Genomic DNA, 56,038 nt, shown 5'->3' on the forward strand with positions numbered 1-56,038 from the left:
GTGGCTGGCGCGGGCGCCCCCAAGGCGGTGGTCGGCATCATCATTGCCATGGTGGTGCTCTTGCCCGAAGGCCTGGCAGCCTACCGCGCAGCGCGGGCCAACCGTCTGCAAACCAGCCTGAACCTGGCGCTGGGCTCGGCCTTGGCCAGCATCGGCCTCACCATTCCGGCGGTCGCGATCGTATCTTTGGCGACCGGCTGGACGTTGACCCTGGGCTTGGACATCAAGTCCAGCGTGTTGCTGCTGTTGTCGCTGTTCGTCAGCTCACTGTCACTCAGCACCGGGCGCACCACGGTGCTGCAGGGCGTGGTGCACCTGGTGCTGCTGGCCACCTATTTGTTCACCACCATCGTGCCTTAACTCCAGCACAAGGCCCACGCCCATGGACCAGTTTCGCCAGATGCAGGCCTTTGTTGCTGTGGTGCAGGCCGGCAGTTTTGTGCAGGCGGCGCAGCGGCTGGACACCTCCAAGGCCGTGGTCTCGCGCCTGGTGCTGGAGCTGGAGGCGGCCCTCAACACCCGGCTGCTGAACCGCACCACACGCCGCCTCTCGCTCACCGACGCAGGCAGCGACTATGTGGAGCGCTGCCGCCAGATTCTGGAAGACGTGAACGATGCCAACGCGGCGATCAGCTCGGGCACCGGCGTGGTGAGTGGGCGCCTCAAGATCAACGCCCCGCTCACCTTTGGCAATCTGCACCTGGCGCCGCTGTGGGGCGAGTTTTTGAAGCTGCACCCGCAGGTGGAACTGGACATCACACTGACCGACCGCGTGGTGGATCTGGTGGACGAGGGTTATGACATGGCGGTGCGCATTGCGCTGCTGGCCAGCTCGTCGCTGGTGTCGCGCGCGCTGGCACACGACGAAGTGCTGCTGTGCGCCTCGCCCACCTACCTGCGCGCCGCGCCGCCCATCACCACGCTGGACGATGTGGCCCAGCACAGCGTGATGGCCTACTCACTGTGGTCCGGCGGCGATGTGTGGACGCTGACCGATGCGCACGGCCAGCCCCACAGCGTGAGCACCCACCCCCGCTTGCGCGCCAACAGCGGCGACACCTGCCGCGCCGCAGCCCTGGCCGACCAAGGCCTGATTTACCAGCCCGGTTTTTTGGTGGGCGACGATGTGCGCGCGGGCCGTCTGGTGCGTGTCTTGCCAGAGTTGCGCGGACCCACGCTGGGCATCCACGCCGTGTACCCCACGCGCAAACATCTGCCGGGCAAGGTGCGCGCCATGGTGGACTTTTTGGCCGATGCGTTTGAGTTGCCGGCTTGGCGCGCCTGAGTCAGGCTGGCGCAGGGCGGGCATGCCAAAATCGTTGCTAAATACATTTACTTTTGTTGGAATTTTGAACTGCTCCCTCCCACGCTCTCTCTGCATGCCACGGACCGCACTGGCTGGCTTGGCGCTGGTGTTGGGCTGCAGCCAACCCGCATGGGCGGAGAAGGTGGAACTTGCCACGCTGGACTGGCCGCCCTACTCAGGTGCCATTGCACAACAGGGCTTTTTGTCCGTAGTCTTGCGCCAGGCCCTGGCCCACAGCGGCCACACCGTCCATGTGCAGGTCTACCCCTGGAACCGCGCCGTCAAAACTGCGATGGGTGGCGGCGACAAGGTACTGGGCTTTTATTCGGCCTCCCGGCTGGAATGCAGCGCCGCCAAAGGCACCACCTCCGACCCCATTGGCTACTACCAGTTTGGCCTTGCCCTACGCAAAGGCAGCCTGCCGCAGTGGCAAACCGCCAAGGACCTTGAAGGCAAGCGGGTGGGCGTGGTGGAGGGTTATGACAATGGCCCGGCGTTGACCGCGCTCATGGAAAGCAAAACCGTGCAGGCCGATGTGGCCATCAACGACCTGGCCAATCTGCGCAAGGTGCTGGCGCAGCGGGTGGACTATGCGTCGGTCGACCTGCAAGTGTTCAGTTATCTGCAGCGAGAACACAGCTTGTACGGCCTGGAGCTGGCCCAACAACCCACGACCGGCCGGCTGCCGCTGTATGTGTGCTTCAACGCCAGCCCTCGCGCCCAAGCCGTGTTGCAGGCCCTGAATGCGGGCCTCAAGAAAGTGGACATCCAGGCGGTGGCACAGACCTATGTGCGCGCCACCACCGTGGGCAAGCGCCCTTAGGCACGCAAAGCAACCAGCCCCTGCAGCGCCGCGTGCTGCAGCAGCATGATGGTCTTGCCATCCTGAATCTCGCCACTCTGCACCATGGCCAGCGCGGTGGCCAAGGGCAGCTCCAACACCTCAATGTCTTCGCCCTCATGGGCCAGGCCACCACCTTCGCCGGTTTGCTGGTGGCTCTCGTACTCGGCCACAAAGAAGTGCAGCTTCTCCGTCACCGAGCCGGGGCTCATATAGGCCTCAAAGACCTTGCGCGGTGACTCGATCTGAAAGCCGGTTTCCTCCTGCACCTCGCGGCGAATGCAGGCCTCCGGTTCGGCGCCATCGAGCAGTCCCGCGCAGGCCTCGATCAGCATGCCATTGGCATTGCCATTCACAAAGGTCGGCAAGCGAAATTGCCGCGTGAGGATGACCGTGCCGCGCGCGGCATTGAACAGCAGCAGCGTGGCGCCGTTGCCCCGGTCATAGGCCTCACGGCTCAGGCGCTGCCAGCTGCCGTCGCGGCGCTGAAAATCAAACATGACCTTGTTGAGCGTGTACCAGTTGTTGGACAAGAGCTCGGTGCCGACGATGTGCACCGCAGGTGCGGGCGCCAAAGTGGGGGCAGAAACGGACGTGGACATGGAAACCTCTTGAATGAGCAGTATCATGCACTATCACGCAATTTCGTGCAAACACGTGCACCCACATTCATGCTCACCACCCAACGCAAACAGCTGATCCTGCAACGCTTGGCCACCCAGGGCCAGGTGCTGGCCAAGGCACTGGCCGAAGAGCTTGGCACCTCGGAAGACACCATCCGCCGCGACCTGCGCGAGCTGGCGCAAGAGGGCAAGCTGCAGCGCGTGCACGGTGGTGCCCTGCCCGCCTCGGCCGCGGTGGCCGACTTGGGCACGCGCAGCACGGTGTCGCCCGCCGACAAAGTGGCGCTGGGCCGCGCGGGCGCAGCCATGGTCAAGCCCGGGCAGCTGGTGCTGCTGGACGGCGGCACCACCGCGCTGCAGGTGGCGCGTCACCTGGCACCCGACCTGCGCGCCACGGTCGTCACCCACAGCCCCACGGTGGCCGTGGCGCTGGCGCAGCACGCACACATCGAAGTCATCATGCTGGGCGGGCGCCTGTACCGCCACTCCATGGTGAACGTAGGCGCCGCCGTGATCGACGCCGCCACCCGCTACCGCGCTGACCTGTTCTTCATGGGCGTGACTGGCGTGCACCCCGACGCGGGTCTGAGCACGGGCGATGGCGAGGAAGCCGATGTGAAGCGCGCACTGAGCGCGCGTGCGGCGGAGACGGTGGTGCTGGCCTCCAGCGAAAAACTCATGGCCGCGTCAGCGTTTGTGATTGCCCCGGTCAATACACTGGCGGCACTGGTGGTGCCGAGCGGCACGGCTGCGGCGACGGTGCGCGGGTTTAAGAAGCTAGGGGTTTCAGTGCAGACAGCGACGTGAAACGCCGCGAGTTCCGCGTACCAGGCGCGTGAACCACTATTAATTCAATAGCTGCCTGCGCATATTCCACGCGGGCTAGAGGCCTAAAAGGCTCGTAAATCGCCCTACTGCATCCCCGCCAGCCCCGCCACCGCCAGCGCATACCCGTTCACCCCAAACCCCGCCATCACGGCTTTGGCCGCGGGCGAGATGTAGGAATGGTGGCGGAAAGCCTCGCGGGCGTGCACGTTGCTGATGTGCAGTTCGATCAGTGTGATGCCCGTGCCCTTGATGGCGTCGTGCAGGGCCACACTGGTGTGGGTGTAGGCGCCAGCGTTCAGGATCACGCCAGCCAGCTTGCCCTGCGCATGCAAGCGGCCAGCCTCGTGCAGCCAGTCCACCAGCGTGCCTTCGTGGTTGCTTTGGCGGAAGTCCAGTGTGAAGCCGTTGGCCTGGCAGGCGCGTTCGCACAGCGCTTCCACATCGGCCAGCGTTTGCGAGCCGTAGACCTGGGGCTCGCGGGTGCCCAGCAGGTTGAGGTTGGGGCCATTGAGGATGAGCGCTGTTTTCATGAGGACGTCCTTGTAGAAAAACGGTTACGCGGCTGGCAGCGCCGCAGGATGGCGCAATCGCCAGACTTTGTAGGCACAGGCCGTGGCCAACACGGCCATGGCAGATGTGCCCCAGAACACACTGCCTAGCCCCCAGTGCTGGCTGAGCTGGCCGCCCAGCAAACCACCCAACACGCCCGGAATGCCATAGCCCATGATGATGTAGAGCGCCTGGCCCCGCCCGCGCAGGCTGCCCGGAAAGTGGTGCGACACCAGCGCAATGCAGGCGCTGTGGTGCGCTGCAAAGGTGAGCGCATGCAGGGCCTGCGCCAGCACCAGCACCCACAACACCGAAGCCAGCGAGGCGGTCACCCCCATGCGGAACACCATCACCACGGCGCACAGCACCAGCCAACCGGTCAGGCTCACACGGGGCATCCAGCGGCTTTGGGTAAAGAACCAGCCAATTTCTACGGTGACCGACACCGCCCAGAGCAGGCCAATCATGGTTTTGCTGTAGCCCAGCGAGTCCATGTAGAGCGAGAAGAAGGTGTAGATGCCCATGTGCGAGAGCACATGGAAAAACACCGAGGCAAACAGCCAGCGCACCGCCGGTTGCGCCAGCACCGGACCCATGGGCAGGGAGACCGCACCCACTGTGGCGTGGTGCGCCTCTTTCACATCGGGCATGCGGTAGGCAAACACCACCAGCACCACCAGGCTCACGCTCACGATGAGCGGAAAGCTGCCCATGCCCACATGCTCAAACCAGGCCCCGGCGCCCAGCACGGCCAGCATGAAACCGAACGAGCCCCATAGCCGCACGCGGCCATAGAGCTTGGTGTCAAACACCCCGCCCTGGCTCACCACATGGGCCACGGCCGCCTCGGTCATGGGCATCATGCCGCTGGTCTGGGTGAACATCACCAGCAGCACCACGGCCAGCCACCACACACCGCCGTTGAACCACAGCCCGGCCGAGGCGACCAGCGCCGTGAGTGCACCCCAGCGCAAGAGCTTGGCCCGCTCACCGGTGCGGTCGCTCAGCGTGCCCCAGGCATACGGTGCAAACATGCGCGTGGCAGCCTGCACCGAGGTCAGCACACTGATGACCACCAGGCTCAGGCCCAGGTCTTTGAGCCACAGCGGAAGAAAAGGATTGAAGAAGCCCGCGTGGGCGCAGTAGGCCGCCGTCAGCGCGGCGAACGGCATGATCTGGTGGCGCTTGCCAGGCTGCGCCGGAGACGCGGCCACCGTGCTCAAACGCTGCCTGCGATGGGCGTGAGCGCGGGCACCACATCCCCGCACTGGGCGCGGTGGCGCAGCGCGTGGTCCATCACCACCAGGGCCAGCATGGCTTCGGCAATGGGGGTGGCACGTATGCCCACACAGGGGTCGTGCCGGCCCTTGGTGATCACCTGCGTGGGGTTCCCCTGCGAGTCGATCGAGTCACGCGGCGTGATGATGGAGCTGGTGGGCTTGATGGCAATGCTCACCTCCAGGTCTTGCCCGGTGGTGATGCCGCCCAACACGCCACCAGCGTTGTTGCTGGCAAAGCCGTTGGGGGTGAGGCTATCGCCATGTGTGGTGCCGCGCTGGGCCACGCTGGCAAAGCCGGCGCCAATCTCCACGCCCTTGACCGCGTTGATGCCCATCATCGCGTAGGCAATGTCGGCGTCCATCTTGTCAAACAGCGGCTCGCCCAGGCCCACGGGCACATTGGTAGCGGTGACGCGCACCTTGGCACCACAGCTGTCGCCAGCCTTGCGCAGCGCGTCCATGTAGTCTTCCAGCGCCTGCACATCGGCCACGGGGGCGAAGAAGGGGTTGTGGGGCACATGCGCCCAGCTCTCAAACGCAATGGGCAGGTCGCCCACCTGGGTCATGCAGCCGCGAAATTCGGTGCCAAACTTTTCCTTGAGCCACTTCTTGGCCACGGCACCGGCCGCCACCATGGGCGCGGTCAGGCGGGCGCTGGAGCGGCCACCGCCGCGCGGGTCGCGGATGCCGTATTTCTGGAAGTAGCTGTAGTCGGCGTGGCCGGGGCGGAAGCTCTCCAGGATGTTGCCGTAATCCTTGCTGCGCTGGTCGGTGTTCTGGATCAGCAGCGCAATCGGGGTGCCGGTGGTCTTGCCCTGGTACACACCGCTGAGGATCTGCACCGCATCGGGTTCGTTGCGCTGGGTCACGTGGCGGCTGGTGCCGGGGCGGCGGCGGTCCAGGTCGATCTGGATGTCCGCCTCAGTCAGTTCCATGCCTGGGGGGCAGCCGTCGATGATGCAGCCAATGGCCGGGCCGTGGGATTCACCAAAGTTGGTGACGGTGAAGGTGTGTCCGAAGGTGTTGCCGCTCATAGTGGGCGATTATCCCAGACCGCACCGCCTTGCTGGCCTGCATGGCCATGGACTGGAACACTTTATGCATTGTGCTGCAGTGCACCATTTCAGTGTTTTCAGCCCGTTTGAACCAGGAGTGAGCCATGCTAGATCGCACCACCACCAAGTTTTCCCACGTCAAGCCTGAGGACACGCAATTTGTGTCCGGCGGACTGCGTGATTTCTTCTTGTACCGGGACCTCGGCGTGGCCGAAGCCACGCACGGCAAGGTGATTGCGCACCTTGTGAAGGCGAACATGGCACCAGAAACAGGCACGGGATGGCACCGCCATGAGGCAGATTTCCAAATCGTCATCATGACCAAGGGCTGGGCCAAGTTCATGTACGAAGACCAAGAGACCCTGGTGCAGGCCGGTGATGTAGTGCACCAGCGCCCCGGCATCCGCCACTTCCTGTTCGACTATTCCCCCGACATGGAGTACCTGGAAATCGTCTCTCCCGCAGACTTCAAGTCGATTGACGTAGACCCGGTGTGCGCGGTGCCAGCGCCCACGCCTTGGGCTTAAAACGCGCCCCCTTGGGGCTGAAGGCTGCGGCTCCAGAGCCACCTGCGTGGCTCTGGACAGCCTGAAGAGCCCTAGCCTCTGGCTGGGCCCGATCAGCGACCCGCGCAGCGGCGGAGCGTGGGGGCCTAAAACTCCGCATCGAGTTCGTCGATTTCTTCGGGCTCGGTCTTGGCAGCGGCCATCCATTCCTTCATGGCGGGCAGCTCCAGAATGCGCTTGGAATAGTCTGTGCAGACCTTGTCCAGCGGAACGTCATAGGTCTGAAAACGTGTCACCACGGGGGCGTACATGGCGTCCGCCACGGTAGGCGTTTTGCCAAACAAATAGGGGCCGCCGTAGGTGCTCAGACATTCGGTCCAGATTTCAAGCACCCGGTCAATGTCCGCCTGAGCGCGGGACCAGACCTTGAACTGGGGAAAGTGGGCCTTGATGTTCATTGGCAGCGCGCCGCGCAAGGAGCCGAAGCCCGAATGCATCTCACCGCAAATCGCGCGGCAGTGGGCACGTGCCTTCACGTCCGCCGGCAGCAGCCCCGCCTTGGGCTTGATTTCATTGAGGTATTCGGCAATCGCCAAGGTGTCCCACACCTTGACCGTGTTGTGCTGCAGCGAGGGCACCAACATGCTGGAAGAGAGCAGCAGCATCTCGGCTTTCATGGCCGGGTCATCCAGGGAAATGACCTCTTCGGTGAACTCCAGGCCTGCCAGCTTGGCCATCAGCCAGCCCCGCAAAGCCCAGGCACCATAGTTTTTGCTGCTGATAGTCAGTACTGCCTTGGCCATGGAATGCTCCTGCTGCGGGAATGTAAGGCCCGCCGTGTCGCAAGGCTTGTGCCAACACCTTGGCCCATAACTTGCCTGCAGCCTGCCCACCCGGCCACAAGCCGCTTTGACCACAGGACCACCATGCTGTACCAGGCCTACCAAACCCAGTCCAACTTCACCTCCCCCATGCGCATGATGGCGCAAAGCCTGGGCGCCTCGCTGTGGATGAACCAGACCGAAGGCAGCATGCTGCGCAAGATGGCCGCGGGCATGGAAGTGTTGTCCCGGCTGCGCCTTACCCACACCCGCCCAGCCTATGGCATTGACAGCGCGCGGGTCGGGGAACGCGATATTCCGGTGGCCGAAGTGGCTGTGCTGACCATGCCCTTTGGCACCCTGCTGCACTTTCAAAAGCAGGAGGCCACGGCAGAGCCCCAACCCAAGGTGCTGCTGGTGGCGCCCCTGTCGGGCCACTTTGCCACACTGCTGCGCGAAACCGCCCGCACCCTGCTGCAGCACCACGACGTTTACATCACCGATTGGCACAACGCCCGCGATGTGTCGCTGCGCCATGGTCCGTTTGGGTTGGACGACTACATCGACCACATGATCCGTTTCACCCAGACCATTGGGCCCGGCACCCATGTGATTGCGGTGTGCCAGCCCTGCGTGGCGGCACTGGCGGCCACGGCCCTCATGGCCGAAGACGACGACCCGGCCCAGCCGCGCAGCCTGACGCTGATGGCGGGCCCGGTGGACTGCCGCGTGAACCCCACCGAGGTGAACAAGCTGGCCATGAGCAAGCCCATTGAGTGGTTCGAGAAGAACCTGATCAGCCATGTGCCGCTGCCGCACGCCGGCTATATGCGCCGCGTCTACCCGGGCTTTGTGCAGCTCAGCGCGTTTTTGAGCATGAACCTGGACCGCCACAAGCAGTCCTTCAAAGACCTGTACCAGCACCTGGTGAACGGCGACCTGGAGAAGGCCAACATCATCCGCGTGTTCTACGACGAGTACCTGGCGGTGAACGACCTGCCGGCCGAGTTCTACCTGGAGACGGTAGAAAAAGTCTTCCAGACCTACGACCTGCCGCTAGGCAAGCTGAGCTACAAAGACCGCATCGTCAACCCGGCGGCCATTCGCCGCACGGCGCTGATGACGGTGGAAGGCGAGCGCGACGACATTTGTGCAGTGGGCCAGACGGTGGCCGCGCAAGACCTGTGCAGCAGCCTGCGCCCCTATAAAAAAACACACCATGTGCAAACCGGTGTGGGGCACTATGGTGTGTTCAGCGGACGCAAGTGGAACCAGCAAATTTACCCGCGCGTGCGGGACATGATCCACGCAAGCGAAAACTAAAGTATTGCCCCCACGCTCCACCGCTACGCGGGTCGCTGCCCCCCGAGGGGGCTAGCTCGCCTTGGGGCGGCCCGGCGGCGAGCTCTTAGGTGTTTTCAGCCTCGGGCTTTTCTGCCTCGCCTTCGGGCCAGTCGCGGATGTAGGCCTTGAGCATCTTGTTCTCGAAGTTCTGGCTGTCCACCACGGCCTTGGCCACGTCGTAGAAGCTGACCACACCCATGAGCATGCGGTTGTCGATCACCGGCATGTAGCGCGCGTGGCGGTCCAGCATCATGCGGCGCACTTCATCCATCTCGGTTTCCATGGTGCAGGTCAGCGGGCCGGGGTCCATGGCGCGGTACACGCTGGTGGTGCCAAAAGAGCCGCCGTTTTTGACCACCGCCTGAATCACCTCGCGGAAGGTCAGCATGCCCACCACCAGGCCGTGGGAGATGACCACCAGCGAGCCAATGTCCTTCTCGGCCATCAGCTGGGCGGCATCGGCCAGGGTGTCTTCCGGGGTGGTGGTGAAAAGCGTACCGCCTTTAACGCGCAGGATATCGCTGACTTTCATGGGGACTTCCTCGTGACACTGAAGTTGAAACTGAGCATCAAATATAGCCCACAATGCCCGAGTTTCATCCCGATTACCAAGTGACTTTCACCGGAGAACTCTATGCCTGGCTACGCTGACCCCGGCTTTGACACCCTGGCCCTGCACGCAGGAGCCGCGCCCGACCCCAGCACCGGCGCCCGCGCGGTGCCCATCCACCTCACCACCTCGTTTGTCTTCGAGTCCAGCGAACACGCACAGTCGCTGTTCAACCTGGAGCGTGCCGGCCATGTCTACAGCCGCATCAGCAACCCCACCAACGCCGTGCTGGAGCAACGGATTGCGGCGCTGGAAGGCGGCATAGGTGCCATCGCCACGGCCAGCGGCCAGGCCGCGCTGCACCTGGCCGTTGCCACCCTCATGGGCGCGGGCGGGCACATCGTGTCGTCCAGCACGGCATTGTATGGTGGCTCGCACAACCTGCTGCACTACACGCTATCGCGCTTCGGCATTGACACCACGTTTGTGAAACCTGGCGATGTGGATGCCTGGCGCGCTGCCGTGCGGCCCAACACCCGCCTGTTTTTTGGCGAAACGGTGGGCAACCCCGGCCTGGATGTGCTGGACACGCCCACCATTGCGCAAATCGCGCACGAGGCCGGCGTGCCCCTGCTGGTGGACTCCACCCTCACCTCGCCCTGGCTGGTGCAGCCGTTCACGCAAGGCGCCGATCTGGTCTACCACTCGGCCACCAAGTTCCTCAGCGGCCACGGCACCGTGATTGGCGGCGTGGTGGTGGACGGCGGCAGCTTTGACTGGGCCCGTGCCTTTGCAGCGAGTGGCAAGTTCGAGGAACTGGCCGCGCCCTACGCGGGCTTTCACAACATGAACTTCAGCGAGGAAAGCACTGTGGGTGCCTTCCTGCTGCGTGCCCGGCGCGAAGGCCTGCGCGACTTTGGCGCCTGCATGAGCCCGCACAGCGCCTGGCTGATTTTGCAAGGCATCGAAACCCTGGGCCTGCGCATGGCGCGCCACATCAGCAACACCGAAAAGGTGGTGGAATTTTTGGCCAGCCAGCCCTTTGTGGGCCGCGTGGGCCACCCGCTGCTGGAGAGCCACCCCAGCCACGCGCTGGCGCAAAAGCTGCTTCCCAAAGGCGCAGGCTCGGTGTTCAGTTTTGACCTGAAGGGCAACCGCGAGCAAGGCAAGAAGTTCATTGAAACGCTCAAGGTCTTCAGCCACCTGGCCAATGTGGGTGACTGCCGCAGCCTCGTCATCCACCCCGCCAGCACCACCCACTTCCGCATGAGCGACGAGGCGCTGGCCGCCGGTGGCATCACCCAAGGCACCATCCGCCTGTCCATAGGCTTGGAAGACCCGGACGATTTGATAGACGACCTGAAGCGTGCGCTGAAGGCGGCCGAGAAAGCGGGAGCCTGACCATGGAACTCACTGTCAACGCCGCCACCGCCTACTGCTACACGGGTGGCAAACCTTTTGATGCCGCCAAACCTACCGTCGTCTTCATCCACGGCGTGCTCAACGACCACAGCGTCTGGATTCTGCAAAGCCGCTACCTGGCCCACCACGGCTACAACGTGCTGGCCGTGGACCTGCCCGGCCACTGCCGCAGTGGTGGCGAGGCGCCCGCGTCCGTGGAAGACGCCGCCAGTTTCATCGTCGCGCTGCTGGACGCGGCCGGTGTGCAAAACGCCGCGCTGGTGGGCCACAGCTGGGGATCGCTGATTGCGTTGGAAGCCGCCTCGCGCCTGAAGGAACGCGCCACCCACTTGGTACTGGTGGGCACGGCCTACCCCATGAAGGTGTCGCCCGCGCTGCTGGAAACATCGCTGAACGACCCTATGAAGGCGCTAACCATGGTGAACGTGTTCTCGCGCAGCACCCTGGCCGCGCCGCCCTCCGCACTGGGCCCAGGCACCTGGGTGTTTGGCAGCAGCATGGCGCTGGGGCGGCGCGTGCTGGCCAGCAACACGGCGGTCAATGTGTTCCACCGCGGATTCTCGGCCTGCAACAACTACGCCCATGGCGAAGAGGCCATGGCGCAAGTGAGTTGCCCCGTGCTGTTTGTGCTGGGCGAACAAGACCAAATGACCACGCCCAAAGCCGCACAACTGCTGCTTGCCGCCGCCCGCCAACGCACAGCCCGCACCGAGCTGCACATGGTGCCCGTGGGCCACCACCAGATGACCGAAGCCCCGGAGCAAACCTTGTCCGCCATGCGACAGTTTTTGGCCAGCACCTAGGGCAAGTGCGCTTGCCAAGCGCCCACCCTTGGCGCGACCATGGCGCACCGAATACAAGGAACGCGACCATGGACGCCACCACACCCTCTAGCCCCACCGCCGTGGACCCGCGCAGCTTCCAGAGCTTTGCGGAGTTCTACCCCTTCTACCTGGGCGAACATAGCAATACCACCTGCCGCCGCCTGCACTTTGTGGGCTCTACGCTAACCCTGGTCTGCCTGGCCATGCTGCTGGCCACCGGCAAGCCGCAGTACCTGCTGTACGGCCTGCTGTGCGGCTACGGCTTTGCCTGGGTCGGCCACTTTGGCTTTGAGAAAAACAAACCTGCCAGCTTCAAGCGTCCGCTCTATAGCTTTATGGGGGACTGGTGCATGTACCGGGACATCTGGGCCGGGAAGATCAAGATGTGATCCGGACACATCCGAACAGACTCGCGCCAGCATGCGCTATATATTTTGTAGCTGCTCGCGCATATTGGATGCGTGCTAGAGGCTTTTTTCTTGGCCATTGCAATCGACTCTTGCATCCAACATTGTTCAGACACTCGCGCCTTTCGGGTTTGCCCCGTAAAGCCTCCTCCTTGCCCGGTTCAGGGTTTCCGACGGCAATTGGAAGAAGTGTTTCTTGTAGTCCAGCGAGAATTGCCCCTGATGCCAGAATCCCCAGCGGGTGGCAATATCCTGCACAGTCTCATCTGGCTCCGCTTGTCGCAGGCTTCGACGCACACCGTTGAGCCGTAATGCGCGTAAGTATTGGGTGGGCGAAATTCCCAGCACGTCCTGAAAACAGTAGTTGAGCTTGCGCCGACTGGCCCCCACCTGGCTGCAAATATCCAAAATCGACGGCGGCAAATCTCTATTGACCAACATAAGATCGCAGGCTTTATCTACCAAACGTTTACGCCGGGCCAGAGAATCCATGTCGGACACATCTACGTTGGGCGGAATCGCCTCGATCCACTCGATCAAGATGTCGTCGCGCAGCTGGTTCAGGTCTGCAGCATCGGTGAAGTGCTGAGCCAGGGCCAAGGCCTGCTTCAGGTCCTGCAGGTGTTTTGCACGTAGTGCTATTGCGTTCTCAGACGTTGGTCGCAGATCGACCTGACGTTCCAACCAAGTGGCCAGTGGTTTCTGGTACATGCGATCCCAAAGCGAATCGAGCAGACTTCTATCGACGGTCAGCCCAATAAGGTGATGTTTCGGCGGCGTCACAAAATCGATCTCGCGACCGCTACCGCAGAGGATGGCATCGGGATGCACCTTGCGACCATCAAAGTACACATCACCGCTGGGGTCGACCGACATTGCGAAACCGTATACATCTTCTCCCAGGCGGCCTCGTTGGCGCAACGCAAGATTGGTTTTTTCACTGGTGAGACTGACGCCGCTGAGTTGCAGCATGAGTAGCTCGCCACGAAAGTCCCCACTGGAGAGTTGCTCGTAATGCAATCTCCAGTCGCCTTGCGATGCCGCATGCGCGTCTATGTCGAAGGTCAAAACCGAGCGCGCCCAACTTGGTGCGTCGGCTTCATCAGCTTTGCCTGCGGGCTCGTTCATAGCGTCCAGCGTAGCAGATTCACCAATCGCCGGGAAAACCCCGACCCAAGTTTGCGCAAGTTTGATACGGCAATTTAGAGGGTTTCCTTAATATTAATCAGAGTCGGGAGCACCAGTCGAGGGTAGGCGTCCCACACGTAAATCACGAGGAAATTCTTTAACCCATTCAGGACAAGCCCATGAAAACCGATTCATCATCCCCATCGTCGTCCGGGTCCTACCCGGTCGCCGAGCAGTCCTTGCGCTCTGGCCGCCTCGGCGTCGTCGGCATCGTTTTCTTTGTGGTTGCCGCCGCCTCACCGCTGGTGGGGATGACCGGTGCACTGCCTGCAGCCATCCTGCTGGGGAATGGTGCAGCTGCGCCTGGTGCCTACTTGCTGGCGGGTCTGATCCTGCTGCTGTTCAGCGTGGGCTATGCTGCCATGAGCCACCAGGTCACCAACTCCGGCGCGTTCTTCGCGTACATCGGCCGCGGGATGGGGTTGCACTTTGGCGTGGGATCGGCCTTCGTGTCCCTGCTCGCCTATCTGGCCATCCACCTGTCGATCTTCGGTTTCTTCGGCGGGTTGATGGCCGAGCAGGTTGGCGTTTTGCCCTGGTGGGGGTGGTCTTTGGTCGCGTGGGCTGCCGTTACATGGCTGTCGCTACGCAGCGTCGACGTGGGTGCGCATGTGCTGGGCCTCTTGATGGGACTTGAGCTCCTGAGCCTCGTGGTAACTGCGGCTGCGATCTTCCTGCAAGGTGGTCCTGAGGGATTGAATTTCGCGGCCTCCTTCAGCCCGGCCAACATTCTTGCGGGAGGTCTGGCTGGCTCCGCCGGTATCGCCTTGGCGTTCGCGTTCGCTTCCTTCGTGGGCTTCGAGGCCACGGCCATCTATGGCGAAGAATCGATCGACCCCAAACGCACGGTGCCGCTGGCAACGTATGTCGCAGTGGTACTGATCACCATACTGTTCGCTTTTACATCGTTTGCTGTCGTTACTGGACTTGGCGCAGGCAAGTTGATGGACCATGTAGCTGAGCTGTCGTCGGTTGACGGAACACCACTGGTCAACCCTGCCAACGTGCTGTTCACACTGGCTGGCCAGTATGTGGGTGGTTGGCTTGCGACGATGATGAAGGGTCTGGTGCTATCCAGCCTGTTCGCGGCCATGTTGGCCTTCCAAAACTCAGCCGCACGCTACCTGTTTGCCTTGGGTCGCGGCGGCACCTTGCCCGCAGCGCTGGCCAATGTCAATGCACGTGGTGCACCGTCGGTTGGCTCAATTATTGTCTCCGTGATCACCGCCGCCGTGATCGCCCTCTTTGCCGTGGCCGGCCTGGACCCTATTCTCAACATGTTCTTCTGGTTCTCTGGCCTGGCGGTGGTCTCCATCCTGCTGATCGAGATCCTGGTCTGCTTGGCGGTAATTGCATGGTTCCGACGTGTGCCGGGTGACTCCAACCTATTTCAATCGCTGATTGCGCCGGTGCTGGCCACGATTGGTTTGTCAGTCGGTCTCTATCTCCTGCTGGCCCGGTTTGGATTGTTGACGGGAGCGGTCGCTGAAGGCATGGACCCGACGACCACGTCTTGGGCTATGAATGGTCTGGGCTGGTTCATGGCGCTGCTGCCCTTCGGCGTTCTGGTACTGGGATATCTCTTTGCCATCGGCCGCCACAGGGAAAACAAAGGACTGATTCAGGACGTGATCTCCTGACGATTGTCTGAACCGCTGCACTTGCGAGAAAGTTCTGGCGCCCCAAGGCGCCAGAACTTATTTATAGACTACTGATGTGATGAGAACTTGAAATGAATACCCCCGAATTGATGGACAGAAGGCGTGCCCTCCTCGGACCGAATGTGTCCACCTTCTACCAGCGACCAGTCCACATCGTCAAAGGCGAGGATGTGTGGCTGTGGGATGCAGACGGCCGACGCTACCTTGACTGCTACAACAACGTGCCGCACGTCGGGCACTGTAACCCCCGGGTGGTGGAGGCAATCTGCGCGCAAACCCGCCAGCTCAATGTGCACAGCCGCTACCTGCACGAGAACCTTGTGAACTACGCAGAGAAGCTGACCGCCACGTTTGGCGATGGGCTTTCTAACGCCCTGTTAACCTGCACCGGCTCCGAAGCAAACGACATTGCGCTGCGCATGGCCGAGGCCATGACCGGCAAGCGCGGAGTGATCGCCACCGATGCCACCTACCATGGCAATACCAGCCTGGTCAGCCAACTCTCCACCGCCAACACGCCAACCTACGGCTACGGGCTCGACCAGTACGTGCGCCATGTCGAGGCACCCGACAGTTTGCGCATCGACGACCCCCAGGGGTTTCGCTTCGCAGCCAAGGTGCAGGAACAGATTGACGCGCTGGAGCACTCGGGCATCGGGTTCGCAGCGCTAATCGTGTGCCCACTGTTCCTCAATGAAGGCTTTCCAAGCCAGCCCTCTGGCTGGTTGCGGCCGACCGAAAAAGTAGTTCGTGAAGCAGGTGGACTCCTCATCTGCGACGAAGTCCAGTCGGGGTTTGCCCGAAGCGGTAGCCATTTTTGGGCGCACCAGAAGCAGGGTGTGACACCCGATGTGGTGACGATGGGCAAACCAATGGGCAACGGCTATCCGGTCGCAGGCCTAGTCACGCGGCCCGAGGTGATGGAGCGATTTCGTGGCTCCTACCGCTATTTCAACACTTTCGGAGGCAATCCCGTGGCCTGCGCTGCCGCCATGGCCGTGCTGGAAGAGATAGAGCACCGGAACCTGAAGGCGAATGCCGCAAAGATCGGATCTCTTGCCATGGAAGCTATGACTGGGCTGTCTAAGAAGTATGGCGTTATTGGTGATGTTCGCCAGAGCGGCATGGTCTTCGGCATCGAGTTTCTCAAGGACAAGAACACGCTGGAGCCCGCTTCAGGCTTCGCAGATCAGGTCGTGGAGGCGATGCGCGAACGGGGCGTTCTGCTGTCCAAGCTTGGGCGGCATAAGAACACTCTGAAGATTCGTCCGCCAATGACCTTTTCAGAAGAACACTTGGGCCTGCTGGTGCAGACGCTGGATGATGTCTTGTCCGCACTGACACCGCAGGCATGATGAATCTCGCTATAGCCGCAGCCACCCGGTGGGGCCTCGGGCATGCACGCCTGCAGTTTGTTGCAGGTCGTGAAAATCAAGTTTACCGGGTCTCCGATACCTCTGGCGACTATGCCCTGCGGCTCAAGCGCCCCGGTTATCGCCAGCGCATAGAAATCGAATCCGAACTCATGTGGATGTCGGCACTGGACCGGGCGAACATCTCGGTGCCCAGACCTATTGCGTCAAAGGCGGGTCACCTGCTGGAGCTAGTCGACGGCCACCAAGTGGACTTGCTTACCTGGATGCCCGGCCAGACTTTGGGAACGTTACTGACAAGTAGTCCAAAGTCTGACATACCAGATCTGTTCGAGCGTCTCGGGCGGCTCATGGCGCAGGTCCATGTGGCCTCCGATGGATGGGCCAAACCCAACAATTTTGCGCGCGTTGCATGGGATGCTGACGGACTGGTGGGGCAGACGCCTCTCTGGGGGTGCTTCTGGGAACACCCGGGACTGTCTGTCAAGGAGAAAGCTTTATTGGAGGAGTTCAAAGCTCACGCGGCGCACGACCTGCATCGCATGAATGACTCTCTCGATTACGGTCTGATCCATGCGGATCTTGTTCGAGAAAACGTACTGGTCAGCGAGCACGGCTTGGGCATACTGGACTTCGACGACGGAGGTTGGGGCTACAGGCAGTTTGACATCGCCACCACCTTGCTCAAGTTCCTCGACACACCTAACTACCCAGCACTCAAAAGCGCCCTACTGCAGGGCTACCTGGGCGTCAAAACCCTTGATACGGCGTCACTCGACCTGTTCCTCGCACTGCGTGCTGTAACCTATGTGGGATGGATAGCTCCCCGGTTGGGCGAGGACAACGCGGCGCAGCGCAGCCGCCGCTACATTGATACAGCGCTGAAGGTCTGCAAGACCTATCTGAGCCTGACGTGACCCGGAGCCGATGGCTGCCGGGTCAACAGAACAGTTGGCAACGCCTCCAGATCAAAGCGCTGTTCGCTCGGCGATCGACATCACATCGGCTCGTTGGCTGCTCGCGCGCGACGCATCGGGCTGGGGCGGCGGGGTCAGCATGTGGCCGTCGAAGAACGCCGCAAGAGCTTCACGGGCGTCTAGCGGTAGAACCGCGGCCACATACTGATCCGGGCGCACCACCACGATGGCTCCCGCGGGACTAATCTGCCGGTCGCGGAAGATGTCGCGCCCATGCCCAGCGGCAAACACCTGGTTGATGTCGATTAGGCCGAATGGCACCTTCACCGGCTTGAATGCTTTAGGGACATTCGCAAGCTCAATCTGGGTGTAGTCCTGCTGATAAATTACCTTGATGTCGAATACGGCATTCTGGTCGCCGCCTATCGGCGTATAGCTTACTTGGGGTGAATTTGGGTCACTCGACCACCACTGAGCGAAATCGGAACAAGGCGTACCAGATAAGGCGGGCAAAGCCTCGTCAGCGAACACATAGACTCTCCAGCGACCATCCGCCTCATGAAAGTGGCCCAGGTGGTGCCACCGGTTATCCGATCTACGGATCACTTCAGCGGACTTGAAGCGCTTGCCTACGAGAAATCCCACTGCAAGCGCTTGATGCTCTGTGCCCAGGGTGATCATCGACGGTGTATAGAGGGTCATGAAACCGGCCGGAAATTCGAGTGTAGATAGATAGAAGTGCTCCAACTGACCCCGGTCATCCTTCGGATCCATGGGAGCAGCCATCATCTGCGACCATTTCTTGTCGAAGTTGATCAGATCTTGTGCAACCACTTTGCGTTCGGCAGCGTATGTAGACAGCAGTGAACGAGGCGCTCGCCCTTCAATGACCGCAGCCAGCTTCCAAGCCAGATTAAAACCATCCTGCATGGACACGTTCATGCCTTGGCCAGCCTTGGCCGAATGGGTGTGGCAGGCATCACCCATGATGAAGGCGTGCGGTGTGCGCAGCCCGGCTTGCTCTGCCGGAACGTCGTCGAACCCATCGGTGATGCGATGCGCCACCTCGTACACCGACCACCACGTTACGGCACGAACATCCAGTGTGTAGGGGTGGATAATCCGGTTCGCCGTAGCAATGATGTCCTCTATCGGTGTAGCCCTGACCTTGCCATCGTCCGACTCTGGTACTTCACCCAGATCGACGTAGACGCGCACCAAATACCCGCCTTCTCGCGGGATGAGAAGGATGTTCCCTTTGTCGTGCGATTGGATGGAGCACTTCACCTGGATGTCCGGAAAGTCAGTATTGACAAGGATGTCCATTACCCCCCATGCATGCATCGAAGCCTCGCCATGGAGTCGATGACCGAGAGAGGCTCTAACTTTGCTGCGTGCACCGTCCCCCCCCACTAGGTACTTGGCGCGAACAACGCGCTCCTCTCCGGCGCGCGGACCAGCAACGTACCGGATTCGGGCTGTCACAGGGTAGTCTGAATTCGGGTCTATAGCGCAGTCAACGAACTCGATTCCGTAGTCCGGAACGATCTGGCCAGGGGCACGCTGCGCGTCGCGAAGGAAGTAGTCGAGAACGCGGGACTGGTTGACGTAGATATGCGGGAACTCGCTCATCCCAGTAGCGTCATCAGGCGCACGAGAAGCGCGGACGATCCGGGTCGGGTCTAAAGGATCGGGTTTCCAGAAGCACATCTCGACGTTGCGATACGCTTCGTCGACGATCTCGGTGGCGAATCCGAACGCCTGAAAAGTCTCCACCGAGCGTGCCTGAATCCCATCTGCCTGACCAACCTCAAGACGACCGGGGCGTCGCTCGATAACGCGCGCATTGATCGAGGGAAATCGGGAGAGCTGCGCCACGACGACGACTGCCGCTGGACCGGTTCCTACCACGAGCACATCCATCTCAACGGGTAGATCAACAGCTCGGTCGATGCCGAATCCTGCCGGGGCTTTGATCCGAGGGTCGCCGGCTTCGTAGCCGCGTACGTGAATTTCCATTGCTGACCTCAATTCTTTACATAGTTAATGGCATTGGAGTCCGCAGGCAGCCGGATCCACCAGCGCATCTTCATCCAGTCGAAACTTGAAGCGATATCAAGATAGCGCAAAGTGGGACTATGGTTTTCCCTAGCGCTCAATCGACTTCAAGGGACTTGCTCCGGCTCAAAAAAAAGCATCGATGCAAGCACGAGGGAAAACCCTAGGGCAGCACTGCGCAAACTCGATAACTAGCCCAGCGACTCTGGGTTCACCATACCGACCTACAAGCTCAAAGACCTTTGAGACTTGTACCTAAGGAACGGAACCCATGAAACAGGAACAGATAGACGCTCTGCGAGAACAGCCAATTGGGGATGGGCTATTGCTGATTGGTGGTCAGTGGCAGCCTGCCAGCGACGGGGGGCGTTTGCCGGTTTCCTCGCCCATTGATGGTCGCAGCCTGTGTCACCTGGCGGCCGCAGCGCCCGCCGATGTGGACTTGGCGGTGCGGGCCGCTCGCCGTAGTTTTGAAAGCGGGGTCTGGTCGCGCATGGCACCTTCTGAACGCAAGAAGGTGTTGAACCGTATTGCTGACCGCATCGAAGCCCATCATGCCGAACTGGCGGTGCTCGGTGTGCGCGACAACGGCACCGAAATTGCCATGGCTTGGAATGCCGAACCTGGTAGTGCAGCGGCCACCTTCCGCTACTACGCGGAGTGCGTGGACAAGATCAACGGTGAGATTGCCCCCACACCTGATGGCGTGCTCGGCCTCGTGCACAAGGAGCCCGTCGGGGTGGTCGCGGCCATCGTGCCCTGGAACTTTCCTTTGATGATCGGCTCGTGGAAGATCGCGCCTGCCCTGGCGGCAGGCAACAGTGTTGTTCTCAAGCCGTCGGAAGAAGCCTCTTTGTCTCTGTTGCGACTGGCCCAGTTGTGCCTGGACGCAGGTTTGCCCGAAGGTGTATTGAATGTGGTCACCGGTGCCGGCCAGATCACAGGCGATGCGCTGGCACACCACATGGATGTGGACCTAATAACTTTCACAGGCTCTGGCCCGGTCGGGCGTCAGTTGATGCGCGCCTCGGCCCAGAGCAACCTCAAACGGGTCTATTTGGAGCTCGGTGGCAAGTCGCCCAATATCGTGTTTGAGGATGCGCCCGATCTTGCAACGGCGGCCAAGAAGTCTGCCATGGCCATCTTCCGCAATAGCGGCCAAGTTTGTGTGGCCGGTTCAAGACTGCTCGTGCAGCGCAGTGTCCATGACGCGTTCGTGGAACAACTGCAAAACATCGCTAAGGCGCTTCGCGTGGGTGATCCGCTTGATGTCACCACCGAAGTAGGCGCAGTCAGTAACGCCCGTCAGCTGGAGCGCAACCAGCGCATGCTGGCCACCGCGCAGCAACAGGGAGCACAGCTGCGCTGCGGCGGCAATGTGATTGAGCCTGTGCCGGGTGGCAGTTACATGCGCCCAGCGGTGCTCGCGGGCGTGCAGGCAGAGATGGAAGTGGCACAACAGGAAGTGTTTGGACCTGTGCTGGCAGTCATGCCGTTTGACGACGAGTCCCATGCAGTGAAGTTGGCCAATGGAACCGCCTACGGACTGGCCTCGGGCGTGTGGACTTCCAATCTTTCGCGCGCGCACCGGATGGTGAGGGCAATCAAGGCTGGTGTGGTGCATGTAAACACTTATGGCGGCTCTGACCTCACCGTACCGCTAGGCGGCGTGAGGCAATCTGGCAATGCTCATGACAAATCCTTGCATGCCCTAGACAAATTTCTGGAACTAAAGACTGCTTGGATTCAACTTTAAGGGGTACTGACATGGAACAGCAACTACTCAAACAGAACAACGCCGAATTCCTGTGGCATCCCATGGCGCATCCTGGGGCGATGAAGAAGAACAAGCCCGACATCGTGGCACGCGGCGAAGGCTGCTGGATCTGGGACGTAGATGGTCACAAGATGCTCGATGGTGTGGGTGGCCTGTGGGCCAGCAACCTGGGGCACAGCGCCAAAGCCGTACGTGATGCCATCGTAGCCCAGCTCGACGAGCTGCCTTTCTACAACACATTTCGTGGTACCACGCACCCGCGCGCCATCGAACTCTCGGCCAAACTGGTGAAGCTGATGGAGCCCGACGGCGTGGCCAGTGTCATGTTCTCCAGCGGCGGTTCGGACGCGGTGGAAACCGCCCTCAAGCTCGCACGGCAGTACCACAAGCTGCGCGGAGAAAAGGACCGATTCAAGTTCATCAGCCTGCGCCAGGGCTATCACGGCGTGCACTTCGGTGGCATGAGCGTCAATGGCAACACCAATTTTCGCCGTGCCTACGAGCCTCTGTTGCCCGGCTGCTTTCACATCGACACCCCCTGGCTCTACCGCAACCCCTATACGGAAGACCCGCTCCAGCTGGGCGAGATCTGCGCAGAACTGCTGGAGCGCGAGATCGTGTTCCAGGGGCCCGACACCGTGGCCGCCTTCATCGCCGAGCCGGTGCAAGGTGCGGGTGGCGTGATCGTGCCGCCGCCGAACTACTGGCCGCTGGTGCGCAAGATCTGCGACAAACATGGCGTGCTGCTGATCGCCGATGAGGTGGTCACCGGCTTCGGTCGCGCCGGCCATCTGTTCGGTACCCGACTGTGGGGCGTGAACGCCGACATGTGGTGCCTGGCCAAGGGCATCAGCTCGGGCTACGTGCCACTGGGTGCCACCGCCATTTCAGCTAAGGTGGCCCAGGTGTTCAACGACGACAAAACCGGCCAGGCCGCCGTTGGCCACGGCTATACCTACAGCGCCCACCCGGTAGGTGCCGCTGCCGCGCTGGCAACACTGGACGAGATTGAGCGGCTTGACGTGCCGGGCAACGCCGGCCGCGTAGGTGCCGTGATGCAGGCGCGCCTGCGCAAGCTGGAGCAAACCTGTAGCTTTGTCGGCAACGTGCGCGGGGTCGGCCTGATGCTGGGCATCGAAATGGTGGCGGACAAGGTCTTGCGCACGACCATGCCTCGCAGCAGCGATATCCCTGCGCGCGTGGCCAAGGAGGCCTACCAGCGCGGTCTGATGGTGCGCATCTCCGGGCCCAACCTCATCCTATCGCCACCACTGGTGATTTCGCAGTCCGAGATTGACCACCTGTGCGACATACTCGAAGCGTCCTTCGCCGCCGTGGACGCGACGCTGTGAACCCCAACCACGCGGACCGTGCGCCGGTGATCCTTCTAATCGGCACCGTCGACACCAAGAGCGACGAAATGGCCTACCTGCGCGAATCGGTCGAACACCTGGGTGGCACCGCCATGGTGATGGATGTGGGAGTTCTCGGCAAAGGCGGCTTTACGCCCGACATCCTGAACAGCGAAGTCGCGGCTGCGGCCGGTGTGACGCTGCAGCAGGTCATGGATACTGGCGATGAGAACACCTCGATGAAGCTCATGGCCACTGGCGCATCGCTGATCGCGATGCAGTGGTATGTCGAAGGCCGCTTCGATGGCCTGCTGGCCTTGGGTGGCACCATGGGCACCGATCTGGCGCTGGACGTAGCCAACGCGCTGCCGCTGGGTTGCCCAAAGGTGCTGCTCTCGACCATTGCCTACTCGCCATTGATCCCGCCGGATCGCATTCCACCCGATCTAATCATGCGGCTATGGGCAGGTGGCCTCTATGGCCTGAACCGCCTGTGCAAGGCTGCACTGAGTCAGGCCGCAGGCGCAGTCGTCGGTGCCTGCAAGGCACTTCCGCCCGCGGCCGACCCACGTCCTGTGGTAGGGATGACCTCGCTGGGAAGCAGTGCACTTTCTTACATGAAGAAGCTTAAGCCCGCACTGGAAGCGCGTGGCTACGAGCTGGCGGTGTTCCACACAACAGGCATGGGTGGCCGGGCCTTTGAGGACCTGGCGCGGCGCGGCTACTTTGCTGCGGTGATGGACTTCAGCTTGCAGGAGCTAGTCAACGATTTAGCCGGCAGCTGCGTCAGCGCGGGCAGCGAGCGCCTGCTGGGCGCGGGACGAGCCGGCCTGCCGCAGATCGTAGCGCCGGGTGCGACAGACATGGTGGACTTTGCTGCCTGGACGCGCTGTCCCGAGCGCTTCGCGGGCCGTGCCGTTCATGATCACAACCGCCTGATCGCTTCTGTCTGCGTGGACCATGACATGCGGCGCAGCGTGGCCCGCGCCATTGCCGACCGCCTGGCAGAAGCCACCGGTCCGACCTGCCTGCTGCTGCCCACGGGCGGCGTGGAGCAATGGGACCGCCCGGGCGAACCCCTGCATGACCCTGAGGGTTTGAGCACATTTTTGAACGAGATGACCCATGTGGTCTCTCCGCAGACGACGCTTCGGTTGGTGGACGCGCACATCAACGATGAAGCCTTTGTGCAGGCCGCACTCAAGGTATTCGATGAATGGGTGGCCGAAGGGTTGATCGCACCGTCTGCGTATAAGCATTAGGTGAAACGCCAAGACATGTTCAATTCCTTTTTCAACAGGTTCAAGAGTCGCAAGGTCAACATGGCACCCACCGACCTTGCAGCCCATGCTCCAGCCACCGCGCCTCTCAGGCATTTGCTGCTGCGCGTGTTCGACGTCAGCGGGCAGTTGCGCCTGGCTGCCGGTCGGGGCCTGGGAAGCTTGAAACTAGGCGTGAAGGAGGGTGCGTCGCGAGCCACGCAGCTCGAACAAATGCTGGTGAATACATGGGGGCGAATTGACCGCAGTCGTGAGGTCGCGGCGCGCATCGAAGAGCGCTTGCTGGCCGATACCTCAGCATCCGCTAGCAGGCTGCGCGATGGCCTGGCCTCAGGGGAAGCGGAACTGACACGCGTGCGGGGCTCCACACTGGATGTGATCGACTCCATCGAGCAGGTGGCACGTCAGATCAATATCGTCGCACTAAATGCCGCCATCGAGGCCGCGCGCGCGGGGGAGCAGGGGCGCGGTTTCGCCGTTGTCGCATCCGAGGTGCGCATGTTGGCCCAGCGCGCATTGGACGCATCCGTGCTAGCCCGCGCGGGACTTAACTTCAGCTCGCTGCAGCAGCGCCTGGACGGTTTGAGCGACAGCACAGCACAGGAGCTCAATGCTCTCGCCGGAACCATCAATCAAGCCTTGATGGAGTTGCGCGGAAACTTCGACACCATCGCTGTCGATCTGGATCAGGCATCACAACACAACCGCGTAGTCGCCGAGACCTTGCCTGTTTTGAGCCAACGCCTTGAGACAGTGGAAACCCGACTGTCTCAGGTCGAAGAACTGGAAAAAGATATACGTGTTGTTCTAAGGACACCTGACACACCTGTTTTGAAGCTGCATCGGGTATTGAGCCAGCGACACCTCTTGTTGAGTGAAAGCGGCGACGCCGTCCAGAACATTCGGACGCGAGGTCGCTTGCGCATAGCGGTAGAGCCCGGCTTTGTAGGCTTGTCTTTCCGCTTGAATCCAGGTGCTGCTTTGCAGGGCCTGGACATCGAATACGCACAGGCCTTTGCCCGACACTTGGGAGTGCAGATCGAGTTCGTCGAGGCCGCCTGGGACCAATGTCTTGGTTTACCGTACTTTGGACGAAGCTTCCGTGAGGCACCAGTGGATTTGATCTGGTCGGCATTGCCGCCGGTAGCCGATTTCACGGGTCTGATTTTCAGCCAGCCATATACACAGCACCCTATGGTGCTGGCTCGGCGACGTAACGACCATCGCATAACAGGCCTTCTTAGTCTGGAAGGCAAAGTGCTAGGGTGCGGCTATGACCCAGGTGCATTTGATGCATTGCAAGCCGCAGGTGTGCGCTGGCAGGCCAACCACGATCTGCCTGGTTCTGTTGTGAATCTGGGCAGTCTAATTGCCTATCCCGATCCCACCCGCATTTACGACGCTCTGGCCGACGCCAGAGTAGACGCCTTCTTTGTGGAGCGCCCCATCTTCCATTGGGCCGCAAGTGCCCCGGAAAGCCCTTGGTCAGCGCGTCTAGAGCTTGTGCCCAATGGCCTGAACGACGACGAGTCACCCTACGTGGTGGGTGCGGCAGATACACCACTGGGCCAAGAGTTAATTGCCGAAGTGGACCGTTTCCTAACGGAATTCTCTGGCACCCCGCAACAAATGGCCATCGAACGTCGATGGCAAGGACAGACAACATGACCCAAACTTTTGCAAGTGCCTTGGTGCTCGATTTCGGCGGTGTGATCAGTCGCATGCTCTTTGAAACGCACGACCTCACAGAGAGAGCTCTGGGGCTTACGCCTGGCACGCTTACTTGGAGAGGTCCGTTCGATCCATCGACCGACCCACTTTGGCAGGACATGCAAGCAGACAAGCTCAGCGAGCGTGACTATTGGATGACGCGCACCCGCGAGGTCGGCCGACTCGTCGGTGAAGACTGGGACTCGATGGAGACCTTTGTGCAGCGCGCGCGCGGCGCCGACGTGGAAGCCGTAATTCGGCCAGAAGCCATTGAAACCATCCACATGGCGAAGGCAGCGGGTAAACGTTTGGCCATTCTCTCCAATGAGTTGGATCTGTTCTACGGCGCGGATTTTCGCAGTCGACTTTCGCTCCTGGAAGACTTCGAGCTGATCGTGGACGCGACCTACACCGGCATCCTGAAACCCGACGCTCGTGCCTATATGGCCGTGACAGAACAGTTGGGCTTACCAGCCAGCGAATGTGTTTTCGTGGACGACCAGAAGCGCAATGCCGACGGCGGCATGAAAGCCGGCATGCAGGTGGTGCACTTCGATGTGCTGGAGCCGGTCGCTTCGTTTGCGAAGGCCAAGGAACTGTTGGGACTTTAAGTGCCCATCAATGGGTTTTCAATATTCCGACCACCATGACCAGTCCCTCTCGCCTCAACCGGCGCACCCTGACCATCGCTTCGGCCGCCGGGGCCACGCTGCTCGCGCTCGGTGCCTGGCTCCGAAAGGACAACACCGTGCACAACCAGACCCTTCCGAGCACCCTACCGCCCATGACCGGCCGTGCGCCGGTGCTGTTCATCGGCCACGGCAGCCCGATGAACGCGATCCAGAGCAACCGCTTCACGCAAACTCTGACCCGGTGGGGTGAGGCGCTGGGTCGCCCCAAAGCCATCCTTATGGTGTCGGCCCACTGGCTGACCGAACGCGACACGCGGGTCTCGACCACCGCGAAGCCGCCGATGATTTACGACTTCGGTGGTTTTCCGGCCCCGCTGTACGAAGTGCAGTACCCCGCGCCCGGCGCACCGGCCGAGGCGCTCAAGGCTGCGACGCGGCTGGCGCCCCGCCAGGTGGGTCAGGACGTCCAACGCGGACTGGACCACGGCACCTGGAGCGTGCTCAAGCACCTGTACCCGGCGGCCGACGTGCCGGTGTTCCAACTGTCCATCGACATCACGCGCGACGGCACCCACCACCTGGCGCTGGGCCGGGCGCTGGCGGCGCTGCGCGGCGAGGGTGTGATGATCGTTGGCAGCGGGAACGTAGTACACAACCTGCGCATCCTGGACGAGGCCATGGGCGAAACCGAACGGGCAAGCGAACCCTGGGCGCAGGACTTTGACGACGCTGTCAAGCTGGCGATGAACGCGGGCGACTACAAGGCGCTGGCCGAGTGGGAGTTTCTGACCAAAGACGCCAGTACGGCAGTGCCGTTTCCTGACCACTACTTCCCAATGCTCTATGCCGCCGGCGCCGCGCAGACGGGAGAGAAGCCGCGCCACGTGTTCGAGGGCTTTCACGAAGGCACGCTTTCGATGCGCTGTGTGCAGTGGGGCTAAACCAAAAACCGCAACAACCCATATGAAAAATTTAAGTTCCCCAACCAAACGCGGCACGGTTTACGGCGCCCTGCTCAATCACCGTGATGCCTTGGCCTCCTTGGGCGAACAGGTGCATGCCGCGCCCTACAAGGCCCCGCCCAAGGCACCTGTGATGTACATCAAACCCCGCAACACCTGGGCCCAGTCCGGCGCGGCAGTGGTGGTACCCGCCGATGCCCCAGAGCTTGAAATGGGCGCCACGCTGGGCCTGGTAATCGGCCAAACAGCCTGCCGCGTGGGCCTCGCCGATGCACTTAGCTTTGTGGCGGGCTACGTGGTGATGAACGATATCAGCGTTCCGCACGCGGCCGTGTACCGGCCCTCTATGCGCTTTAAATGCCGTGACGGGTTTTGCCCGATGGGGCCGGTGGTGGCGGCAAGTGGCGCAATCAATCCCGACTCGCTGACGATCACTGTGACGCTGGACGGCATCGTGGCCCACCGCAGCAGCACGGCCGACTTAATTCGCCCCGTGGCGCAGCTACTGGCCGACACGACCGAGTTCATGACTCTGCACCCCGGGGATGTGCTGGCTGTGGGCGTGGCAGCCGGTATGCCACGTGCCCGCGCCGGGCAGCGCGTCAGTATTACGATTGAAGGTATCGGTGAACTGGAGCACACGCTGGAGGCCGAAGCGCCGTCTAGCACTCACACTGCAGGCGCCCACCCAATGCCTACTCCAAAAGCAGGCGATGTGCCAAGCGCCATGCACCCCGTGGCAAGGGTGGCGTATGGCGGTTCGATTCACACCGCCACCCCTCACCCAAACGGCGTGCAATTGGTCGATGGCCGGGTGCTCGCGGAGGCTGATGTAGTCTGGCTACCCCCATTCGAGGTGGGCACCGTCATTGCGTTGGGGCTGAACTACGCGGACCACGTGAAAGAGCTTTCCAAAGAGCTGACCGTCACTACACAGGACGAACCGTTGGCCTTTTTGAAAAGCGCCAGCGCCCTGATCGGCCACCGTGCGGTTACACGTCGTCCCAACGGCGTGGCCTTCATGCACTATGAGTGCGAGTTGGCCGTTGTGATTGGCCGCACCGCCAAAAAAGTGAGACTTGAAGATGCCATGCAATACGTGGCTGGCTATACCGTAGCCAATGACTACGCCATTCGCGACTACCTTGAAAACTACTACCGCCCCAACCTACGCGTGAAAAACCGCGATGGCTGCACCGTGCTGGGACCTTGGCTTGTGCCGGTGACTGAAGTGCACAACCCCCACGATTTGGCCCTGCGAACATTGGTAAACGGCGTGGTGACTCAACAGGGAAATACGGCAGACCTGATTTCAAACATCCCGGCGCTGATCGAATACCTCAGCGGGTTCATGACACTGCAGCCCGGCGACGTGATCCTGACCGGCACGCCCGATGGCGTGGTCAACGTGAACGTGGGCGATGAGGTAGTAACCGAGATCGATGGCATTGGCCGACTGGTCAACACGATTGTTGGTGATGCCGCCTTTGGCAGATAAACCTTCCGACAACTTCACCCATATCCAAACTATCCATTGAAAGAGGAGACACCATGCGCATCGATCATCTGATCAATGGCCACTCAGTGGCATCAAGCAACTACTTTGAAACTATCAATCCCGCTACACAAGAGGTGTTGGCCGAAGTGGCGAGCGGTACCGTGCAGGAAGTGAATGCCGCCGTGCAGGCAGCCAAAGACGCCTTCCCGTCCTGGGCAGGCCGTCCTGCCACCGAGCGCGCAAAGATCATGCGCAACCTGGGCGAGCTGATTGCCAAGCATGTGCCTGATATCGCGCAATCCGAAACGAAAGACACCGGTCAAAGCATCAGCCAGACCGGCAAACAGCTGGTGCCCCGCGCGGCCGACAACTTCCACTACTTTGCTGAAATGTGCACGCGGGTGGACGGCCACACCTACCCCACACCCACGCACCTGAACTACACCCTCTTTCACCCCGTCGGCGTGTGCGCACTCATCAGCCCGTGGAACGTGCCCTTCATGACATCCACCTGGAAGGTGGCACCTTGCCTGGCATTCGGCAACACAGCGGTACTGAAGATGAGCGAGTTGTCCCCGCTGACCGCCGCCCGGTTGGGTGAATTGGCGTTGGAAGCCGGAGTGCCCGCTGGGGTGTTGAACGTGGTACATGGCTTTGGCAAAGAAGCCGGCGAACCTTTATGCGCGCACCCGGACGTGCGGGCCATCAGCTTCACCGGATCTACCGCCACGGGCAACCGCATCGTGCAAACCGCCGGATTGAAGAAATTCAGCATGGAGCTGGGGGGTAAAAGTCCGTTCGTGATTTTTGAAGATGCGGACTTGAATCGCGCGCTGGACGCGGCCCTGTTCATGATCTTCAGCAATAACGGCGAGCGTTGTACAGCAGGCAGCCGTATTCTGGTGCAGCAAAGCATTTATGCCGACTTCGCTACCAAGTTTGCAGATCGGGCCAAACGCATCACGGTGGGAGACCCGCTGGCCGACAGCACCATCATCGGGCCCATGATCAGCCAAGGCCACTTGGCCAAGGTGCGCAGCTACATCGAACTGGGCTCTCAAGAAGGCGCCACCTTACTGTGCGGCGGCATAGACCGCCCCGCTTACGCGTCCGAACTAACCGGTAACCTGCAAAAAGGCAACTTCGTGTGGCCAACCGTGTTCGCCGATGTGGATAACCGTATGCGTATTGCACAGGAAGAAATCTTCGGACCGGTGGCCTGCCTAATTCCGTTCAAGGACGAAGCCCACGCCATTGAGCTCGCCAATGACATCCAGTACGGCCTGTCCAGCTACGTGTGGACTGAAAACCTTGGCAAAGCACACCGGGTGGCGGCATCCATAGAAGCGGGCATGTGCTTCGTGAACAGCCAAAACGTGCGTGACTTGCGCCAGCCCTTCGGTGGCACCAAGGCCAGCGGCACCGGACGCGAAGGAGGCACATGGAGTTATGAGGTTTTCTTAGAGCCCAAGAACGTCGCGGTGAGTCTCGGAAGCCACCACATTCCACACTGGGGCGTCTGACCCCTCGCACAACTGGAGACAACACCATGGGAAAACTCGCGCTCGTCGCCAAAATCACACACGTGCCCAGCATGTACCTCAGCGAGTTGGATGGCCCTCGCAAAGGCACGCGCCAGGATGCCATCGACGGCCACAAGGAAATCAGCCGCCGCTGTCGCGAACTGGGCGTCGATACCCTTGTCGTCTTCGACACCCACTGGCTTGTCAACGCCCACTACCACATCAACTGTGCACCACACTTTAAAGGCAACTACACCAGCAACGAACTACCCCACTTCATTGCCAACCTGCCATTCGAGTGCCCAGGCAATCCAGAGTTGGGGCAGCTACTGGCCAAAGTATGTACTGAACACGGCGTGGAGGCGATGGCTCACGATGCCACTACGCTTGACCCGGAGTACGGCACCCTGGTGCCACTGCGCTACATGAACGCTGACCAGCATTTCAAGGTCATTTCCGTCTCGGCTCTCTGCACTGTGCACTATTTGGATGACAGTGCCCGACTGGGTTGGGCCATGCGCAAAGCGGTGGAAGAACACTACGACGGCACCGTGGCGTTCTTGGCCAGTGGCTCCTTGAGTCACCGGTTCGCCCAAAACGGCCTTGCCCCTGAGTACTCCTTCAAGGTCTGGAGCCCTTTTCTGGAACAGCTTGACGACCGCGTGGTCGAAATGTGGAAGACCGGCCAGTGGAAAGACTTCTGCGGAATGCTGCCCGAATATGCGTCCAAGGGCCACGGAGAAGGTTTCATGCACGACACAGCCATGATGTTGGGCGCACTGGGGTGGAGCGAGTATGGCGGCAAAGCCGACATCGTCACGCCATATTTCGGAGCATCGGGCACGGGGCAGATCAACGCCGTATTCCCGGTCACGCCGGTAAGCGGCCGTGATATCCCCGCCGCAAAAGCCTCCGTTGCGGACGGCTACAACTCGGTGACTACCCGCCTCTGAACCTGTACACACACCAGCTTCCATGCCCCACCTCGTCATTCTTTACACCGCCAACCTTGATCGCCCGGTGGCTCAAGGTGGCACCGACATGACAGCCTTGTGTCGCGCCCTTGCCGACACCATGTTGGCCACGCGCGACGAAGGTGGCAAACCCGTCTTCCCACCCGGTGGCGTTCGGGTATTCGCCTATCCCGCGTCGCATTGCGCCGTGTCTGACGGTGGTACAGCAGGCCGGGCCGCTGGTGGCAGTGGTGACTACGGCTTTGTGTACTTGAACCTGCGCATGGGCCGGGGGCGTTCCAAGGAAACGATTTCGTATGCTGGCAACGCTTTGCTGGAAAGTGCCAAATCCCATTTTGATTCACAACTCAAACAACAACACTTTGGGTTGACGCTGCAAGTCGACGAAGGCCCTGAGGTGTTCGATGCCAAAACCAGCACGCTGCACCCGCTTTTCAACAGAACCTGAAAGACTTTCCCCATGCTAGACGACACCCAAGTCTCCCAACTGGCCGCAGAATTGCAGCTAGCCAAAACCACCCGTGTGCAGGTGGAGCATTTCAGCAAACGTTTTCCGGGCATGACGATTGAAGACGGCTACCGCGTCAATCGCGCCTGGGTTGCGCTGCAAGTGCAAGCCGGTGCCCAGGTCATTGGTCACAAGATCGGGTTGACCAGCCGCGCAATGCAGATCAGCAGCCAGATTGACGAGCCTGACTACGGCGCCCTGCTCGACTACATGCGATACGACTGCACACCGGGCCAGGTGCTGGACATCCCCATGAACCACTTTATTGCGCCGCGCGTGGAGGTAGAGATGGCCTTTGTACTGAAAGCCCCGCTTCAAGGCCCAAAGGTCACGGTGGATCAGGTACTGGATGCCACCGACTACATCACTCCAGCAATAGAAATCATTGACTCGCGCATTGAACAGTTTGACCGTCACACCAAAATAATGCGCAAAGTGTTCGACACCATCAGCGACAACGCGGCGAATGCCGGCATCGTGCTGGGTGGCCATCGCATTTCCCCCCGCAGTGTGGACCGTTCGTGGTGCGGGGCCATTCTGCGGCAAAACGGCGCAGTCGAAGAAACCGGTTTGGCCGCTGGCGTGCAAGGTGACCCGGCCGTGGGCATTGCGTGGCTGGCCAACAAGCTGGCCCCCTGGGGCGAAACCCTGCAACCAGGTCACATTGTGTTGGCTGGCTCTTTCACCCGGCCCGTGGCGGCGCGTGCGGGCGATCTGTTTGAAGCGGATTACGGCCCGCTGGGCAAGCTGAACTTCCGCTTCCTCTGACGCTCCCAATACCAACGGACTCCCCATGGCACTTCCCCTTCCCATCAACACGTTCAAACAGGCCTTGTATGCCGGCCAGCAGCTCATCGGTTGCTGGGTCGGCTTTGCCCACGCGAATGTGGCCGAAGCACTGGCTGGCTGTGGTTTCGACTGGTTGCTGCTTGACGGTGAGCATGCCCCCAACGACCCCCGTACCGTGCTCGACCAACTGCGCGCTGTAGCAGCGTACCCGGTGCAAGCCGTAGTGCGCCCTGTAGTTGGCGACGTGGCATTGGTCAAGCAGTACCTGGACGTGGGAGCGCAGACGTTGCTCATTCCCATGGTAGACACGCCCGAGCACGCCGTGCTGATGGTCGGCGCAACGCGTTACGCGCCCGAGGGTATCCGGGGCATGGGCGCGGCGCTGGCCCGTGCTTCGCGCTGGAACCAGATACCCGACTACATTCACCACGCCAACGGCCAGATGTGCCTGCTGGTGCAGGCTGAAACCACCCTGGCCATACGTAACCTGGCCTCCATTGCGGCGGTTGACGGTGTGGACGGCGTGTTTTTTGGCCCAGCGGACTTGTCTGCTTCCATGGGTTACCGAGGTCAGGCCAACCATCCCGAGGTGCAAAAAGCCATACTGGACGGCATTGCCACGGTCCGCTCTGCAGGCAAGGCCGCCGGCATCCTGATGGCCGACAAGGCCCAGGCCCAAACCTATCTGGACGCGGGCGCCCAATTTGTTGCAGTGGGCGTGGACACCACGCTGCTGGTGCGCGCAGCCTCCGACCTGGCTGCGCACTTCAAACCCACGGGTACCCCGCAAAAGGGGGGCACGGCCGGGCCGCAGGCCGCAGGTTCGCCCTACTGATCAGCCGGGCCGCCACACACCATTCGGCGGCCCATTTCTCAAACTTGAAACACACCTGTCAAAGACCATGCCACGCCTGAATGATCCCTCCCTCCTGAAATCTCTGGCACTTATCGACGGCCAATGGTGCCACGCTACCAACGGCGCCACGCTACCTGTGCATAACCCCGCCACCGGGGAGTTGATCGGCCAGATCCCCAACATGGGGGCCGCCCAAACCCAGCAGGCTATTGATGCCGCCGAGCGTGCTTTTGCCAGTTGGAAGCTGCGCACAGCAGAAGACCGCGCCAACCTGCTCAAACGCTGGCACGCACTGATGGTGGCGAATGCAGAGGACCTAGCGCTACTGATGACCGCCGAACAGGGCAAACCGCTTGCCGAGGCCAAAGGCGAAATTGCCTATGCCGCCTCGTACATCGAATGGTTTGCCGAAGAAGCCCGGCGCGTCTACGGTGAAGTCATTCCATCACCCTGGCCAGACAAACGCATCGTCGTTACGCGTGAGCCGGTGGGCGTGTGCGCCGCCATCACGCCATGGAACTTCCCTTCGGCCATGATCACCCGCAAAGTGGCCCCCGCCTTGGCAGCAGGCTGCACCATCATCGTCAAACCGGCGACACAGACTCCCTTGTCGGCATTGGCCATGGCCGAGCTGGCACAGCGCGCGGGTATCCCGGCAGGGGTGTTCAACGTGATTACTGGCGACGCACGGCCCATTGGCGGCGTACTGACCGCCAGCCCCATCGTGCGCAAGTTGACCTTCACCGGCTCGACCAAAGTGGGCCGCGTTCTGGCGGCACAGTGCGCGCCCACGCTCAAGCGCATGTCACTGGAACTTGGGGGCAATGCACCGTTCATCGTGTTCAATGACGCCGATCTGGATGCGGCCGTGGACGGTGCCATGGCCTCCAAATACCGCAACACGGGGCAAACCTGTGTGTGCAGCAATCGCTTTCTGGTGCAAGACGGCGTATACGACGCCTTTGCCACCAAGCTTGGCCAGGCCGTGGCGGCCTTGAAAGTAGGCAACGGGCTGGACGCAGGCACAACACAAGGCCCACTAATTGATGCTGCCGCAATGGCCAAAGTGCAAGAGCTGGTGGACGATGCGGTATCCCGAGGTGCACGCTTGCAAACAGGCGGCAAACCCCATGCCTTAGGCGGCACGTTCTATGAACCTACTGTGCTAACACATGTGACGCCCAGTATGCGTTTAGCCCAAGAGGAAATTTTCGGGCCCGTTTCTCCGCTGTTTCGGTTCAATACGGAACAAGAGGCGGTGCAAATGGCTAACGACACTGAATTCGGTCTGGCCGCCTACTTCTATTCCCAAGACATTGGCCGCGCTTGGCGAGTCAGCGCAGCACTGGAGTACGGCATGGTGGGAGTGAACTCAGGGGTCATCTCAACGGCTGTTGCACCATTTGGCGGTGTCAAGCAGTCGGGCATGGGCAGGGAAGGTTCGCTGCATGGCGTCGACGAATACGTGGACACCAAATACGTTTGCATGGGCGGTATCTAAACTCTGCATGTGTGTTGCCGCCGACCGAAAACTACCCCAGGGGAATGATTGACTCAGAGGGCAAGAGACTTGTGGAGGGCATCGAGCAACAATTTCTGCGCTGTGGCATGTGATCTGGGATAAAGCTCCACACCTACTTTCGGCGTTCAGCTGCCTACCGCATGCGTATTGCTCGGCCCCCAAAAAACTTCCCTGCGAGTTGATTAAAGTGCATATGCTGGGTGATAACCGACCACATTCACCTCGCCGCATCTATCCCTGTGGTTAACAGCAATCTGGAAAAACTGCCATCCATCTGCATGGCCCGCAGGCCTTGGTTGAACGCGATTAGCAAAGCATCTCTATTTGGCACACTCTTGGCAAGAGCTAGGTAGTCGTTCTTCGACTCCAGAATTGACCCCTTCCATTCCAAATTTCGCAGTAATGCAGGAACGCTCGCTATGACGAACAAGCCAGCGTTGCGGTCTCCAAAAACCAGATCAACACGGCCTTTGGCCAGCTTGAGCAGGTTGGCCTCCATTGAGTTGGCGAAGTCTAGACGTACCGCAGGACTGTTTAGCTCCGGCGACAGGTAGCTGCCGCGCTCCACACCAATGCGCAGATTTAGCAATGTACTCACTCCACTGTCCTCGTGTACCAAGTCTCTTTGACCAAAGAATCCCAATTCATGTCTGACCAGCGGTAAGGAGTACTCAAATATTTGGTCCCGTTCAGCGCTGCGCCAAATACCCAAAATTGCGCAACGCCCTCTTGACCCGTCATGCAGAACTCGAGCCCACGGCATGAACTGAACGCGTGCTTTGTATCCCGCACGATGAAAGGCCTCAATAGTCAACTGAACGACCGGCCCCCCGCCCGGTAGCGATTCACTCTGGTATGGCGCGAAATCGGCTGTACAGATATCGAGCGAAGACTGCGCTATCGATGCTTTTCCAACCAGGCATGTCACCACTATCAAGGCCCGCAGCCCTCCCCATAGGAAAGAGACCGACCGGCCAGATTCCAAAACGTGTCTTACGCCTGTTTGTAGCAACTGAAAGTTAAACATGCGCTTGCAATGTTGAATCGCAATAGTTTCGTAGAGGCCAGTTAGTGAAAGTGAAACCTGGGTTTCGGTCTTCTAAGCGAGTTACCGATAGTAGTTTGCCTCAGCCTCGGCCGGTGGAATATACCCAGTGGGCTCCAACAGTCGGTGGTTGAACCAAGACACCCATTCCCGAGTGGTAAGTTCAGTGCTCTACATGAACATCGGTACTTGAGTGGCTGCAGTCTGACCGCTTGATGGGTTGCTACGCCAACGATGGATAGCTCCTCGCCTAAACCCTCGCAGGTTGAAGTGATGACCGGCAACTACCATCCCCAAAAACACTCGCGACCGCAAAACTCAAACCGCTACTATTTCTGTAGCGCCTCACGCAACGTAGTAGCCGGCCATCGGCCAATTTTCCATAAATTCTCAGTCACCGCATCGGGCTTCAGCAGCGCCGCGCGCATCAACGGCTCCAGCACCGTGCTGTCCAGATCGGCCAGCAGCACGTAGCGGGCTTGCACACCGTGCACCCCGGCTTCGCTGAGCTGGCCCACCCAGTCCAGGTCCACCAGCATTTGCAGCACGGGCTCCAGCCGCAGCGGGTCTACTTGCATGGTGGTGCGCAGCTGGGTCAGGGTCAGGCCCTTGTCGGCGCCGGTGCGGGCGCGCTCCAGCCGTTGCAAGGATTCCAGCGCCAGCTGGAACTGCCAGCCGTGGCCCAGGCGGCGGCGCGGCACGCCGGCGATCAGGCTGGGCAGGTAGGCCGTGAGGGCCGCGCCCAGCAGCACGATGACCCAGGCCACATAGATCCAGATCAGCAAAATCGGCACGGTGGCAAAGGCGCCGTAGACCACCGAATAGGTGGGCACCTTGCTCAGGTACAGGGCCAGGCCTTTGCGCGCCAGCTCCATGCCAGCCGACACAAACAGCCCGCCCATCCACGCGTGGCCCCAGCGCACCTGGGTGTTGGGCACAAAGTGAAACATGGCCGCCATGCCCGACGCCACCAGCACAAACTGCAGGCTGTCCAGCAGCAGGCTCACGCCACCCGGCAGCCCGCCCACCACCCCCTTGGATGCCGACACGGCGTACGAGGTGAGCGACAGGCTGGCGCCCAGCAGCAGCGGCCCCAGCGTCATGGCGGCCCAATAGATCAGCACGCGCTGGCCCAGGGGGCGGCGCTTGCGCACGCGCCAGATGCTGTTGAGCGTGCGGTCGATGGTGAAGATGAGCGCCAACGCGGTGCCCAGCAGAATGGCCAAGCCCGCAGCGCCCAAGCGGCTGGCCTTGCCGGCAAACTGGTTGAGGTAGCCCAGCACCTGGCGGGCAATGCTGTCGGGCACCAGGCTCTCGATCAGCCACTTCTGCAGCACGTCCTGAAACTTGGCAAACATGGGAAAGGCGGTAAACACCGCCAGCGCCACGGTAATAAAAGGCACCAGCGCAATGGTGGTGGTGAAGGTGAGGCTGCTGGCGGTGAGGCCCAGGCGGTCTTCGCGAAAGCGCTCGCGCAGGGTGATGGCGGCATCCCGCCAGGGGATGCTGGCCACATCGTGCAGCCAGGGTTTTAGACGTTCAATCAGTTGCATCCGCCTATGATGCCACCGACATGCAAAACGCCCCTCTCCCTCACTCGTTGCCCCCCTCACCCCAGCCCCCTACCACCCCAGGGAAAAAAGAAAAAAAAAACTTGGTCTCGGGAGAAAAAAAGGTTTTTAGGGGATAGAACCCCCATGTGTCGCCGCCGGTGGGTGGCCGTCGCCAGCATGCTGGGCCTGATTCTGCTGGGCCTGCTGTGGGAGCTGTGGCTGGCCCCCACCGGCAGCGGCACGCTGGCGCTCAAGGTGCTGCCCCTGTGCATTCCGCTGGCGGGCCTGCTGAAGAACCGCATGTACACCTACCGCTGGGTCAGCCTGATGGTGTGGCTGTATTTCACCGAAGGCGTGGTGCGCGCCTGGAGCGACAAGGCACCCGGCAACTGGCTGGCCCTAGTGGAGGTGCTGCTGTGCATCGTGCTCTTTGTGGCCTGCACCGCCCATATCCGCCTGCGCCTGAAGCACGCCAAGCTGGCCGCAGCCTCTGCTGAACCGACCCCAAACCCAGCCCCATGACCAACACCGAATCCCTGCGCGCCACGCTGCGCACCCTGCTGGGCGACGCCCATGTGCTGACCGATGGCGACCTCACCGCCTATGAGCAAGACTGGCGCAAACGCGAGCGCGGCCGCGCGCTGGCCGTGGTGCGCCCCGGCAGCACCGACGAAGTGGCCGCCGTGGTGAAGGCCTGCGCAGCGGCCGGTGTGAGCTTGGTGCCCCAGGGCGGCAACACCGGCATGGTGGTGGGCTCCATTCCCGATGCCAGCGGCACCCAGGTGCTGCTGAGCCTGCAGCGGCTCAACCGCATCCGCACCATCGATGCCGCCAACCTGACGGTGACCGTGGAAGCCGGTTGCGTGCTGCAAACGCTGCAAGAGGCGTGCGAGAAAGAAGGCTTTTTGTTCCCGCTGAGTCTGGCGGCCGAGGGCAGTTGCACCATTGGCGGCAACCTGGCCACCAACGCGGGTGGCACGCAGGTGGTGCGCTACGGCAACACGCGCGAGCTGTGCCTGGGGCTGGAAGTCGTAACGGCACAGGGTGAGGTCTGGAGTGGCCTGACCGGCCTGCGCAAAGACAACACCGGCTACGACCTGCGCCACCTGTTCATCGGCTCTGAGGGCACGCTGGGTGTGATCACCGCAGCCACCTTGCGCATGTACCCCCTGCCCGCGGCCCAGCTCACCGCCTTTGCCGCTGTGCCCTCGCTAGAGGCTGCGGTGCAACTACTGGGCCTGGCGCACCAGTACCTGAACGCGGGCCTGACCGGCTTTGAAGTAATGGGCGACTTTGCGCTAGGTTTGGTGCGCAAACACTTCCCGCAGCAGAACGTGCCGTTTGGCGGGCTAAGTCCGTACTGCGTGGTTCTCGAAAATTCCGACCACGAGTCTGAAAGCCATGCGCGCGAACAGTTCGAGCGTCTGCTGGAAGCCGCGCTGGAACAGGGCTGCGTGCTGGACGCCGTGGTGGCCGAGAACATTGCCCAAGCCCGGGCGCTGTGGCACATCCGCGAGAGCATTCCACTGGCGCAGGCCCAAGAGGGTCTGAACATCAAGCACGACATCTCGATTGCCGTATCGCGCATCCCCGCCTTTGTGGCCGAGACCGATGCCCTGCTGGCGCAGCATTTCCCCGGCGTGCGGCTGGTGAACTACGGCCACTTGGGCGACGGCAACCTGCACTACAACGTGCAGGCGCCGGACGGCGCGGATGCCGAAGCCTTCTTGCGCGACCAAGAAGGCCCGATCAATACGCTGGTGTACGAGGTGGTGGATCGCTACAACGGCTCCATCTCGGCGGAGCACGGCATCGGCAGTCTCAAACGCGAGAAGCTGGCGCACCACAAATCGCCCGTCGCATTGAGTGCCATGCGCGCCATCAAGGGCGCGTTGGACCCGCACAACCTGCTGAACCCAGGCCGGGTGCTATCAATAGAATAGCTGTCCGCGCATATTCCACGGGTGCTAGAGCCTTATTTGGCACATAAACCCGCCCTACCCGTCAACCCCGCATTCAGGAGCCCGCCGTGGCGCACCTCATTCTTCTGGGCATTGTGTATGTGTCCTTCATCAGCCTGGGCCTGCCGGACGGCATTCTGGGCGTGGCGTGGCCCGCCATCCGGGCCGACATGGGGCAGCCGCTGGCAGCGGTAGGCGCCATCACCATTGCCATGACCATCAGCTCGGCCACCGCCAGCTACTTTGCCGGGGCCATTGCCAAGCGCATAGGGACCGGTGCCGTGGTGGCCACCAGTTGCCTGATGACGGCGCTGGCGCTGCTGGGGTTTGCCGTGGCCCCATCGTTTGGCTGGCTGGTAGCGCTGGGGGTGCCGCTGGGTCTGGGCGCGGGTGCGGTCGATGCCAGCCTGAACCACTTTGTGGCGGCGCACTACTCCTCGCGCCACATGAACTGGCTGCACGGCTTCTGGGGCGTGGGCGCCACCACCGGGCCGCTGATCATGGGCCTGGCGCTGGCCAGCAGCGGTGGCTGGTCGCTGGGCGTGCGCAGCATCGGCCTGATGCAACTAACGCTGGCCGTGGTGCTGTTTGCCACGCTGGCCCTCTGGGCCAAAGAACACTCCAAACCGCCAGCGAATGAAGACGCGCATGGCGCGGCAGCATACAAACCGGTGCGCCCGCTGGCGCTGTGGTTGGCGCCCACGCTGTTTTTGTTTTACGTGGCGGCCGAGATGGGCACCGGCCTGTGGGCGGCCAGCATTTTGGTGACCGACCGCGGCCTCACGCAGGCGCAAGCGGGCGTCTGGGTGTCGGTGTACTTTGGCTCCATCACCGCCGGGCGCTTTGCGGTGGGGCTGATTGCCAACCGCCTGGGCAACCGCCGGCTGGTGCGGCTGGGCATTGCGGTGGCCACGGCGGGTGCTTTGGTGTTTGCCCTGCCGGCCGTGTTTGGCAGTGCGGCCAGCTTCGGCTTGGTGCTCATGGGCTTGGGGTGTGCGCCGGTATTTCCCTCGCTGATGCACGAGACCGCGCGCCGCTTCCCGGACGACGTTGCCCGCACCGTCATCGGCCGGCAAATGACGTTTGCCTACGCCGGGGGCTCCGTCATTCCCGCCGCCTTTGGGCTGCTGGCCACCTGGGCCGGCCTGGGCGCGGTGATGCCGGTGGTGGTGCTCATCCTGCTGGGGCTGCTGGCGCTGGCCGTTGCCTTGGACCGCATGACCTGAAGCCAGCCCCATACAGACCACTAAAATTCCGCCATGACCAGCACCACCCCACACCGCCCCGTGCGCAGCCAGTACGAAGATTTCATGCGCCATGTGCACACCACGGGTGTGTTCAAGGCCGACCGCACGGGCACCGGCACCAAGAGCGTGTTTGGCTACCAGATGCGCTTCGATTTGAACGAAGGCTTCCCGCTGGTGACCACCAAGAAGGTGCACCTGCGCTCCATCATCCAGGAGCTGCTGTGGTTCCTGACCGGGTCGAGCAACAACAACTGGCTCAAAGAGCGCGGCGTGACCATTTGGGACGAATGGGCCAACCCCGAAACCGGCGACCTGGGGCCGGTGTATGGCGTGCAGTGGCGAAGCTGGCCCACGCCAGACGGCGGCCATATCGACCAGATTGCCGATGTCATCAAGACCCTGAAAAGCAACCCCGACAGCCGCCGCATCATCGTGAGCGCCTGGAACGTGGCGGAGCTGAACAAGATGGCGCTGATGCCCTGCCACGCCTTCTTCCAGTTCTATGTGGCACCAGCCACCGAGCCGGGCGGCAAAGGCCGCTTGAGCTGCCAGCTGTACCAGCGCAGTGCCGACATCTTTTTGGGCGTGCCCTTCAACATTGCCAGCTACGCATTGCTGACCCACATGGTGGCCCAGCAGTGCGACCTGGACGTGGGTGACTTCATCTGGACCGGCGGCGACTGCCACATCTACAGCAACCACACCGAGCAGGTGGAGCTGCAACTGAGCCGCGCGCCGATGGCCTATCCCACGCTGCAGATCAAGCGCAAGCCCGAGAGCATCTTCGACTACCAGTTTGAGGACTTTGAGGTGCTGGGCTACGAATGCCACCCCGCCATCAAGGCACCGGTAGCGGTGTGAGCATGGCGCAAACCACTGGCCCACGTCTGCACCTGATTTATGCCCGCGCCGCCAATGGCGTGATTGGCATCAACGGCGCCCTGCCCTGGCATTTGCCCGAGGACCTGGCCCACTTCAAGCGCACCACGCTGGGCTGCCCGGTGATCATGGGGCGCAAGACCTGGGATTCGCTGCCGCCCAAGTTTCGCCCGCTGCCCGGGCGCACCAACATTGTGGTCACACGACAGCCAGATTGGGATGAAACAGGGGCCCAGCCCGCACCAGACATGCGCAAAGCGCTACAACTTTGCGAGCAAGTGAGCGATGTGTGGGTGATTGGCGGCGCCCAGCTGTATGCGCTGGCGGAGCCGCTGGCCAGCACGGCGGTGGTGACCGAGATTGAACAAGACTTTGCGGGTGACGCGTTCGCCCCCGCGCTGGGCGAAGCCTGGAAAGAAAGCGCCCGCGAGCGCCATGTGGCGGCGAGCGGGCTGGCGTTCAGCTTTGTGACCTACACCCGCGCTTGAGTTACTTCTTGGTGGACTGGTGGCCAATGACGCCACCAGCGGCTGCACCCGCCGCCGTGCCCAGCACGCTACCGCCGCCAATGATGTTGCCCGCCACGCCGCCAACGGCGGCACCCACAGCGGTATTTTTCTCGCGGGTGGTCATACCAGCGCAACCGCTCAGGACCAGCAAGTGCCAGCACAACCGTGGTGGCACGCAGGGAGATGGATGTTTTTTTCATGGAACGACCTTGTTATGAAGCATCAGCACAATCTGATGCCCGCAGTATCGGAAAACTGCGCGGCCACGCAAAGCAGACAGCGCCGCAAGCTGCTGTAGGTCTTGTCCTACATGCAATCGGGCTGGTGGCCCATGGCATTGGACGGGGATTGGGAGCACACTAAAGGCCTCACCCACTGCAAGCGACATGACCGTGCTCACCACTTATCTCGTCGAAGACAGCCCGGTCATTCAGCAAAGTCTGATTGCCACGCTACAAGAACTCACCCCCGTTGCGGTGGTGGGGGTGGCTGCGGACGAGCAGGTGGCGCTGCAGTGGTTGTCTGACCCCACGCATGAGGCCAACCTGGTCATCGTGGATATCTTTTTGCGCAGCGGCTCCGGGCTGGGGGTGTTGCGTGCCGCGCGCCACAACCGCCCCGAACGGCACATGGTGGTGCTGAGCAATTACGCCACCCCCGACATTCGCACCACCTGTCTGGCACTCGGTGCACAGCAGGTGTTTGACAAATCCACAGAAATTGACGCGCTGATTCTTTACTGCCAAACGCTGGCGGCCACCGGTATGAGCCCGGCCTTGCCTGCCTGATGCCGCTACTGGATCAGGCCGTTTTTGAGGCCGTAGTAGGTCAGGTCGCTATTCGATTCCAGGCGCATTTTTTCCATCACGCGGGTGCGGTAGGTGCTCACGGTTTTCACGCTCAGCGACATGCTGGTGGCAATATGGCCCACAGTTTCGCCCCGGGCCAGGCGCAAAAACACTTGCAATTCACGCTCGGACAACTGGGTGTGCAAGGGCTTGTCGCCCCCGTCGGCCAAGCCGTCGGCCAGCAGCTCGGCCACACCGGGCGTGATGTACTTGCGCCCCCGGTGCACGGTGCGGATGGCCTTGACGATGTCCTCCGGGTCGCAGTCCTTGTTGAGGTAACCACTGGCACCCTGGCGCAGCAAGGTGGTGGCGTAGTGCACCTCGGCAAACCCGCTCAAAATCAGCACCGGCAGATCAGGCGCCCGCGCCTTGATGGCCACCAGTGCGTCTACCCCGCTGTGGTCAGGCATGGAAATATCCATCACCATCACATCGACCTCGCCCTGGCGCACGATGTCCAAGGCCTCGCGGCCATTCATCGCCTCTGCCACCACCTGAAAGTCCGGCTGGTCGGCAAAAAACTGGCGCAGCCCGGCGCGCACCATGGCGTGGTCGTCAACGATGGCTATACGGATCATGGGCGCAAAAATTTTGTCATGCAGCATGATCCCACAGTTCTCCGTACGCCAAGACCATGAAAACACTCTCTATCTTCCAGCGCAACCCTTGGGTTATGGGTTTGGCACTGGCTGCTGCGGCGGCCGTGGTCTTTATCAGTGAGGCGTCTTACTGGCGTTCGGCGGGAACGTTGCGAGAACTCAGCGACATGGGCGCAGCACGCACCCAGATCCAGGTGCTTGAGCGCAGCGTGCTGGACGCTGAGACGGGCCAGCGCGGCTACCTGCTGACGCGGCGCAAAGAGTACCTGGAGCCCTATGCGCAAGCACTGCAACGCATCGATGAGGCCTACCGCGTGCTGGACGCCTATTACGGCGCAGACCCCGAATCCCAAGCCCTGCTGCAGCGCCTGCACACGCTGACCGAGACCAAGCTGTCGGAGCTGGCCCTGACGCTACAGCTCTTCGAGGAAGGCCGCAGCAAAGCTGGGCAAGAGATTCTGATGACTGACATTGGCCGCGAGAAGATGGATGCCATCCGCGCCACCAGTGCCGAGCTGCTGGAGTACCAAACCCGGGCCGTGAGCGCCAGCCGCACCGAGCTGGACCACACCCTGGCCCTGGGGCGGTTTGGGGTGGCGCTGCTCAGTGCCATCAGCCTGCTGGCCTTGTTCTTCTACTTGCGCCAATCGCAGGCACTCAAACTGCAGCAGCTGGAGCTGCAACGCGTGGTGCAGCTGGAGCGCGACCGCCTGGAGGTGGAGGTGACCAACCGCACGGCCGAGCTGATCGAACTGGCCCAGCATTTGCAAACCGCCCGCGAAGACGAGCGCCAACGCCTGGCGCGCAACCTGCACGACGAGTTGGGCTCGCTGCTGACCTCGGCCAAGCTGGATGCAGCACGCATCAAATCGCGGCTGGCCAATGGTGCGCCTGAAGCACTGGAGTTGCTGGCCCATTTGGTGGGCACGCTCAACAGCGGTATTGCGCTGGGGCGCAGCATCATTGAGGACTTGCGACCTTCCTCACTGAGCAACCTGGGGCTGGTGCCTGCGCTGGAGATTTTGGCGCACGAGTACGCCGCCCAATCAGATGTGGCCGTGCACTGCGAACTGGAGCCAGTGCAGTTGCGCCCAGCCGCCGAATTGGTGGTGTACCGCCTGGTGCAAGAGGCCATTACCAACATCACCAAATACGCTCAGGCGCGCAATGTCTGGATCGAACTCTGCACTCGCACCGGGCAAGTGGAGGTGTCGGTGCGCGACGATGGGGTGGGCTTCGACACCAGCACCAAACCCAGCTCGGCCTATGGACTGGTGGGCATGCGCTTCAGGGTGGGCGCCGAAGGCGGCAGCCTGCACCTGCAGTCCCGCGCCGGGCAAGGCACACAGATCCTGGCACGTCTTCCACAGCAATCTGCCACCACCCACTGAGCGTGTCGGACGCGTCCTACGCCAAGGCGCGCCGTTCACCCACACCCACACGGCAGGCTGCCTGATCGCCGAAAAGTGCGATCAAACGCACACTAGGGCATCCCTTTAAGGAGCCCCGAAATGTTGCACTACGCCGTTGTATTTTTTGTCATCGCCCTGATTGCGGCCCTCTTTGGTTTTGGTGGCATTGCCGCCAGCGCCGTGGAGATTGGCAAGATCTTGTTCTTCGTCTTCCTGGTACTCGCTGCCGTGAGCTACCTGTTCGGCTTGTTCCGAAAAAACTAACTTCCCCTTTACCACCCACTGGCAGTGGGGCCCTGTCACTGCCCTGTCCAACCGGACACCACTTACCTTTTCTATCGGAGATTTATATGAACTTTCGCACCATCCTCGCCCTGACCTTTGCCGCCCTGCTGACTTTGACCGCTACCGGTTGCGCCGTACAGCGCGGCCAGTCTACGGTGGGCGCCTATGTCGATGACACCGCCATCACCACCTCCATCAAGAGCCGCTTTGTCGAAAACAAAACTGTGGACGCTGCAGCCATCAGCGTGGAAACACTTAACGGCACCGTGATGCTGTCGGGCTTTGCCAAGAGCGGCGACGAAAAAGCCACTGCAGGCAACCTGGCATGGGGTGTCAAGGGCGTGAAGGCTGTCAAGAACGAGATCACCGTCCGTCCTTGACCGCAGGGGCTACGGCCCCTCTGATCGTCACCCGCCACACGTCACTAAAGGAACACCATGAACTGGGATCGCATTCAAGGCAACTGGAAACAGCTGACCGGCCAGGCCAAAGAGCAATGGGGCAAACTCACCGACGATGACCTCGACGTTATCGCTGGCCGGCGCGACCAGCTCGCCGGCAAAATCCAGGAACGCTACGGCGTAGCCAAGGACGAAGCCGAGCTGCAGCTGGCCGCTTGGGAACGCAAGGCAACGGACGCCTGGTTCACCAAAAAAGACTGACCTCCCTTGGTCCACTGCGCCCCGCGCTCCGCAAGGAGTGCGGGGCGCTTTTGCATCCGCTGGCAATAACGCTATCAATTCAGGAGCTGCTCGCGCAATATTGACGTGCGCAAGGCACCCAAAAGCGCCTCATCCCTATTTGAAAAACAACCAAAAGACCACACCCAACACGGCCAGGCGCAGCCAACTGCGCCAGTCCAGCAAGCTGACGCGCAGGTCGCGCTGCCCCCCCTCGTCTCGCGCCGACACCAGATTGGCATGCCGGAGCCAGCGATGAAACTGTGTGGCACGGTGGTCACCCTGCTGCTCTTTCAGCCGGGTGCCCCAGGGCTTGGCCTGGCGGGGCTGCTGCGCCCGCAGCAATGGCTCCACGGCGTCCAACAGGGGGCGGACACTGTGCCAGTCAGACCACACCAAGGCATGGTCACAGCGCGGGCAGCGAACCTCGGCTGTGGGGTCCAGAGGCTGGCCGCAGCCCCGGCACGCCATGGCCAAGGGGTTGGCGCCAGGCGGTAGTTGCAGTGCATCTCCATGGCGCACCAGCAAAGCCGACGCCAGCCGCGGCACATCCACCATCAGCAAAGGGCTCTGGCAGTAGACACACTGGGTCGCGTCTGGCGCATGATCCCCAGCGCCGCATTGCAGGCACTGCAGTGCCCGCCCTTCTTGGGCCAGAGCGCTGCGATCGGACGGCAACACCTGGCGCAACAGGCCCCGTTCGGCCAGCAACAAAGTAAAGGTTTGCAGTTGCCCGTGGCCCTGCCGACATTCCAGGGCGGCGGTATGGCCAAACCGGGTTTGGTTGCGCACGGCGGAAAGCGGATCACGGCAGCGCACGCAGGACAAGCTGCGCGGCAGTGCGGCACGCGACGACGGCTGCAGCACCATGGCACGCAGCAGCTGGACCCAGCCCAAGCCGGAGAGCCGGACCGACTCAAAGGCATCGAACCACACCAAGTGGCAGCCCGTGCACAGGTCTACCTCGACCGATTTGGCATAGTGCCCCTCCAGTACCAGATGGTGCAGCGCTTGCCGGCACGCAGGGCATGGAGCGGAGCTGGCAGTGGGGGTGCGCATGGAGGAGCTTGTAACCTGCGATGAAGAATTGTCGAAGCAGCCCGGACCCGCAGGGGCAAGGTGCGAAAATCTGCCGCTGATGAGAGTGCGTCCATTGTGGCATTGGGCCCGGGCCGCACTGCCCCACTTTTTTCTGCCCACCCAACCCTACCTATTGCCATGAAACTTGCCACCTGGAATGTGAACTCTTTGGGCGTGCGCCTGCCGCAAGTACTGGACTGGTTGGCAGCCAACCCCGTGGACGTGCTGGCGCTTCAGGAGCTCAAGCTCACCGATGACAAGTTTCCGGCCGATGCCTTTGAGGCCATCGGCTACCACGCCCAGTGGTTTGGCCAGAAAACTTACAACGGCGTAGCCCTGCTCAGCCGCACTCCAGCCACCGACGTCACCAAGAACATCCCCGGCTTTGACGATGAGATGGCGCGTGTCATCACCGGCACGGTGGAGGGTGTGCGGGTGATCGGTGCCTACTTTCCCAACGGACAGGAGCCCGGCAGCGACAAGTTTGAGTACAAGATGGAATGGCTCACCGCGCTGCGCCGCTGGGTGAAGGACGAGCTGACCCGCCACCCGCAGCTGGTGCTGATGGGCGACTACAACATCACCTTTGACGACGACGATGTATGGGACCCCGAGGGCTTGTTCGAGAGCATCCACTGCACCGAGGAAGAGCGCTACCACCTGCGCGCGCTCATCGCCCTGGGACTGCACGACAGCCACCGCCTGTTCGCGCACCCGCCCAAGAGCTTCAGCTGGTGGGACTACCGTGACGCAGGCTTTAGGCGTAACCGCGGCCTGCGCATCGACCACATTCTGGTGAGCGAAGCGCTGCGCCCCCGAGTGACGGCTTGCGAGATTGACAAACAGCCTCGCAAGAACGACCGCCCCAGCGACCACGCACCGGTGGTGGTGGAGATTGCACCCGCCGCCTAAACAAAAAGCCGACGCTTGCGTCGGCTTTTTGCTATGGTTTCAGGAGCTGCTTGCGCAGCATCCACGGGGGCTAAGACCCTAAAACACTCCAAACTACTCCAACCCAAGCTCCTGGATCTTGCGGGTGATGGTGTTACGGCCAATGCCCAGCTTGTGCGCGGCCTCGATGCGGCGGCCCTTGGTGTTGGCCAGGGCCGCCAAAATCAAGCGCGACTCGAAGCGGCGTGTCAACGTGTCCCACACCTCGGGCTGGCCAGCGCCCAACAGGGCCACGGCCTCGGTTTCCAATTCGGCTTCCCAGCCTTCCAACGGGCCGTGCGCGGCAGCGGCACGCGCCAACACATGCGACAGGTCTTCCGACTCATGCGCAGAGGCGGGCACATGGGTGTGGGGGTCCAGTGGCACATCCTTGAGCTGGGCTTCGGGGGCGGCCGTGAGCACGGGTTTGGCTTGCAAGGGCTCGCCGGTTTCCGAACGGCCCAGACTCACCTCAGGCGGCAGGTCCTTGCGCTCAATGACCTGGGCCGGGGCCATCACCGTGAGCCAGTGGCAAATGTTTTCGAGCTGGCGCACATTGCCAGGAAAGCCGAAGCCTTCCAGCCAGGCCAGCGCCGAATCTGAGATGCGCTTGGGCTCCACGCCCAGCTGTTTGGCGCTTTGCTGCAAGAAGTGGCGGGTCAGCATGGACACGTCTTCTTTGCGTTCGCGCAGCGCAGGCAGGCGCAGGCGGATCACGTTCAAGCGGTGGAACAAGTCTTCGCGGAACACGCCGTCCTTGACGCGTTGCTCCAAGTCTTGGTGGGTGGCCGCAATCACACGCACGTTCGACTTGACGGCGCTGTGGCCGCCCACGCGGTAGAAATGTCCATCGCTGAGCACACGCAGCAAGCGCGTCTGCAGCTCGAACGGCATGTCGCCGATTTCGTCGAGGAACAACGTGCCGCCATCAGCCTGCTCGAAGCGGCCACGGCGCATGGTTTGCGCGCCCGTGAAGGCACCACGCTCATGGCCGAACAGTTCGCTTTCCAGCAGGTCTTTGGGAATGGCGGCGGTGTTGATAGCCACAAACGGGCCGTCTGCGCGCGGGGAATGCTTGTGCAGCGCGCGGGCTACCAGTTCTTTGCCGGAACCCGATTCGCCGGTGATCATGACCGTGACGTTGCTCTGGCTGAGGCGGCCAATGGCACGAAACACGTCCTGCATGGCGGGCGCTTGGCCCAGCATTTCAGGCGACTCGGCCATGCGCTCTTCACTCACCTCCTCGCGCTGGCTTTCTTCCACCGCGCGGCGGATCAGTTCCACCGCCTTGGGCAAATCAAAAGGCTTGGGCAAATACTCAAACGCGCCGCCCTGGAAAGCGCTCACCGCGCTGTCCAGATCCGAGAAGGCCGTCATGATGATGACGGGCAAACCAGGGTGTTTGGCTTTGACCTTGTCGAGCAGGTCCAGGCCCGAACCGCCGGGCATGCGAATGTCGCTGACCAGGATTTGCGGGCCTTCATCGTCCGCGGCCGTGGCCAGGGCACTCAGTACATCGCGTGGATTGGAAAAGCTGCGCGTGGGCAAATGCTCGCGCAGCAGCGCCTTCTCCAGCACGAAGCGGATGGACTGGTCATCATCTACGATCCAAATCGGCTTCATGTTGTGGCGCACCCTTAATCTTTTGCTATTACGGTAACGGAATCAGAATCTTGAAGTCCGTTCGGCCCGGCACGCTATCCACTTCAATCAGGCCGTGGTGTTGCTGAACAAAGGTTTGCGCCAATGTCAGCCCCAGCCCCGAACCACCCTCTCTGCCCGACACCAGCGGGTAAAAAATGCGGTCCCTGATCGAATCTGGCACGCCAGGTCCGTTGTCGATCACATGCAATTCCAATGCCAACCGATAGCGCTGCTTACCGAACGTTACCTGCCGGGCGACGCGGGTACGGAATGTGAGATTGGCATCCCCCGCAGCCATGCGTTCGGAGAGCGCTTGGCATGCGTTGTGTGCGATGTTCAACACCGTTTGAATGAGTTGTTCTCGATCACCACGAAACTCGGGAATGGAGGTGTCGTAGTCGCGTACCACGCGCAGGCTCTTGGGGAACTCAGCCAAGATCAGGGAGCGCACGCGTTCGCACACTTCGTGGATATTCACATCGCCGACCAGGTGCGGGCGGCGATGTGGCGCCAACAGGCGGTCCACCAGACTTTGCAGGCGGTCCGCCTCATGGATGATGACCTGCGTGTATTCGGTCAGCTCGGGGGACTCCATTTCCATTTCAAGCAGTTGCGCCGCACCGCGGATGCCGCCTAGCGGGTTCTTGATTTCGTGCGCCAGGTTACGGATCAGCTCCTTGTTGGTCTGGGCTTGCTCGGCGAGGCGCTCTTCGCGGTCCTGCCTGGCCTGCTGCTCCAGGGGCACCATCTCGATGATGATGTCTTCGGATTGCTCGGTGCGGGTCACGATCACGTGCACGGGCATGGGCTCGTGGGCCGCGCGCTTGAGCCAGGCGTCGTAGCGCAACGCGGCAAAAGCATTCTCAGATGCGCCTTCCAAGGCGCTTTGCAAAGATGCAGACTCGGTGAAGAACTCCGAAAAACTGGACCCCAGCAACATGCGCCGGGATGTACCCAGCGCGTCCTCCAAGGCGGCATTGGAAAACAACACGCTGGCATCCGTTTGGACCACCGCCACGAGCGTGGCCAGCAGGTCAAAACAGGCAAAACGCTCGGGCACGAATTCAGGACGATTCACAGCATGGATGTGGGAGGGCTGCGCAGCAGGTGCGCAAGGGAAAAAATTACTTGACGGCAGCCAGCGGCGGGCTGGACGCCGGGACACGACCCAGTTCACGGCGAATGCCGGCAATATCACTCTCGTTGCGGGCAATGGCTGCCTTGAGCTCGGCCACACGGTCCAGGTATTTCTGGTGGTTGCGTGTCTCGGGGCCCAACTTTTCGGGCTCACCGTTGTTGTATTCCTTGACGAGTTCAATCTGGCGGGCTTCGGCCTTTTTGAGTTCGGCTTCCAGAATCAGGCGTGCATCGGAATCTTTGGCACGCTGGTCTGCTGAATCGACCCTTGGTGCAGTGGCACTACCACCGCCACCGCTGGAGGCGACTTTCACGCCACTGCTGGCCGCGGGCTTGGCGGACTGCACCACAGTCACATTACCACCGGAGACCAGCTTGCAGTTTTTGGCCTGCGCTTCAGTCACGGTGTTGGTGTACTCGTTGCCGCAACGGTAAATGCGGTCTTGCGCCCACGCAGAGGTGGCGCATGCCAGAGTCATCCAGGAAATCAAAAATGTGGTTTTCATGCAGTGTCCGCGCTATCAGGGCCTAAGCGCTTGATTCAGTATGCGCCAAAAAGTGCCCAAAAACAAAAAAAGTGTCACAGTATCCATGCGGATTGGACCGGAATCTGTGTCACTTTGTTTGCAAAAAAAAGGACGGCTTGCGCCGTCCTTTTTTCCTGTAGCGCTGCCATGACGGCAGCAGGCATTACAGGGAGTAGTACATGTCGTACTCGACAGGGTGCACGGACATGCGGTAACGGGTCACTTCTTGCATCTTCAAGTCGATGTAGGCATCGAGCATGGAGTCAGTGAACACACCACCCTTGGTCAGGAACGCGCGGTCCTTGTCCAGGTGCTCCAAGGCTTGATCCAAGCTGTGGCACACAGTTGGTACCTTTGCATCTTCCTCGGGAGGCAGATGGTAGAGGTCCTTGGTGGCGGCTTCGCCGGGATGGATCTTGTTTTCCACGCCGTCCAGACCGGCCATCAACAAGGCTGCGAAGCCCAGGTATGGGTTCATCAGTGGATCGGGGAAACGTGCTTCCACGCGACGGCCCTTGGGGTTCGCCACGAAAGGAATACGGATGGAAGCGGAACGGTTCTTGGCAGAGTACGCCAACTTGACCGGAGCTTCGAAGTGAGGAACCAGGCGCTTGTAGCTGTTGGTGCCGGGGTTGGTAATGGCGTTCAGGGCACGTGCGTGCTTGATGATGCCGCCGATGTAGTACAGCGCAAAGTCAGACAGACCGGCATATCCGTCGCCGGCGAACAGGTTCTTGCCGTCTTTCCACACGGACTGGTGCACGTGCATGCCGGAACCGTTGTCACCGTGGTAAGGCTTGGGCATGAAGGTGGCGGTCTTGCCATAGGCATTGGCCACGTTGTGCACCACGTACTTTTGCAACATGGTCCAGTCAGCGCGCTCAACCAGTGTGGAGAAGCGGGTACCGATTTCGTTTTGGCCAGCGCCCGCCACTTCGTGGTGGAACACTTCCACCGGGATGCCCAAGGATTCGAGGATCAAGGACATCTCGGCGCGCATGTCTTGCGTGCTGTCAACGGGTGGAACGGGGAAGTAGCCGCCCTTGGTGGTGGGACGGTGGCCGCGGTTGCCGCCTTCGAGCTTGGCGCCGGTGTTCCAAGGTGCTTCGTACTCTTCCACTTCGTAGAAGGTGTTCTGGGGATCGGTGCTCCAACGGATGCCGTCGAAAATGAAGAATTCTGGCTCAGGACCGAAGTAGGCTGCGTCGCCGATGCCGGAGGCCTTCAGGTAGGCTTCTGCGCGTTTGGCAATGGAGCGGGGGTCGCGGTCGTAGGCCTTGCCGTCAGATGGCTCCACCACATCGCAGTTCATGATGATGGTGGTTTCTTCGAAGAAGGGGTCGATGTTGGCGGTGTTGGGATCGGGCATCAGCAACATGTCCGATGCTTCAATACCTTTCCAGCCAGCGATGGAAGAACCGTCGAATGCATGGCCGGAAGTGAACTTGTCTTCATCAAAATGGGAGACTGGCACCGTGGTGTGCTGTTGCTTGCCACGGGTATCGGTGAAACGGAAGTCAACGAATTTGACCTCGTTTTCCTTCACCATCTTCATTACGTCTGCGACGGTCTTGGCCATCAAATACTCCTGTTGCACGGTTGTAAAAAGAATTGCCTTGCCCACAATGCAGCTTTTGTGCCAAAAGTCGCAGTCTCGGCAATTAGGCAAACATCCTTATTTTGCCTTGAGAAAGCCTGCAATTTCTGGCGCGCACCGGAAAGAAGCATGGTGACAAGGGGTAGAAGCCGCCTTTGCGCACAACTTTGGTGCAATTAAAATGCACCAAATATGCACCTCTTTAGTCGCGCACCAATTCAGGGCCAAGCGATAGTTCCATGGTTCGCAAGGCATCACAGAGCGCCGCAAAAGCAGGCTCTACCGCAGCCGGAGTACCCTTTACACCCAATTCGATATGGCGCCCCCATTCCGGGTGGTCCACACTGGGCAGGCTGAATACCTTGATTGCATGCTCACGCTCCAGCGTTTCCATGAGCGGCGTGAGAGCCGACTCCATGGCACCAAAAACAATCACTGAGCGCTCCAGATGCGCCTCACGCAAAAACAGGTGGGCATACCGCGAATCCAGCACCCACTCCACCATGGGCCATGCCATGACGGGGAAGCCCGGGACAAAGTGAACGTGACCTCCGCCCTGGCCTACGCAGCTAAAGCCGGGGATCTTGTTGTAGGGGTTAGGGATGATCTCGGCCCCCTGCGGAAACACGCCCATGTTGAGTCGGTGCACATTGTCAGCGCGCTCCGGCTCATAGGCCAGGCCTTGCTCCTGCGCGACGTCCTGCATGCGCTCGCGAATCAACATCTCTGCGTGTGGATGCAGCGCCAAGGGGACCCCCAACGCACGGCCCGCGCACTGGCGGGTGTGATCATCGGGCGTGGCACCAATGCCACCAAAGGAAAACACCACATCGCCGGAGTCAAAGGCCCGCTGCAGGGTTTGGGTAATACGTATCGGATCGTCGCCAACGTAGTCAGCGTAGGCCACCGAGAGCCCGCGGGCTGACAAAAGCTCTATTGCTTTGGCCAAGTGTTTATCGGCACGCTTGCCGGAGAGGATTTCGTCCCCAATGATGATCAATCCAAATTTCATGGCAGCTCCAGCACATCTGCAACCGGTAAAGATTCCTGCGCTAAGGTTGCTGCCTGCTCCAATCGCAGCTGTTGCAAGGCTGCCAGGCAGTAATGGGTGAACCAGAGCGAGGAAAACGCAAAAATGAGGGTGTACAGCCAGATGGACAAGGGCACCAGTACTGGAGCCAGCGCCACCGCCACAAAACCGACCGACCAAACGAGGCTGGGTGCAGCACCCAAGTAGCCCGTAAAGATGCCCATGCCGAGCAACCACCAGCGGTGACGACGCATCAGGGTATGGCGTTCTTCGGCGGTGGCATGGTCGGCCAGCGCATCAAACGCCAGAACCCTGTAGGTAAGCCAACCCCAGATCAAGGGCGGCAACACCAGAACCAGTGGCGGCACAAACCACAGGGGCATGGAGAGCACCAGCAACACCAATGCGGTGAGACTGGCACCCAGCCCCCAGAACACGCTAACCAGGTAAGAGGCGCCGCCCGTGCGCTCCAACGCTGGAAAACGACGCTGGGTGACCAAGCGCACGATCATCGGAGTCATCAGAGTAGCCACCACCAGCAAGCTGGCCACCACAATCACCGGCGTGGCCAGTGCGATCACGATCAGCGGTACCAATACGGTTTTAAGTTTGCCAGCACCAATGGATTCCAGCCAAGACCACAGTTGGTTGAGCAAGTCCGAGGATTCCAGCAGCTCCTGCACTGCAGCCAGCGCAGGGTCCATATAGAAATAGCCTAAGCCAACGATCAAGCCGATGACCAAGAGCAGTGGCAGCAGTGAAAGCCCGATCACCTTGGGGTGCAGGCAGTAGGCAACCGAGCGCCAAAATGCGTCGAGCATTGCGTTCATACATCACCCCTTGGCTTGAACAGCCACCAGCTCTTCAGCACTGAGCCAGCGCCATTGGCCTGGCGCCAGATCGGCGGGCAAGCCCACGCCACCGATCCGGGAACGGTGCAAGCCCTCCACGCGATTGCCTACCGCGGCCAGCATGCGTTTGACCTGGTGGTACTTGCCTTCGGTCAGGGTCAGGCGCAGGTGGAACTCGCTCACCGCCTCGCAGGCGGCGGCGCGCACCGGCGCCGGGTCGTCGTCCAGCACCACACCAGCCAGCAGCTTTTGGACCTGGCGCTCGTCCAGGGGGTGCTTGACGGTGACTTCGTAGACCTTGGGCACATGGTGCTTGGGCGAGCTCATGCGGTGGATGAATTTGCCATCATCAGTAAGCAGCAGCATGCCGGTGGTGTCCTGGTCCAGCCGGCCAACCGCCTGCACACCCTGCACTGCCGCTTTTTGGGGGCGCAGACGCAGGGGCGATGGCAGCAGGGTGTAGATGCTGGGGTAGGTGGAGGGCTTTTGCGAGCACTCGGTGCCAGCCGGTTTGTGCAATACCAAGTAGGCCTTTTCGAAGTACTGCCACTCCACACCCTGCACTTTGAAACGCAGGCCTTCTGCTTCCAATTCAGTAGCTGCTTGCGCAATAACCACGGGCATTTCACCACTATCTGGCATATAAACTTGAACCAGACCCTGCTGGATCAAACCGGCACAGACGCGGCGGGTGCCAAAGCCTTGCGAATAGAGAATTTCCTGGAGCTGCATGGGCTCTAGTATCGCAGCCACAATCCGATAAACTGCAAAACGTCCCCGCCCTACGAAAGCCCGCCTCATGTCCGATGATTTGGTGTTTAGTGACGAGCAAGCCGAAACCAGCAGCCGCAAGATCCTGCCCCCCTGGGAGATTTTGGTAGTGGACGATGAGCCGGCCGTGCACGAAGTCACCAAGCTGGTCATGTCGGACTTTGAGATGGACGGGCGCGGCCTCCACTTCACCCACTGCTACAGCGCGGCAGAAGCCCGCTCGGTGCTGGCAGAACGAACCGACATCGCGTTGATCCTGCTGGACGTGGTGATGGAGTCTGAACACGCCGGGCTGGACTTGGCGCGCCACATCCGCGAAGACTTGGGCAACCTCAATGTGCGCATCATCCTGCGCACTGGGCAACCCGGACAAGCGCCCGAAGAGCAAGTCATCCGCGACTACGACATCAACGACTACAAGGAAAAGACCGACCTTACGCGGCGCAAGCTGATCACCGTGTTTTACGCCGGGCTGCGGGCTTACCGCGACCTGATGCGTATCGAACAGGCCAGCTTG

The 56,038-nt window shown here is 61.2% G+C and carries 57 protein-coding genes and 1 pseudogene (2 of these 58 only partly in view); 38 read left to right on the forward strand and 20 right to left on the reverse strand.

The genetic code is table 11. The features are described 5' to 3' along the window. The 3 genes from U5O12_RS10920 to U5O12_RS10930 form a co-directional block, all read left to right on the forward strand. Positions 1-360: the 3' end of an ionic transporter y4hA gene (locus U5O12_RS10920; RefSeq protein WP_322578661.1), read on the forward strand. It extends 726 nt beyond the left edge of the window; only the last 360 of its 1,086 coding nucleotides appear in the window; the start codon falls outside the window, past its left edge; the stop codon is at positions 358-360. A gap of 22 nt (positions 361-382) precedes the next feature. Continuing rightward, positions 383-1,285, forward strand: a complete 903-nt coding sequence (locus U5O12_RS10925; RefSeq protein ID WP_322578662.1) for a LysR family transcriptional regulator — start codon at positions 383-385, stop codon at positions 1,283-1,285. Between the two features lie 94 nt (positions 1,286-1,379). Further along, a complete protein-coding gene (locus U5O12_RS10930) occupies positions 1,380-2,129 on the forward strand; it encodes a transporter substrate-binding domain-containing protein (protein WP_322578663.1) in 750 nt (249 codons plus the stop codon). Here U5O12_RS10930 and nudK read toward each other — a convergent pair. After that, the gene (gene nudK, locus U5O12_RS10935; protein WP_322578664.1) at positions 2,126-2,749 is read right to left on the reverse strand and encodes a GDP-mannose pyrophosphatase NudK; all 624 of its coding nucleotides are present in this window, start codon (positions 2,747-2,749) and stop codon (positions 2,126-2,128) included. The two genes, U5O12_RS10930 and nudK, sit on opposite strands and share 4 nt — an antisense overlap. A gap of 69 nt (positions 2,750-2,818) precedes the next feature. Between nudK and U5O12_RS10940 the strand changes: the two genes are divergently transcribed. Continuing rightward, the gene (locus U5O12_RS10940; RefSeq protein ID WP_322578665.1) at positions 2,819-3,577 is read left to right on the forward strand and encodes a DeoR/GlpR family DNA-binding transcription regulator; all 759 of its coding nucleotides are present in this window, start codon (positions 2,819-2,821) and stop codon (positions 3,575-3,577) included. A 104-nt stretch (positions 3,578-3,681) separates the two neighbouring features. Here the strand turns inward: U5O12_RS10940 and aroQ are convergent, their stop codons facing one another. Genes aroQ through aroC form a run of 3 tightly spaced genes read right to left on the reverse strand, consistent with a single transcriptional unit; the run spans position 3,682 to position 6,461 of the window. Then, on the reverse strand, positions 3,682-4,128 hold the full coding sequence (gene aroQ / locus U5O12_RS10945) for a type II 3-dehydroquinate dehydratase (protein WP_322578666.1): 447 nt from the start codon (positions 4,126-4,128) through the stop codon (positions 3,682-3,684). Between the two features lie 24 nt (positions 4,129-4,152). Then, positions 4,153-5,361, reverse strand: a complete 1,209-nt coding sequence (locus U5O12_RS10950) for an MFS transporter (RefSeq protein ID WP_322578667.1) — start codon at positions 5,359-5,361, stop codon at positions 4,153-4,155. Between the two features lie 5 nt (positions 5,362-5,366). Beyond that, the gene (gene aroC, locus U5O12_RS10955; protein ID WP_322578668.1) at positions 5,367-6,461 is read right to left on the reverse strand and encodes a chorismate synthase; all 1,095 of its coding nucleotides are present in this window, start codon (positions 6,459-6,461) and stop codon (positions 5,367-5,369) included. A gap of 125 nt (positions 6,462-6,586) precedes the next feature. Between aroC and U5O12_RS10960 the strand changes: the two genes are divergently transcribed. Next, positions 6,587-7,009, forward strand: coding sequence for a cupin domain-containing protein (locus U5O12_RS10960; protein WP_322578669.1), 423 nt, complete (start codon positions 6,587-6,589; stop codon positions 7,007-7,009). Positions 7,010-7,134: 125 nt separating this feature from the next. Here U5O12_RS10960 and U5O12_RS10965 read toward each other — a convergent pair whose 3' ends face one another. After that, positions 7,135-7,791, reverse strand: coding sequence for a glutathione S-transferase (locus U5O12_RS10965; RefSeq protein ID WP_322578670.1), 657 nt, complete (start codon positions 7,789-7,791; stop codon positions 7,135-7,137). Positions 7,792-7,914: 123 nt separating this feature from the next. Between U5O12_RS10965 and U5O12_RS10970 the strand changes: the two genes are divergently transcribed. Beyond that, positions 7,915-9,132 (forward strand): polyhydroxyalkanoate depolymerase, encoded by a 1,218-nt coding sequence (locus tag U5O12_RS10970; RefSeq protein WP_322578671.1) that lies wholly within the window; start codon positions 7,915-7,917, stop codon positions 9,130-9,132. Between the two features lie 85 nt (positions 9,133-9,217). Here U5O12_RS10970 and U5O12_RS10975 read toward each other — a convergent pair whose 3' ends face one another. Next, positions 9,218-9,685, reverse strand: coding sequence for a CBS domain-containing protein (locus U5O12_RS10975; protein ID WP_322578672.1), 468 nt, complete (start codon positions 9,683-9,685; stop codon positions 9,218-9,220). 102 nt (positions 9,686-9,787) lie between these two features. Between U5O12_RS10975 and U5O12_RS10980 the strand changes: the two genes are divergently transcribed. From U5O12_RS10980 to U5O12_RS10990, 3 genes are all read left to right on the forward strand, one after another. Beyond that, the gene (locus U5O12_RS10980) at positions 9,788-11,104 is read left to right on the forward strand and encodes an O-acetylhomoserine aminocarboxypropyltransferase (RefSeq protein ID WP_322578673.1); all 1,317 of its coding nucleotides are present in this window, start codon (positions 9,788-9,790) and stop codon (positions 11,102-11,104) included. Between the two features lie 2 nt (positions 11,105-11,106). Further along, a complete protein-coding gene (locus U5O12_RS10985; protein ID WP_322578674.1) occupies positions 11,107-11,928 on the forward strand; it encodes an alpha/beta hydrolase in 822 nt (273 codons plus the stop codon). A 68-nt stretch (positions 11,929-11,996) separates the two neighbouring features. Continuing rightward, positions 11,997-12,338: a DUF962 domain-containing protein gene (locus U5O12_RS10990; RefSeq protein WP_322578675.1), complete on the forward strand. Its 342-nt coding sequence runs from the start codon at positions 11,997-11,999 to the stop codon at positions 12,336-12,338. A gap of 126 nt (positions 12,339-12,464) precedes the next feature. Here the strand turns inward: U5O12_RS10990 and U5O12_RS10995 are convergent, their stop codons facing one another. After that, complete coding sequence (locus U5O12_RS10995) at positions 12,465-13,484, reverse strand: helix-turn-helix domain-containing protein (protein WP_322578676.1); 1,020 nt, start codon at positions 13,482-13,484, stop codon at positions 12,465-12,467. A gap of 179 nt (positions 13,485-13,663) precedes the next feature. Here U5O12_RS10995 and U5O12_RS11000 point away from each other — a divergent pair, with 179 nt between their 5' ends. The 3 genes from U5O12_RS11000 to U5O12_RS11010 all read left to right on the forward strand — a co-directional run bounded on the left by U5O12_RS11000 (position 13,664) and on the right by U5O12_RS11010 (position 17,495). After that, positions 13,664-15,184 carry an APC family permease gene (locus U5O12_RS11000; protein WP_322578677.1) on the forward strand — a complete coding sequence of 507 codons (1,521 nt, stop codon included), beginning with the start codon at positions 13,664-13,666 and terminating at the stop codon, positions 15,182-15,184. Positions 15,185-15,276: 92 nt separating this feature from the next. Beyond that, the gene (locus U5O12_RS11005) at positions 15,277-16,560 is read left to right on the forward strand and encodes an aspartate aminotransferase family protein (protein ID WP_322578678.1); all 1,284 of its coding nucleotides are present in this window, start codon (positions 15,277-15,279) and stop codon (positions 16,558-16,560) included. After that, positions 16,557-17,495, forward strand: coding sequence for a phosphotransferase enzyme family protein (locus tag U5O12_RS11010; RefSeq protein WP_322578679.1), 939 nt, complete (start codon positions 16,557-16,559; stop codon positions 17,493-17,495). Before U5O12_RS11005 ends, U5O12_RS11010 begins: the two co-directional genes overlap by 4 nt. A gap of 51 nt (positions 17,496-17,546) precedes the next feature. Here U5O12_RS11010 and U5O12_RS11015 read toward each other — a convergent pair whose 3' ends face one another. Further along, on the reverse strand, positions 17,547-19,514 hold the full coding sequence (locus U5O12_RS11015) for an FAD-dependent monooxygenase (protein ID WP_322578680.1): 1,968 nt from the start codon (positions 19,512-19,514) through the stop codon (positions 17,547-17,549). A gap of 310 nt (positions 19,515-19,824) precedes the next feature. Between U5O12_RS11015 and U5O12_RS11020 the strand changes: the two genes are divergently transcribed. The 14 genes and pseudogenes from U5O12_RS11020 (at position 19,825) to U5O12_RS11085 (ending at position 34,915) form a co-directional block, all read left to right on the forward strand. Beyond that, positions 19,825-21,309, forward strand: a complete 1,485-nt coding sequence (locus tag U5O12_RS11020) for an aldehyde dehydrogenase (protein ID WP_322578681.1) — start codon at positions 19,825-19,827, stop codon at positions 21,307-21,309. An 11-nt stretch (positions 21,310-21,320) separates the two neighbouring features. Beyond that, positions 21,321-22,682: an aminotransferase class III-fold pyridoxal phosphate-dependent enzyme gene (locus U5O12_RS11025; RefSeq protein WP_322578682.1), complete on the forward strand. Its 1,362-nt coding sequence runs from the start codon at positions 21,321-21,323 to the stop codon at positions 22,680-22,682. Beyond that, the gene (locus U5O12_RS11030) at positions 22,679-23,944 is read left to right on the forward strand and encodes a Tm-1-like ATP-binding domain-containing protein (RefSeq protein ID WP_322578683.1); all 1,266 of its coding nucleotides are present in this window, start codon (positions 22,679-22,681) and stop codon (positions 23,942-23,944) included. Before U5O12_RS11025 ends, U5O12_RS11030 begins: the two co-directional genes overlap by 4 nt. Before the next feature lie 114 nt (positions 23,945-24,058). Further along, complete coding sequence (locus U5O12_RS11035) at positions 24,059-25,630, forward strand: methyl-accepting chemotaxis protein (protein ID WP_322578684.1); 1,572 nt, start codon at positions 24,059-24,061, stop codon at positions 25,628-25,630. Continuing rightward, complete coding sequence (locus tag U5O12_RS11040; RefSeq protein ID WP_322578685.1) at positions 25,627-26,283, forward strand: HAD-IA family hydrolase; 657 nt, start codon at positions 25,627-25,629, stop codon at positions 26,281-26,283. The genes U5O12_RS11035 and U5O12_RS11040 overlap by 4 nt, the downstream gene beginning before the upstream one ends. 35 nt (positions 26,284-26,318) lie before the next feature. Beyond that, the gene (ygiD, locus tag U5O12_RS11045; protein ID WP_322578686.1) at positions 26,319-27,245 is read left to right on the forward strand and encodes a 4,5-DOPA dioxygenase extradiol; all 927 of its coding nucleotides are present in this window, start codon (positions 26,319-26,321) and stop codon (positions 27,243-27,245) included. A gap of 22 nt (positions 27,246-27,267) precedes the next feature. After that, positions 27,268-27,921, forward strand: a pseudogene (locus tag U5O12_RS11050) (fumarylacetoacetate hydrolase family protein); the annotation flags it as partial. Between the two features lie 72 nt (positions 27,922-27,993). Beyond that, a complete protein-coding gene (locus tag U5O12_RS11055; RefSeq protein WP_322578734.1) occupies positions 27,994-28,764 on the forward strand; it encodes a fumarylacetoacetate hydrolase family protein in 771 nt (256 codons plus the stop codon). 53 nt (positions 28,765-28,817) lie between these two features. Then, positions 28,818-30,287 carry a 5-carboxymethyl-2-hydroxymuconate semialdehyde dehydrogenase gene (gene hpaE / locus U5O12_RS11060; RefSeq protein ID WP_322578687.1) on the forward strand — a complete coding sequence of 490 codons (1,470 nt, stop codon included), beginning with the start codon at positions 28,818-28,820 and terminating at the stop codon, positions 30,285-30,287. A 26-nt stretch (positions 30,288-30,313) separates the two neighbouring features. Beyond that, positions 30,314-31,240, forward strand: a complete 927-nt coding sequence (hpaD, locus tag U5O12_RS11065; protein ID WP_322578688.1) for a 3,4-dihydroxyphenylacetate 2,3-dioxygenase — start codon at positions 30,314-30,316, stop codon at positions 31,238-31,240. A 22-nt stretch (positions 31,241-31,262) separates the two neighbouring features. Continuing rightward, positions 31,263-31,709: a 5-carboxymethyl-2-hydroxymuconate isomerase gene (locus tag U5O12_RS11070; RefSeq protein ID WP_322578689.1), complete on the forward strand. Its 447-nt coding sequence runs from the start codon at positions 31,263-31,265 to the stop codon at positions 31,707-31,709. Positions 31,710-31,721: 12 nt separating this feature from the next. Further along, positions 31,722-32,537 (forward strand): 2-oxo-hept-4-ene-1,7-dioate hydratase, encoded by an 816-nt coding sequence (hpaH, locus tag U5O12_RS11075; RefSeq protein ID WP_322578690.1) that lies wholly within the window; start codon positions 31,722-31,724, stop codon positions 32,535-32,537. A gap of 25 nt (positions 32,538-32,562) precedes the next feature. Further along, positions 32,563-33,393: a 4-hydroxy-2-oxoheptanedioate aldolase gene (gene hpaI / locus U5O12_RS11080; RefSeq protein ID WP_322578691.1), complete on the forward strand. Its 831-nt coding sequence runs from the start codon at positions 32,563-32,565 to the stop codon at positions 33,391-33,393. 67 nt (positions 33,394-33,460) lie between these two features. Beyond that, on the forward strand, positions 33,461-34,915 hold the full coding sequence (locus tag U5O12_RS11085; RefSeq protein WP_322578692.1) for an NAD-dependent succinate-semialdehyde dehydrogenase: 1,455 nt from the start codon (positions 33,461-33,463) through the stop codon (positions 34,913-34,915). Between the two features lie 238 nt (positions 34,916-35,153). Here the strand turns inward: U5O12_RS11085 and U5O12_RS21170 are convergent, their stop codons facing one another. After that, positions 35,154-35,534: a substrate-binding periplasmic protein gene (locus U5O12_RS21170; RefSeq protein ID WP_416221480.1), complete on the reverse strand. Its 381-nt coding sequence runs from the start codon at positions 35,532-35,534 to the stop codon at positions 35,154-35,156. A 776-nt stretch (positions 35,535-36,310) separates the two neighbouring features. Continuing rightward, positions 36,311-37,534 (reverse strand): YihY family inner membrane protein, encoded by a 1,224-nt coding sequence (locus tag U5O12_RS11095; protein ID WP_322578694.1) that lies wholly within the window; start codon positions 37,532-37,534, stop codon positions 36,311-36,313. Positions 37,535-37,678: 144 nt separating this feature from the next. Here U5O12_RS11095 and U5O12_RS11100 point away from each other — a divergent pair, with 144 nt between their 5' ends. The 5 genes from U5O12_RS11100 (at position 37,679) to U5O12_RS11120 (ending at position 42,109) form a co-directional block, all read left to right on the forward strand. Then, on the forward strand, positions 37,679-38,056 hold the full coding sequence (locus tag U5O12_RS11100) for a DUF2069 domain-containing protein (protein ID WP_322578695.1): 378 nt from the start codon (positions 37,679-37,681) through the stop codon (positions 38,054-38,056). After that, a complete protein-coding gene (locus tag U5O12_RS11105; protein ID WP_322578696.1) occupies positions 38,053-39,477 on the forward strand; it encodes an FAD-binding oxidoreductase in 1,425 nt (474 codons plus the stop codon). The genes U5O12_RS11100 and U5O12_RS11105 overlap by 4 nt, the downstream gene beginning before the upstream one ends. Before the next feature lie 86 nt (positions 39,478-39,563). Then, entirely contained in the window at positions 39,564-40,721 is a 1,158-nt protein-coding gene (locus U5O12_RS11110) for an MFS transporter (protein WP_322578697.1), read from the forward strand. A 33-nt stretch (positions 40,722-40,754) separates the two neighbouring features. Then, positions 40,755-41,603, forward strand: a complete 849-nt coding sequence (locus U5O12_RS11115; protein WP_322578698.1) for a thymidylate synthase — start codon at positions 40,755-40,757, stop codon at positions 41,601-41,603. A 2-nt stretch (positions 41,604-41,605) separates the two neighbouring features. Beyond that, positions 41,606-42,109 (forward strand): dihydrofolate reductase, encoded by a 504-nt coding sequence (locus tag U5O12_RS11120; RefSeq protein WP_322578699.1) that lies wholly within the window; start codon positions 41,606-41,608, stop codon positions 42,107-42,109. A gap of 1 nt (position 42,110) precedes the next feature. Here the strand turns inward: U5O12_RS11120 and U5O12_RS11125 are convergent, their stop codons facing one another. Further along, complete coding sequence (locus U5O12_RS11125) at positions 42,111-42,254, reverse strand: glycine zipper 2TM domain-containing protein (protein WP_322578700.1); 144 nt, start codon at positions 42,252-42,254, stop codon at positions 42,111-42,113. Between the two features lie 262 nt (positions 42,255-42,516). On the opposite strand from U5O12_RS11125, the gene U5O12_RS11130 reads away from it, so the two are divergent. Continuing rightward, positions 42,517-42,918, forward strand: a complete 402-nt coding sequence (locus U5O12_RS11130; protein WP_322578701.1) for a response regulator transcription factor — start codon at positions 42,517-42,519, stop codon at positions 42,916-42,918. Positions 42,919-42,923: 5 nt separating this feature from the next. Here the strand turns inward: U5O12_RS11130 and U5O12_RS11135 are convergent, their stop codons facing one another. Continuing rightward, the gene (locus tag U5O12_RS11135; RefSeq protein ID WP_322578735.1) at positions 42,924-43,556 is read right to left on the reverse strand and encodes a response regulator transcription factor; all 633 of its coding nucleotides are present in this window, start codon (positions 43,554-43,556) and stop codon (positions 42,924-42,926) included. A gap of 56 nt (positions 43,557-43,612) precedes the next feature. Between U5O12_RS11135 and U5O12_RS11140 the strand changes: the two genes are divergently transcribed. The 4 genes from U5O12_RS11140 to U5O12_RS11155 all read left to right on the forward strand — a co-directional run bounded on the left by U5O12_RS11140 (position 43,613) and on the right by U5O12_RS11155 (position 45,936). Further along, on the forward strand, positions 43,613-44,968 hold the full coding sequence (locus U5O12_RS11140; RefSeq protein WP_322578702.1) for a CHASE3 domain-containing protein: 1,356 nt from the start codon (positions 43,613-43,615) through the stop codon (positions 44,966-44,968). Between the two features lie 120 nt (positions 44,969-45,088). After that, the gene (locus tag U5O12_RS11145; RefSeq protein ID WP_322578703.1) at positions 45,089-45,253 is read left to right on the forward strand and encodes a DUF1328 domain-containing protein; all 165 of its coding nucleotides are present in this window, start codon (positions 45,089-45,091) and stop codon (positions 45,251-45,253) included. A gap of 86 nt (positions 45,254-45,339) precedes the next feature. Then, positions 45,340-45,654, forward strand: coding sequence for a BON domain-containing protein (locus U5O12_RS11150; protein WP_322578704.1), 315 nt, complete (start codon positions 45,340-45,342; stop codon positions 45,652-45,654). A 57-nt stretch (positions 45,655-45,711) separates the two neighbouring features. Then, complete coding sequence (locus U5O12_RS11155) at positions 45,712-45,936, forward strand: CsbD family protein (protein ID WP_322578705.1); 225 nt, start codon at positions 45,712-45,714, stop codon at positions 45,934-45,936. 135 nt (positions 45,937-46,071) lie between these two features. On the opposite strand, the gene U5O12_RS11160 is transcribed toward U5O12_RS11155, so the two are convergent. Next, positions 46,072-47,013 (reverse strand): zf-TFIIB domain-containing protein, encoded by a 942-nt coding sequence (locus tag U5O12_RS11160; protein ID WP_322578706.1) that lies wholly within the window; start codon positions 47,011-47,013, stop codon positions 46,072-46,074. Positions 47,014-47,172: 159 nt separating this feature from the next. Between U5O12_RS11160 and U5O12_RS11165 the strand changes: the two genes are divergently transcribed. Further along, complete coding sequence (locus U5O12_RS11165; protein WP_322578707.1) at positions 47,173-47,946, forward strand: exodeoxyribonuclease III; 774 nt, start codon at positions 47,173-47,175, stop codon at positions 47,944-47,946. A gap of 93 nt (positions 47,947-48,039) precedes the next feature. On the opposite strand, the gene ntrC is transcribed toward U5O12_RS11165, so the two are convergent. From ntrC to U5O12_RS11200, 7 genes are all read right to left on the reverse strand, one after another. After that, positions 48,040-49,587: a nitrogen regulation protein NR(I) gene (ntrC, locus tag U5O12_RS11170; protein WP_322578708.1), complete on the reverse strand. Its 1,548-nt coding sequence runs from the start codon at positions 49,585-49,587 to the stop codon at positions 48,040-48,042. 28 nt (positions 49,588-49,615) lie between these two features. Further along, a complete protein-coding gene (glnL, locus tag U5O12_RS11175) occupies positions 49,616-50,686 on the reverse strand; it encodes a nitrogen regulation protein NR(II) (protein ID WP_322578709.1) in 1,071 nt (356 codons plus the stop codon). Between the two features lie 46 nt (positions 50,687-50,732). Next, complete coding sequence (locus U5O12_RS11180; RefSeq protein ID WP_322578710.1) at positions 50,733-51,251, reverse strand: hypothetical protein; 519 nt, start codon at positions 51,249-51,251, stop codon at positions 50,733-50,735. A 184-nt stretch (positions 51,252-51,435) separates the two neighbouring features. Further along, the gene (gene glnA, locus U5O12_RS11185) at positions 51,436-52,851 is read right to left on the reverse strand and encodes a type I glutamate--ammonia ligase (protein ID WP_322578711.1); all 1,416 of its coding nucleotides are present in this window, start codon (positions 52,849-52,851) and stop codon (positions 51,436-51,438) included. 220 nt (positions 52,852-53,071) lie between these two features. Next, positions 53,072-53,881, reverse strand: a complete 810-nt coding sequence (locus U5O12_RS11190) for a competence/damage-inducible protein A (protein WP_322578712.1) — start codon at positions 53,879-53,881, stop codon at positions 53,072-53,074. Next, positions 53,878-54,729, reverse strand: a complete 852-nt coding sequence (locus tag U5O12_RS11195; protein ID WP_322578713.1) for an EI24 domain-containing protein — start codon at positions 54,727-54,729, stop codon at positions 53,878-53,880. Before U5O12_RS11195 ends, U5O12_RS11190 begins: the two co-directional genes overlap by 4 nt. 3 nt (positions 54,730-54,732) lie before the next feature. Beyond that, complete coding sequence (locus U5O12_RS11200) at positions 54,733-55,482, reverse strand: 16S rRNA pseudouridine(516) synthase (RefSeq protein ID WP_322578714.1); 750 nt, start codon at positions 55,480-55,482, stop codon at positions 54,733-54,735. Between the two features lie 67 nt (positions 55,483-55,549). Between U5O12_RS11200 and U5O12_RS11205 the strand changes: the two genes are divergently transcribed. Next, positions 55,550-56,038 carry the start of a DUF3369 domain-containing protein gene (locus U5O12_RS11205; RefSeq protein WP_322578715.1) on the forward strand. The gene runs 1,053 nt beyond the window's last position, so 489 of the gene's 1,542 nt are visible here — the first part of the coding sequence; its start codon is at positions 55,550-55,552; its stop codon lies beyond the right edge, outside the window.

The organism is Rhodoferax sp. (genome assembly GCF_034519335.1).
Lineage (GTDB): Bacteria > Pseudomonadota > Gammaproteobacteria > Burkholderiales > Burkholderiaceae_C > Allorhodoferax.

Bases quoted from the DNA above. Each gene is read 5' to 3' on its own strand.
- U5O12_RS11145 (WP_322578703.1), top strand. From the start codon at position 45,089: ATGTTGCACTACGCCGTTGTATTTTTTGTCATCGCCCTGATTGCGGCC.
- ygiD (WP_322578686.1), top strand. From the start codon at position 26,319: ATGACCAGTCCCTCTCGCCTCAACCGGCGCACCCTGACCATCGCTTCG.
- aroQ (WP_322578666.1), bottom strand. From the start codon at position 4,128: ATGAAAACAGCGCTCATCCTCAATGGCCCCAACCTCAACCTGCTGGGC.
- U5O12_RS11085 (WP_322578692.1), top strand. From the start codon at position 33,461: ATGCCACGCCTGAATGATCCCTCCCTCCTGAAATCTCTGGCACTTATC.
- hpaH (WP_322578690.1), top strand. From the start codon at position 31,722: ATGCTAGACGACACCCAAGTCTCCCAACTGGCCGCAGAATTGCAGCTA.
- U5O12_RS11055 (WP_322578734.1), top strand. From the start codon at position 27,994: ATGCACCCCGTGGCAAGGGTGGCGTATGGCGGTTCGATTCACACCGCC.
- U5O12_RS11010 (WP_322578679.1), top strand. From the start codon at position 16,557: ATGATGAATCTCGCTATAGCCGCAGCCACCCGGTGGGGCCTCGGGCAT.
- U5O12_RS11190 (WP_322578712.1), bottom strand. From the start codon at position 53,881: ATGAAATTTGGATTGATCATCATTGGGGACGAAATCCTCTCCGGCAAG.
- U5O12_RS11020 (WP_322578681.1), top strand. From the start codon at position 19,825: ATGAAACAGGAACAGATAGACGCTCTGCGAGAACAGCCAATTGGGGAT.
- U5O12_RS11015 (WP_322578680.1), bottom strand. From the start codon at position 19,514: ATGGAAATTCACGTACGCGGCTACGAAGCCGGCGACCCTCGGATCAAA.
- U5O12_RS11040 (WP_322578685.1), top strand. From the start codon at position 25,627: ATGACCCAAACTTTTGCAAGTGCCTTGGTGCTCGATTTCGGCGGTGTG.
- U5O12_RS11150 (WP_322578704.1), top strand. From the start codon at position 45,340: ATGAACTTTCGCACCATCCTCGCCCTGACCTTTGCCGCCCTGCTGACT.
- U5O12_RS11155 (WP_322578705.1), top strand. From the start codon at position 45,712: ATGAACTGGGATCGCATTCAAGGCAACTGGAAACAGCTGACCGGCCAG.
- glnA (WP_322578711.1), bottom strand. From the start codon at position 52,851: ATGGCCAAGACCGTCGCAGACGTAATGAAGATGGTGAAGGAAAACGAG.
- U5O12_RS11130 (WP_322578701.1), top strand. From the start codon at position 42,517: ATGACCGTGCTCACCACTTATCTCGTCGAAGACAGCCCGGTCATTCAG.
- U5O12_RS10970 (WP_322578671.1), top strand. From the start codon at position 7,915: ATGCTGTACCAGGCCTACCAAACCCAGTCCAACTTCACCTCCCCCATG.
- U5O12_RS11140 (WP_322578702.1), top strand. From the start codon at position 43,613: ATGAAAACACTCTCTATCTTCCAGCGCAACCCTTGGGTTATGGGTTTG.
- ntrC (WP_322578708.1), bottom strand. From the start codon at position 49,587: ATGAAGCCGATTTGGATCGTAGATGATGACCAGTCCATCCGCTTCGTG.
- U5O12_RS10995 (WP_322578676.1), bottom strand. From the start codon at position 13,484: ATGAACGAGCCCGCAGGCAAAGCTGATGAAGCCGACGCACCAAGTTGG.
- U5O12_RS11005 (WP_322578678.1), top strand. From the start codon at position 15,277: ATGAATACCCCCGAATTGATGGACAGAAGGCGTGCCCTCCTCGGACCG.
- U5O12_RS10940 (WP_322578665.1), top strand. From the start codon at position 2,819: ATGCTCACCACCCAACGCAAACAGCTGATCCTGCAACGCTTGGCCACC.
- hpaI (WP_322578691.1), top strand. From the start codon at position 32,563: ATGGCACTTCCCCTTCCCATCAACACGTTCAAACAGGCCTTGTATGCC.
- U5O12_RS11165 (WP_322578707.1), top strand. From the start codon at position 47,173: ATGAAACTTGCCACCTGGAATGTGAACTCTTTGGGCGTGCGCCTGCCG.
- U5O12_RS11180 (WP_322578710.1), bottom strand. From the start codon at position 51,251: ATGAAAACCACATTTTTGATTTCCTGGATGACTCTGGCATGCGCCACC.
- U5O12_RS11000 (WP_322578677.1), top strand. From the start codon at position 13,664: ATGAAAACCGATTCATCATCCCCATCGTCGTCCGGGTCCTACCCGGTC.
- U5O12_RS11135 (WP_322578735.1), bottom strand. From the start codon at position 43,556: ATGATCCGTATAGCCATCGTTGACGACCACGCCATGGTGCGCGCCGGG.
- U5O12_RS10990 (WP_322578675.1), top strand. From the start codon at position 11,997: ATGGACGCCACCACACCCTCTAGCCCCACCGCCGTGGACCCGCGCAGC.
- U5O12_RS10925 (WP_322578662.1), top strand. From the start codon at position 383: ATGGACCAGTTTCGCCAGATGCAGGCCTTTGTTGCTGTGGTGCAGGCC.
- hpaE (WP_322578687.1), top strand. From the start codon at position 28,818: ATGCGCATCGATCATCTGATCAATGGCCACTCAGTGGCATCAAGCAAC.
- U5O12_RS11025 (WP_322578682.1), top strand. From the start codon at position 21,321: ATGGAACAGCAACTACTCAAACAGAACAACGCCGAATTCCTGTGGCAT.
- U5O12_RS11105 (WP_322578696.1), top strand. From the start codon at position 38,053: ATGACCAACACCGAATCCCTGCGCGCCACGCTGCGCACCCTGCTGGGC.
- U5O12_RS10985 (WP_322578674.1), top strand. From the start codon at position 11,107: ATGGAACTCACTGTCAACGCCGCCACCGCCTACTGCTACACGGGTGGC.
- nudK (WP_322578664.1), bottom strand. From the start codon at position 2,749: ATGTCCACGTCCGTTTCTGCCCCCACTTTGGCGCCCGCACCTGCGGTG.
- U5O12_RS10930 (WP_322578663.1), top strand. From the start codon at position 1,380: ATGCCACGGACCGCACTGGCTGGCTTGGCGCTGGTGTTGGGCTGCAGC.
- U5O12_RS10960 (WP_322578669.1), top strand. From the start codon at position 6,587: ATGCTAGATCGCACCACCACCAAGTTTTCCCACGTCAAGCCTGAGGAC.
- hpaD (WP_322578688.1), top strand. From the start codon at position 30,314: ATGGGAAAACTCGCGCTCGTCGCCAAAATCACACACGTGCCCAGCATG.
- U5O12_RS11115 (WP_322578698.1), top strand. From the start codon at position 40,755: ATGACCAGCACCACCCCACACCGCCCCGTGCGCAGCCAGTACGAAGAT.
- U5O12_RS11100 (WP_322578695.1), top strand. From the start codon at position 37,679: ATGTGTCGCCGCCGGTGGGTGGCCGTCGCCAGCATGCTGGGCCTGATT.
- U5O12_RS11195 (WP_322578713.1), bottom strand. From the start codon at position 54,729: ATGAACGCAATGCTCGACGCATTTTGGCGCTCGGTTGCCTACTGCCTG.
- U5O12_RS11125 (WP_322578700.1), bottom strand. From the start codon at position 42,254: ATGACCACCCGCGAGAAAAATACCGCTGTGGGTGCCGCCGTTGGCGGC.
- U5O12_RS11160 (WP_322578706.1), bottom strand. From the start codon at position 47,013: ATGCGCACCCCCACTGCCAGCTCCGCTCCATGCCCTGCGTGCCGGCAA.
- U5O12_RS10965 (WP_322578670.1), bottom strand. From the start codon at position 7,791: ATGGCCAAGGCAGTACTGACTATCAGCAGCAAAAACTATGGTGCCTGG.
- U5O12_RS11120 (WP_322578699.1), top strand. From the start codon at position 41,606: ATGGCGCAAACCACTGGCCCACGTCTGCACCTGATTTATGCCCGCGCC.
- U5O12_RS10980 (WP_322578673.1), top strand. From the start codon at position 9,788: ATGCCTGGCTACGCTGACCCCGGCTTTGACACCCTGGCCCTGCACGCA.
- aroC (WP_322578668.1), bottom strand. From the start codon at position 6,461: ATGAGCGGCAACACCTTCGGACACACCTTCACCGTCACCAACTTTGGT.
- U5O12_RS11095 (WP_322578694.1), bottom strand. From the start codon at position 37,534: ATGCAACTGATTGAACGTCTAAAACCCTGGCTGCACGATGTGGCCAGC.
- U5O12_RS11070 (WP_322578689.1), top strand. From the start codon at position 31,263: ATGCCCCACCTCGTCATTCTTTACACCGCCAACCTTGATCGCCCGGTG.
- U5O12_RS10975 (WP_322578672.1), bottom strand. From the start codon at position 9,685: ATGAAAGTCAGCGATATCCTGCGCGTTAAAGGCGGTACGCTTTTCACC.
- U5O12_RS11200 (WP_322578714.1), bottom strand. From the start codon at position 55,482: ATGCAGCTCCAGGAAATTCTCTATTCGCAAGGCTTTGGCACCCGCCGC.